General features: G+C 48.2%; 35 protein-coding genes and 1 pseudogene (2 of these 36 cut by a window edge). 11 read left to right on the top strand and 25 right to left on the bottom strand.

Going from position 1 to position 57,671, the window contains the following annotated elements:
- The 3 genes and pseudogenes from DW947_RS15435 to DW947_RS21860 form a co-directional block, all read left to right on the top strand.
- Window positions 1-1,708: the 3' portion of a TonB-dependent receptor gene (locus tag DW947_RS15435; protein ID WP_005829787.1), read on the top strand. The gene continues 1,532 nt to the left of window position 1, outside the view; the window shows 1,708 of its 3,240 coding nt (coding positions 1,533-3,240); the start codon falls outside the window, past its left edge; its stop codon occupies window positions 1,706-1,708.
- A 21-nt stretch (window positions 1,709-1,729) separates the two neighbouring features.
- Window positions 1,730-3,346: a RagB/SusD family nutrient uptake outer membrane protein gene (locus tag DW947_RS15430; RefSeq protein ID WP_005829785.1), complete on the top strand. Its 1,617-nt coding sequence runs from the start codon at window positions 1,730-1,732 to the stop codon at window positions 3,344-3,346.
- A gap of 124 nt (window positions 3,347-3,470) precedes the next feature.
- A pseudogene (locus tag DW947_RS21860) lies at window positions 3,471-4,580 on the top strand (glycoside hydrolase family 105 protein); the annotation flags it as partial.
- 1,524 nt (window positions 4,581-6,104) lie between these two features.
- Here the strand turns inward: DW947_RS21860 and DW947_RS15420 are convergent.
- Window positions 6,105-9,362 (bottom strand): S41 family peptidase, encoded by a 3,258-nt coding sequence (locus tag DW947_RS15420; RefSeq protein ID WP_119958551.1) that lies wholly within the window; start codon window positions 9,360-9,362, stop codon window positions 6,105-6,107.
- Between the two features lie 95 nt (window positions 9,363-9,457).
- Window positions 9,458-10,399: a malate dehydrogenase gene (mdh, locus tag DW947_RS15415; RefSeq protein WP_005829779.1), complete on the bottom strand. Its 942-nt coding sequence runs from the start codon at window positions 10,397-10,399 to the stop codon at window positions 9,458-9,460.
- Between the two features lie 230 nt (window positions 10,400-10,629).
- Between mdh and DW947_RS15410 the strand changes: the two genes are divergently transcribed.
- The 5 genes from DW947_RS15410 (at window position 10,630) to DW947_RS15390 (ending at window position 16,575) form a co-directional block, all read left to right on the top strand.
- On the top strand, window positions 10,630-11,508 hold the full coding sequence (locus tag DW947_RS15410) for a hypothetical protein (protein ID WP_057281569.1): 879 nt from the start codon (window positions 10,630-10,632) through the stop codon (window positions 11,506-11,508).
- A gap of 121 nt (window positions 11,509-11,629) precedes the next feature.
- Window positions 11,630-13,096 (top strand): TolC family protein, encoded by a 1,467-nt coding sequence (locus DW947_RS15405; protein ID WP_008664221.1) that lies wholly within the window; start codon window positions 11,630-11,632, stop codon window positions 13,094-13,096.
- A gap of 45 nt (window positions 13,097-13,141) precedes the next feature.
- On the top strand, window positions 13,142-14,131 hold the full coding sequence (locus DW947_RS15400) for an HlyD family secretion protein (protein ID WP_035450104.1): 990 nt from the start codon (window positions 13,142-13,144) through the stop codon (window positions 14,129-14,131).
- A 27-nt stretch (window positions 14,132-14,158) separates the two neighbouring features.
- Window positions 14,159-15,337: an ABC transporter permease gene (locus tag DW947_RS15395; protein WP_057281719.1), complete on the top strand. Its 1,179-nt coding sequence runs from the start codon at window positions 14,159-14,161 to the stop codon at window positions 15,335-15,337.
- Window positions 15,337-16,575 carry an ABC transporter permease gene (locus tag DW947_RS15390; RefSeq protein ID WP_005829766.1) on the top strand — a complete coding sequence of 413 codons (1,239 nt, stop codon included), beginning with the start codon at window positions 15,337-15,339 and terminating at the stop codon, window positions 16,573-16,575. Before DW947_RS15395 ends, DW947_RS15390 begins: the two co-directional genes overlap by 1 nt.
- Before the next feature lie 218 nt (window positions 16,576-16,793).
- On the opposite strand, the gene DW947_RS15385 is transcribed toward DW947_RS15390, so the two are convergent.
- Window positions 16,794-17,861: an SGNH/GDSL hydrolase family protein gene (locus DW947_RS15385; RefSeq protein ID WP_057087131.1), complete on the bottom strand. Its 1,068-nt coding sequence runs from the start codon at window positions 17,859-17,861 to the stop codon at window positions 16,794-16,796.
- Window positions 17,862-18,006: 145 nt separating this feature from the next.
- Here DW947_RS15385 and DW947_RS15380 point away from each other — a divergent pair, with 145 nt between their 5' ends.
- Window positions 18,007-19,908, top strand: coding sequence for a TlpA family protein disulfide reductase (locus DW947_RS15380; protein ID WP_057281567.1), 1,902 nt, complete (start codon window positions 18,007-18,009; stop codon window positions 19,906-19,908).
- Window positions 19,909-19,973: 65 nt separating this feature from the next.
- On the opposite strand, the gene DW947_RS15375 is transcribed toward DW947_RS15380, so the two are convergent.
- Complete coding sequence (locus DW947_RS15375) at window positions 19,974-21,512, bottom strand: Gfo/Idh/MocA family protein (protein WP_005829763.1); 1,539 nt, start codon at window positions 21,510-21,512, stop codon at window positions 19,974-19,976.
- 206 nt (window positions 21,513-21,718) lie between these two features.
- Here DW947_RS15375 and DW947_RS15365 point away from each other — a divergent pair, with 206 nt between their 5' ends.
- Window positions 21,719-22,081 (top strand): BlaI/MecI/CopY family transcriptional regulator, encoded by a 363-nt coding sequence (locus DW947_RS15365; protein WP_005829755.1) that lies wholly within the window; start codon window positions 21,719-21,721, stop codon window positions 22,079-22,081.
- Between the two features lie 2 nt (window positions 22,082-22,083).
- Window positions 22,084-24,102 carry a M56 family metallopeptidase gene (locus DW947_RS15360; RefSeq protein ID WP_044468566.1) on the top strand — a complete coding sequence of 673 codons (2,019 nt, stop codon included), beginning with the start codon at window positions 22,084-22,086 and terminating at the stop codon, window positions 24,100-24,102.
- A gap of 92 nt (window positions 24,103-24,194) precedes the next feature.
- Here DW947_RS15360 and DW947_RS15355 read toward each other — a convergent pair whose 3' ends face one another.
- The 21 genes from DW947_RS15355 to DW947_RS15255 form a co-directional block, all read right to left on the bottom strand.
- Window positions 24,195-25,295: an Mrp/NBP35 family ATP-binding protein gene (locus DW947_RS15355; RefSeq protein WP_016273135.1), complete on the bottom strand. Its 1,101-nt coding sequence runs from the start codon at window positions 25,293-25,295 to the stop codon at window positions 24,195-24,197.
- A gap of 74 nt (window positions 25,296-25,369) precedes the next feature.
- Complete coding sequence (gene trmB, locus DW947_RS15350) at window positions 25,370-26,128, bottom strand: tRNA (guanosine(46)-N7)-methyltransferase TrmB (RefSeq protein WP_016273136.1); 759 nt, start codon at window positions 26,126-26,128, stop codon at window positions 25,370-25,372.
- A gap of 184 nt (window positions 26,129-26,312) precedes the next feature.
- Window positions 26,313-27,332 carry a branched-chain amino acid aminotransferase gene (locus DW947_RS15345; RefSeq protein WP_016273137.1) on the bottom strand — a complete coding sequence of 340 codons (1,020 nt, stop codon included), beginning with the start codon at window positions 27,330-27,332 and terminating at the stop codon, window positions 26,313-26,315.
- A 52-nt stretch (window positions 27,333-27,384) separates the two neighbouring features.
- Window positions 27,385-27,600, bottom strand: a complete 216-nt coding sequence (gene xseB, locus DW947_RS15340; protein WP_044468264.1) for an exodeoxyribonuclease VII small subunit — start codon at window positions 27,598-27,600, stop codon at window positions 27,385-27,387.
- Window positions 27,601-27,613: 13 nt separating this feature from the next.
- Window positions 27,614-28,012, bottom strand: coding sequence for a lipocalin family protein (locus DW947_RS15335; RefSeq protein ID WP_044468265.1), 399 nt, complete (start codon window positions 28,010-28,012; stop codon window positions 27,614-27,616).
- A gap of 73 nt (window positions 28,013-28,085) precedes the next feature.
- Window positions 28,086-29,318 (bottom strand): exodeoxyribonuclease VII large subunit, encoded by a 1,233-nt coding sequence (gene xseA, locus DW947_RS15330; RefSeq protein ID WP_057281565.1) that lies wholly within the window; start codon window positions 29,316-29,318, stop codon window positions 28,086-28,088.
- A 155-nt stretch (window positions 29,319-29,473) separates the two neighbouring features.
- Window positions 29,474-30,847 (bottom strand): S8 family peptidase, encoded by a 1,374-nt coding sequence (locus DW947_RS15325; RefSeq protein WP_117963354.1) that lies wholly within the window; start codon window positions 30,845-30,847, stop codon window positions 29,474-29,476.
- Window positions 30,844-31,938: a tRNA 2-thiouridine(34) synthase MnmA gene (gene mnmA / locus DW947_RS15320; protein ID WP_044468269.1), complete on the bottom strand. Its 1,095-nt coding sequence runs from the start codon at window positions 31,936-31,938 to the stop codon at window positions 30,844-30,846. The genes DW947_RS15325 and mnmA overlap by 4 nt, the downstream gene beginning before the upstream one ends.
- A gap of 380 nt (window positions 31,939-32,318) precedes the next feature.
- Complete coding sequence (locus DW947_RS15315) at window positions 32,319-33,407, bottom strand: acyltransferase (RefSeq protein WP_057281563.1); 1,089 nt, start codon at window positions 33,405-33,407, stop codon at window positions 32,319-32,321.
- A 79-nt stretch (window positions 33,408-33,486) separates the two neighbouring features.
- Window positions 33,487-35,544, bottom strand: coding sequence for a beta-L-arabinofuranosidase domain-containing protein (locus DW947_RS15310; RefSeq protein WP_057281562.1), 2,058 nt, complete (start codon window positions 35,542-35,544; stop codon window positions 33,487-33,489).
- A gap of 8 nt (window positions 35,545-35,552) precedes the next feature.
- On the bottom strand, window positions 35,553-37,037 hold the full coding sequence (locus DW947_RS15305) for a glycoside hydrolase family 125 protein (RefSeq protein ID WP_057281561.1): 1,485 nt from the start codon (window positions 37,035-37,037) through the stop codon (window positions 35,553-35,555).
- Window positions 37,038-37,072: 35 nt separating this feature from the next.
- Window positions 37,073-38,077 (bottom strand): glycoside hydrolase family 43 protein, encoded by a 1,005-nt coding sequence (locus tag DW947_RS15300; protein ID WP_057281718.1) that lies wholly within the window; start codon window positions 38,075-38,077, stop codon window positions 37,073-37,075.
- A gap of 129 nt (window positions 38,078-38,206) precedes the next feature.
- The gene (locus DW947_RS15295) at window positions 38,207-40,513 is read right to left on the bottom strand and encodes a GH92 family glycosyl hydrolase (protein WP_057281717.1); all 2,307 of its coding nucleotides are present in this window, start codon (window positions 40,511-40,513) and stop codon (window positions 38,207-38,209) included.
- A gap of 17 nt (window positions 40,514-40,530) precedes the next feature.
- Window positions 40,531-43,026, bottom strand: coding sequence for a glutaminase domain-containing protein (locus DW947_RS15290; RefSeq protein ID WP_057281560.1), 2,496 nt, complete (start codon window positions 43,024-43,026; stop codon window positions 40,531-40,533).
- 59 nt (window positions 43,027-43,085) lie between these two features.
- Complete coding sequence (locus DW947_RS15285) at window positions 43,086-45,266, bottom strand: hypothetical protein (RefSeq protein WP_057281559.1); 2,181 nt, start codon at window positions 45,264-45,266, stop codon at window positions 43,086-43,088.
- A gap of 121 nt (window positions 45,267-45,387) precedes the next feature.
- A complete protein-coding gene (locus DW947_RS15280; protein WP_057281558.1) occupies window positions 45,388-46,203 on the bottom strand; it encodes a DUF3823 domain-containing protein in 816 nt (271 codons plus the stop codon).
- A gap of 28 nt (window positions 46,204-46,231) precedes the next feature.
- The gene (locus tag DW947_RS15275; protein ID WP_117963352.1) at window positions 46,232-48,298 is read right to left on the bottom strand and encodes a RagB/SusD family nutrient uptake outer membrane protein; all 2,067 of its coding nucleotides are present in this window, start codon (window positions 48,296-48,298) and stop codon (window positions 46,232-46,234) included.
- Between the two features lie 34 nt (window positions 48,299-48,332).
- A complete protein-coding gene (locus tag DW947_RS15270; protein WP_057281556.1) occupies window positions 48,333-51,503 on the bottom strand; it encodes a SusC/RagA family TonB-linked outer membrane protein in 3,171 nt (1,056 codons plus the stop codon).
- A gap of 18 nt (window positions 51,504-51,521) precedes the next feature.
- Window positions 51,522-52,979: a glycoside hydrolase family 76 protein gene (locus DW947_RS15265; RefSeq protein ID WP_044467248.1), complete on the bottom strand. Its 1,458-nt coding sequence runs from the start codon at window positions 52,977-52,979 to the stop codon at window positions 51,522-51,524.
- Window positions 52,980-53,080: 101 nt separating this feature from the next.
- A complete protein-coding gene (locus DW947_RS15260) occupies window positions 53,081-54,922 on the bottom strand; it encodes a collagen binding domain-containing protein (protein WP_117963350.1) in 1,842 nt (613 codons plus the stop codon).
- 566 nt (window positions 54,923-55,488) lie between these two features.
- A protein-coding gene (locus tag DW947_RS15255; protein ID WP_057281554.1) for a hypothetical protein crosses the window boundary here: on the bottom strand, window positions 55,489-57,671 show its 3' portion. 355 nt of this gene lie beyond the right edge of the window; the window shows 2,183 of its 2,538 coding nt (coding positions 356-2,538); its start codon lies beyond the right edge, outside the window — the gene reads right to left on this strand; its stop codon occupies window positions 55,489-55,491.

Below are 57,671 nucleotides of genomic sequence, written 5' to 3'. Positions count from 1 at the left end.
ACGTAACTTCTTCATCAACACCTATGCTGACATTCTGTTGCCGGTAAAAGGTCTTTCAGCCCGTACAACCTTTGGTTACAACTATCGTAGCGACTTTACCGGCACATACTATGGCCGTGACACCAAAGACGGTAGAACAGCCAGCGGAAAAGCCAGCATCAACAATGAACACTACTGGGATTACACTTGGGAAAATCTGCTCAAATATAATCGTGAATTTGGCAAGCACCGTTTCGACGCTACAGGTTTGTTCAGTGTACAACAAACTCAGAAAAAGACTTCCAAGTCAAGTGCCGAAAGTTTTGTAAACGATGATTCCAGTTATCATAACATCAATGCAGGTGAGAAAAATAAGACTGTAGGATCCGGTTTATCAGAAACCTCGATGTTGTCTTATATGCTTCGCTTGAACTATTCATATGCAGGGAAATACATGCTGACTTTGACCGGACGTTCCGACGGTTATTCTGCCTTCGGTGCAAACAACAAGTATGCATTCTTCCCGTCAGTGGCTGCTGCATGGAACATTGCTTCCGAAAGTTTTATGGAAAATGCACAAAACTGGCTGGACCAATTGAAGCTCCGCGTATCTTATGGTTCTAACGGTAACCAAGCCATCAACCCCTATCAGACATTGGACCGTCTGCACCTCACAAACTATATCTGGGGTGACGGTGGAGCAGGTGTCAACGGTGCTTATCTGGCCAACGACGGTGTCGGAAATCCGAATCTAAAGTGGGAAACAACCCAAACATTCAACGTCGGTATCGACTATTCATTCTTCAACGGCCGTATCAACGGTAACATTGAAATGTATGTCGCCAACACAAAAGACTTGCTGATGAAACGTACTGTTCCTATCATGAACGGCTATAAAACCATTTGGGATAATGTGGGTAAAACACGCAATAAAGGTGTTGAATTTACCTTGAACACCGTCAACATACGTAATAAGGACTTCGAATGGAGCACCGGAATCATCTTTTCACTGAACCGTGACAAGATTGTAGACCTACGTGGTGACAAAAAAGATGATATCACCAATAAATGGTTCATCGGCAAACCCTTGCGAGTTTACTACGACTATGACGTCGACGGCATCTGGCAGGAAGGTGACAAATTCACCTATACCGCAGCAGACGGTACAGAAAAAGAGATCCAAAAAGGTGCCAAACCAGGTTCTGCCAAAGTGAAAGATGCAGACGGAAACGGTTATATTGACTCCAATGACAAAGTTATCATCGGTTCAAAGAATCCAAGCTTCCTCATGTCTATGAGCAATACATTGACTTACAAGAACTTTTACTTGTCATTCCTACTGAATGGAACCTTCAAAGTTACACGTGAGTTGAACGAAGCCAATATCGGAAGTTGGAGTTACAACTTATACAACTATCTGCATAATGCCGATTACTGGACACCGGAACACACCAATTCCAAATATGCTTCTCCAGCATATAACAACTTCGACGGACACAGCTATTACAAAGACTTTACATACATCCAAATAAAGAATATCACTTTAGGATACAATTTTGAAAAGAATTTTGTAAAGAAATTGGGACTGAGCGGTTTGGGAGTCAATATCAGTGTGGAGAATCCTTATACATTCTGTGATATACGCAGCGTATTGAACTATGACAACAGTTGGTTTGCCTCTTACCCGACTGCACGTTCCTACGTACTTGGACTGAACTTATCATTCTAAACTTACTTAAATATATATACAATGAAAAATTATATATCAAAAGCAACTCTAGCTCTGTTAGTAGCTCTGTCTGCTACCGGTTGCTCTGACTTTCTGGATGAGAAACTGAAAAGTGAACTGGCTCCGGACAACACATATACAAGTTCCTATGGTTTCGAAGTAGGTTCTACCGGACTTTATGCCGAAGCACGCTCTGAATACAACACTTGGGGTGAAAACGGTGCCTTCATGCACAATGCCGCTTGCCCTTACGAAGCATTGCAGATTGCCACTGACCTTGCTACCATGGGCACTAAAGACGGTTCTATCCAACCGTTCGGTTTTTTGACATTAACTCCAAATACCGGTATTGTGGGTTCCTACTGGAACTGGGCTTATAGCCTGATTGCAGGAGCCAATGAGATGTTGAAATACTCGGAAATAAACACGAACTGGGATAATAGCACAGACAAGGCGCTCTATCAGGCAGAATCACGTTTTTTCCGCGCCTATGCATACCGTACATTGGTTTATCTGTATGGAGACGTTCCTTATGTAGACAAGATTCAAGATCAGTTCAGAATCGATTTTACCCGTACACCGAAGGAAGAGGTTATTGCCCACATGGTAGAAGACCTTCAGTTTGCTGTCGAGAACCTGCCTACTGACCCTGATGCCGTAAAAGTCGGCAAGCTGACCAAATGGGCGGCAGAACACTTACTAAGTGAGGTTTACTTGATGCAGGGTGATTATGCAAAGGCTGAAACTGCCGCAGAGAATGTCATCAACAGCGGATATTTCCACTTGATGGAAGACCGCTTCGGTGAAAAGGTAAAAGCAAACGGCGATGTGTTCTCCGACCTATTCGTTGAAAACAATCAAAATCGCACATCCGGCAATATGGAAAGCATTTGGGTCATGCAGTTTGAATATAACACTACTGGTGGCGGTACAAATTCCGATGACTGGACACGCCGTGCCTGGGAACCCAAATACTTCGAAATTACCGGTTTTGTTTTGGCAGACTCACTGGGTGGCCGCGGCTTGTCGCAATTGGTACCAATGAAATGGTGGATTGGAGAAGATACCGGTTTCTTTGATGAAGAAGACATTCGTAATTCCGAATACAACATCAAACGTAACTGGTATTACAACAACGAGAACATGCCCGACCTTTATGGTAAAAAAGCCACGATTACAGACGAAACATGGTTTACCACCTTCCGTCTTTATCCGGCTCTGACAAAATTCTTCTATGGCCGTTCCGAAAACCTTTCTTTGACCGGTTCCTACCGTGACCGCATGAAGTTCCGTTTGTCCGAGACTTATCTCTTACTCTGCGAAGCAAGGTTGGGGTTGAACGATATTTCAGGTGCCCGCGAAGCAATCAATGTTGTACGCCGTCGCGCACATGCTCCTGAAATTACGGACAGTGAAATGACCATGGACTTCTTGCTGGACGAACGTATCCGCGAGTTGGTAGGTGAAGAATCACGCCGCTTTACCTTATGCCGTACCGGCAAATTATTGGAGCGTACCCGCAAATACAATACAGAATCGGGGCCCGTTATGCGTGATTACCACACATTATGGCCGATTCCTCAGAGCATAATCGATTCAAATACGGGTGCAGAATTCCCGCAAAACGAAGGATATTAACAGCACAAAGACAAAATAAAACACGAATAAAGGTAAAAAGATAGTTTTCAAGATTCTCATAAAGGGAATTGTCCGCGTCCATTGAGAACAAAGGCAATTCCCTTAATTTTATCAATAAACAATCATGAAGATACACAGACAATTAACAGCAGCAGCCTTTCTGTTTATCAGTATGGCAATCATGGCACAAGTGCCATTCAGCAAAAAGGAAGTAAAAGAGAAAATGAAGCAAGTGGCAGACTGGCAAATTTCCAATCCTAACACTGCCCACGAACACCACGACCTGGATTGGACCAATGGAGCACTTTATGTAGGTATGGTAGATTGGGCTAAACTGGCAGAAGAGGAGTACAATGACAGCACCTACTATCAATGGCTCTATAAAATAGGAAGACGAAACTGCTGGCAACCCCATCAGCGGTTGTACCATGCAGACGATATAACCGTTTCCCAATCATTCATTGACTTATACCGTAAATATAAAAAAGAGGAAATACTGGCTCCTACCCTGGCACGTACGGAATGGATTGTCAACCATCCATCCAACGGTACATTCAAACTGGAGTATGGTGACAACAAAACCCTAGAACGCTGGACCTGGTGTGATGCCTTGTTTATGGCCCCCCCGGTTTATGCCAAGCTATACCGTGAAACCAACAACCGGAAATACCTCCAATTCATGGACAATGAATACCGGGCTACCTACGAATACCTATTCGATAAGGAAGAGAACCTTTTCTACCGCGATTGGCATTATTTCGGTAAAAAAGAAGCCAATGGCAAAAAGGTGTTCTGGGGACGTGGAAATGCCTGGGTACTGGCCGGTCTGGCAGAAGTATTGCAGGAGTTGCCCAAAGGCTTGATGGAACGCGCTTATTACGAAGAACTGTTTATCCGGTTATGCACACGTATCGCCGGATTGCAGAACGAAGACGGTTATTGGCATGCCAGCCTTCTGGATCCGGCTTCTTATCCTTCTCCCGAAACCAGTTCCACCGGTTTCTTTGTATATGCGTTGGCATATGGCGTAAATGCGGGACTCTTGAATGAAGACGATTTCATGCCAGTCATTATAAAAGGCTGGAAGGCACTGACCGATGCTGTAGATGCAAGCGGTAAACTTGGCTGGGTACAGCCTATCGGTGCCGACCCCCGTAAAGTGACGCGTGACATGACAGAAGTTTACGGTGTCGGTGCGTTTCTTGCAGCAGGATGCCAGATATACAAGATGGCTGTAGATACGGAAGCTGATTATATAAAAATCTGGCCAGACAGAAAAACCATGCAGGGAAACCCTTTAAGTGGTTGGGTTGTTTATGCAAATGAGAATGTCAGCGATGACTTCTGGAAGAAATACGACCATATCTATGTACCGGAAAAAGGAACAACCGTGAAAATCTCCGATTATGCACGCACACTCTATATCCGTACGCATTGGAGTACCTTCAATCCCGCCGAAGGAGTCTACGGCTGGGATACCAACGAAAAGTTGAAAAAAGTAATTCAAGGGGCACTCGACAGAGGTATGCGTCTCTCTTTCCGTGTAGTTGTCGACAGCCGCGACCGAAAAAATGAAGCCACTCCGGCCTATGTATTCGATGCAGGAGCCAAATACTATACAGACAATGGAAAACGCTCTCCCTATCCTGATGACCCTATCTTCCAGGAGAAATATGCAAAGTTCATAGAAGCATTTGCCCAAAAATACAATGACCCTGACCTGGTGGAATTTATAGACGGCTACGGTCTTGGCAAATGGGGTGAGGCACACACTATGAAGTACATTGACCCCAAGAACCGGGAAGCTGTGTTCAATTGGATTACAGACCTCTACGTCAAACACTTCACCAAAGTACCTTTAGTTATCAACTACCATCGTTGGATGGGTGCAGGCAAAGACTGGGCAGGTGAGGAGAATTTTGATCCCGATAGTAAACGCTTGTTGGACAGCGCTTGCGAGAAAGGCTTTTCCTTACGTCATGATGCTTTCGGAATGAGAGAGTATTACGGCCAGTGGGAGCGAAACTATGTGAAACCTTGGATTATGAAACGCCCGGTTCTACTGGAAGGTGGATGGATTGTGAGCAAGCACCCTTATCACAATGACCCGAGCGGTTACAAAACAGCCAAAGATGTGCGTATCGGAGAATTTGAAGACGGTCAGGAAGCTCATGTCAACATGATGGATTTCCGTGTAGGAGACGAAACCATGAGTTGGTTCCGTGATGCCTATCCTTTGGTTGAGCGTTTCATCTCCGAAGGAGGTTATCGTTTATATCCCGATTCCATTGTAGTTCCCAAAGAAATGAAGAGTGGTTCAAGAATAAAGATAGTACATCGCTGGAACAACTTAGGCTGGGGATATTGCCCAACCAATATACCACAATGGAACCAAAAGTATAAAGTAGCTTTCGCATTATTGAACCAAGACAATCAAGTAGTCTACTCTTATCTGGACAACAATACTGATTTATCCGTCTGGATAAAAGGCTATCCCACTTCCTATGAGTTCACTCCCAAACTTCACGGGGTAAAAAAAGGAACCTATACCTGGGCAGTAGCTTTAGTCGATACAACCAAAGGCAATGGAAGCAATGTTAAGGGGCTGGATATCTCTGCCAAGGGAACCTTCACTAATTCTGGTTGGTTAAAACTGTCAGAAGTAACTGTAAAATAAATAAGACACCCCATCGACTTTATAAACAAGAGGCTGAATTCAATCTTGAATTCAGCCTCTTGTTTATAAAGTCCAATCCATCTATTTCTTTTGCGGCAACCTCTTCAGCAAGTGGTCCACCGCCGCTTTCAGCTGTGCATCTTCTCCCTTCAAAACAGCTTCCGGTTCATTATAGACCAGGATATCAGGCTGCAACGTGCGGTTCTCCAGATAGTTGCCCTGCATATCCATGCAACCTACCTGCGGAATACCGAATACAATACTTGGATCGATCTGGCTTTCCCACCAGACAGCAGTCATGGTTCCTGCCACGGGAGCACCTATCAGCTTACCGATACCCAACGTCTTGTACACAAAAGGAGTACCGTGGGCATTGCTGTAATTATCCTCGCAAACCAGCATACACGAAGGTTTCAGCCATCTGTCAAAAGGATCGCTGCCGATGTACTGGCCACGCGGCACAAAGCGTTCATACTCCTTGCCGCTAAGTAACGTCGCTACTTGTTCGTGCAGCCACCCGCCTCCGTTATGGCGGGTATCCACCACAACAGCCTCTTTCTTACGACTGCTTTCGCTCAACAAATCGGAGTAAATCTTACGGAAGCTCGGACTATCCATACCTTTGATGTGAATATAAGCAATGCGTCCGCCGGAATATTCATCCACCTTTTTGCGGCAGTTTTCCACCCAGCGCTTATACAACAGCTCATTCTGGGCACCGTAAGATATGGGCTTCAAGGTTTCTTCAAACCGCTTTCCGGTAACAGGATCATAGACCGAGAGAATCACCTTGCGGCCTGCCTTACCTTCGAGTAACGGGAAATAATCAGCGCCAGCCTTAATGGCAACACCATCCACTTTCTCGATAATACAGCCCGGCTTGACATCCGTCTTTTTCTTCGTCAATGGACTCTGAGCTATAATTTCTTTAATCTTCAATCCATCGCCCGCATAAGCTTCATCATAGAACACTCCCAAAGCAGCCGTAGGAAGTGCTGCGCCCGAAGCATAATAACGCGCTCCCGTATGAGAACCGTTCAATTCACCCAGCATCTCACTCAGCATTTCCGCAAAATCGTAGTTATTGTTGATATACGGCAAGAAGCGCTTATAAGTTTCTTTGTATCCATTCCAGTCCGTACCTTGCAAGTCTGCCACATAGAACTTATCATTTACCTGCTGCCAGATGTGGTCGAAGATATATTCACGCTCACCATAAGGGCGGTAATCGAAGAAAGCCTCAAATTCAATTGGAGAAATCTTGCTGCCTTCAATCTCTATCTTCTTCATTCCGTCGCGGGCACAAAGGAAGATATTCTTCCCTTCCTTGTCAGGCTGCAAAGCGCCTGCACCTACTTTCTTCAAAAGAACTTTTGTAACATTCTCTTTCAGATTGTGTTCCCAAAGATCGTACCCATCCTCGAAAACAGAAAGATAATAGAGTTTATCCCCTTTAGCAGAAAGCATGGCATCTGCCATATGCGAGGAGTTGACGGTCAGGCGTACAATACGGTCAAAGCGGTTTGCGAGGTCGAACTTTAACGGCTCTACCTTTTTCTCCTTATCTTTGTCGGCATCCTCTTTTTTCTTCTTAGCATCCTTTTCGTCTTTCTTCCCGGCTTTTTCCTTCTCTGCCTTCTCCGCTTCCTCGAGTAAAGCGGTTTCTTCCTTGTTCATCAAAAAACGGTCGTATGCTTCAGCATCAAAGAACATGATATAAGTATCGTCTTCGGCTCCCCAACTGCCGTGGCTGCGATACCCCGCACGGTCACTGGTCCAAATCATGGCTTTTCCACCCAATACCCATTTGGCATTGCCATCGTTGTATCCGCTCTCGGTCAGGTTCACCATTTCACCCTTGCCATCGGCATTCAGCAGCACAACATCTTTGTTGTTCCATCCACCTACACCGATATAGTCCGAAAGAATCCATTTGCTGTCCGGACTCCACTGAAACCACTGGTCACCGTCCGAATAAGAGTATTGATACTTGCCATCCATAACGGTACGCACATCCTTTGTCTTCAAATTGATGACACGGATGGTGCTGCGGTTTTCGAGAAAGGCAATCTCTTTACCGTCAGGGCTGTATTGGGGTTGGAAAGAAGCGGCATCCGAGTTTGTCAAGCGTTCTTCCTTCAGCTCTGTGGCATAGGTAAACAGCTTTTCATCCTTACGCACAATCGTCGAAGTGTAAAGTTGCCAAAGCCCGCCACGTTCGGAAGCATAAACCAGTGTCCGCCCATCGGGGGCAAAGTCTACGGTACGTTCCTGACAAGGAGTATTCGTTATCTGCTTCGTAGTCTTATATTCCACTGAAGTGACGTAGACATCGCCGCGCAAAACGAAAGCCACTTCCTTACCATCCGGAGACACTGCCATTTCCGTGGCACCGCTACTCTTAATCTGGCGGATAATGTCCTTGTCGTTTCTGTCGGAAACAATGCTGATGTTCACCTTTTGCGCTTCTCCACCGGGAAGCAGGGTGTAAATCTCACCATCAAATCCATAGCACAACCTTCCGTCCGTAGCGGCACTGAGATAGCGTACCGGATTTTTGGTATAGTGCGTCAACTGCACGGCCTTCGCATCTCCGGGAGTACGTCGGTAGATATTGAAAGAGCCGTTTTCCTCACTCAGATAGTAGAATGTTTTTCCATCAGGAGCCCAAACCGGTTCACGGTCTTCTCCTCCGAAAGTGGTCAGCTGGCGGTACTGCGGTTCTTTTCCCGGAGTATACATCCAGATGTCACGGGCAATGGGCGATACGTGATGTTTACGCCAGTAGTCCTCGTAACCTTTCTTATCTTGATACAACATCGCTCCCTCCTTATTGATGGAGATGCACTCCATAGGCATGGACGAAATCATCGTCGGGCGCCCTCCCTCCACTGATACTCGATAGACCTGATTGAACTGCCCGTTAGAGGGAAAGACAACAGCCTCGGCAGACGGCATGATGCCCGCAGAGAACAAGACATGTCCGGCATCTGTAAAAGCAAGCGGCGTTTCGCTTCCCGAGTGGGTAGTCAGCCGTCGTGGTTCGCCTCCGTCTTTGGCCACAATGTAGACGTCCAGGCTTCCCATACGGTCCGAAGCAAAAGCAATCCGCTTACTGTCCGGACTCCATACCGGAGCCGTATCATATGCGGGATTGGTAGTTATCTGCATGGCACGTCCACCGGCAACCGGCACCGTATAGATGTCTCCTTTATACGTAAAAGCAATGGTGGTCCCATCGGGAGAGATGACACTATGACGCATCCACAGCGGAGCATCCTGCGCAAAAGTAAAACCAGCCAGGCAAACGGCAGCAATACCTAATAGTAGTTTTTTCATAATGATTCTTGTTTTTGGAGAATAAAAAAAACCTCACGACTTTTCCTTTCGGAAAAAGACCGTGAGGTTTGCTTATCATTTTAAGTTACCCTCAATTAGAGAGCACCTACTTCCTTCAAAGCGGCATTTGTCTTGTGAACGGCAGCAGCGCTGGCAGCAAATTTAGCTTTTTCGTCAGCAGTCAGTTCCAGTTCAACGATTTTCTCGATACCGTTCTTGCCAAGGATTACGGGAACACCGATACAGATGTCTGATTCACCGTATTCTCCTTCCAGATATACTGAACAAGGAATCATCTTCTTCTGGTTGTGGATGATAGACTCAACGACATAAGCGCCTGCCGCACCCGGAGCATACCATGCAGAAGTACCCAGCAACTTAGTCAGTGTAGCACCACCTACCATAGTAGAAGCTACCACTTCGTTCAGTTTTTCTTCGCTCAGCAGTGTGCTTACCGGCTGTCCTTTGTAAGTAGCCAGACGAGCCAACGGAATCATGGTAGTATCACCGTGACCACCGATAACCATGCCTTCCACTTCGTTGGCGTTGCAGCCCAAAGCCTGAGACAAGAAATATTTGAAACGAGAGCTGTCCAAAGCACCACCCATACCGATGATACGGTTCTTCGGCAAGCCCAGAGACTTCAATGACAGATAAGTCATGGTATCCATCGGGTTGGAGATAACCACAAGGATAGCATTCGGAGAATATTTCAAGATGTTCTGTGCAACCGACTTAACGATACCTGCATTAACACCGATCAATTCTTCACGAGTCATACCCGGCTTACGGGGAATACCGGAAGTAATCACTACAACGTCGGAGTTGGCAGTCTTCTCATAATCGTTGGTACAACCTACAACAGTGGTGTCGAAGCCCAGCAGTTGAGCAGTCTGCATCATATCCATTGCCTTACCTTCTGAAACGCCTTCTTTCACGTCCAGCATTACCACTTCGTCAGCCACTTCATTAAAGGCTAACACATTAGCGCATGTAGCACCTACGTTACCTGCACCTACTACGGTTACTTTTGACATAATTTCTAAAGTTTTTTGTTTATAAGTGTTCTTTAAAGATGACGCAAAAGTACAGCGAACTTCGTAATTAGAGAAATATTTCCGTAATAATTTTAGTTAAATACACATTTAGCCAATGATTAGTGGACGATGATTAATGATTAATGATTAATTTTGCGGACGATTAATGAATGTAGGACGAATAATCAGCCACCAACCATTAATCACTTAACCATTAATCATTATCAAAAATGGCAGTTAAGAAGAATACACTTCTCATCGTGGCAGGCAGCCTCCTTATCTTATTATTAATAGGAGTTACCATTCTGCTGATTTCCGAAAAGCAAACCAACAAGGAACTGGTGATGGAATTCAATCTGGATAAAGAAGACCTTGAAAATCAATACACAGACTTCGCCAGACAATATGACGAACTGAAGTTGACAGTCTCCAACGACTCCCTCTCCGTACTCTTAGAGCAGGAACAATTGAAGACCCAACGTTTATTGGAAGAACTCCGCACCGTGAAGAGCAGCAATGCCACCGAGATACGCCGTCTGAAGAAGGAACTGGCCTCTCTCCGCAAAGTCATGATAGGCTATATCAACCAGATTGACTCGCTGAACCGCCTGACTGCTCAACAGAAGGAAATCATAGCCGATGTCACCAAGAAGTACAACGCCGCTTCCCGGCAAATCAGCAACTTGTCCGAAGAGAAGAAGAACCTTACCAAGACCGTGACACTTGCCGCCCAACTGGACGCCACCAACATCTCTGTGCAGCCCACAAACAAACGCGGCAAGACTGCCAAGAAGGTGAAAGACATCGTGAAGTTCAAAATAAACTTCTCCATCGTGAAAAACATCACTGCAGAGACCGGCGAACGTACCCTCTACATCCGCATCACCAAACCGGACAATAACGTGCTGACCAAAAGTTCCTCGAACACCTTCCCATACGAGAACCGGGAACTGGTATATTCCATCAAGAAGTATATAGAATACAACGGAGAAGAGCAAGCCGTCACCGTATATTGGGATGTAGAAGAATACCTCTATGCAGGCACCTACCGCGTAGACATTTTTGCTGACGGTACCCTTATCGGTTCGCAATCATTCAGCTTGAATTAATACAAAAAAATCTAAATTATTTTGCAATATCATTGAAAGCCTATACATTTGCATCGTTGTTTATGCAATTATTGTTGCTGTATAAACAACAGATTCATCACCTTAATTAATGTATAGCCCAATGAAAAAGTTCTTCTGTTTCATCTGTTTGGCATACCTATCCTTCCCCATGAAGGCCCAGGAAGCATTAAGCTTGGATAGTTGCCGTGCATTGGCAATCTCCAACAACAAAGAACTGCTGATAAGCCAGGAAAAAATCAACGCTGCCCACTATCAAAGGAAAGCGGCATTTACTAATTACCTTCCCAACATTTCGGCCAGCGGCGGATATATGCGCAGTCAAAAAGAGTTGTCCATCCTCAGCGACGCTCAGAAAGGAGCCTTGTCCGGATTGGGTACAAGTCTCAGCGGACCGTTACAGCAGGCTGCCCAAGTCATCGCACAGCTTCATCCAGAACTGGCAGGCCAATTGCCGGCTTTAGGACAAAGCCTGGTAGGTGCCCTCGACGGTGCAGGCCAATCCTTGGTTGACGCCTTTCGTACAGACACCCGCAATATGTATGCGGGCGCACTGACCTTGACCCAACCCCTATATATGGGCGGCAAGATACGTGCCTACAACAAAATTACCAAATACGCCGAAGAGCTGGCCCGCCAGCAGCACAACACCGGTATGCAGGAAGTAATCCTGAGTACAGACCAGGCATATTGGCAGGTAGTGTCCCTTGCCCATAAAAAGAAGCTGGCAGAAGGTTATCTGAAACTACTGCAGAAGCTCGACAGCGACGTTGACAAAATGATTGCCGAAGGCGTTGCCACCAAAGCAGACGGACTCTCCATCAAAGTAAAAGTGAATGAGGCCGAAATGACCCTGACCAAAGTAACCGATGGCCTGAGCCTTGCCCGGATGCTGCTGTGCCAATTGTGTGGTCTCGACCTTTCCACTCCCGTCATGCTCACAGACGAACAGAAGGAAGACCTGGCTCCCACTACTCCGGAAAACGGTGCCATCGACATCAACAATGTTTATGCTACCCGTCCCGAAGTGCGTAGCCTGGAACTTGCCACGCAGATTTATAAGCAGAAAGTAAATGTCACCCGTTCGGAATATCTTCCTTCCATAGCACTAATGGGCAGCTATATGGCAACCAACCCTTCCGTCTTCAACAGTTTCGAGAAAAAGTTCAAGGGGATGTGGAATGTGGGTGTCATGGTGTCGGTACCCATCTGGCACTGGGGCGAAGGCATCTATAAAGTAAAAGCAGCCAAATCGGAAGCACGCATCGCCCAATACCAGTTGGATGACGCCAAAGAAAAGATAGAGCTGCAGGTCAACCAGTCGGCTTTCCAAGTGAACGAAGCTGCCAAGAAACTGACCATGGCCGAAAAGAACCTGGAAAAAGCCAACGAGAACCTGAGATACGCCACACTTGGCTTTGAGGAAGGCGTTATACCTGCCAGCAATGTGCTCGAAGCGCACACCGCATGGCTTTCTGCCCAATCGGAAAAGATAGACGCACAGATTGACGTAAAACTGACGGAAATCTATCTGAGAAAGGCAACGGGGGAATTGACAATTGATAATTGATAGTTTCTTCAATCGTAAATAGTAAACAGTCAAATAGTAAATAATATGTTGGATACAAAATCACAAAACAGTAACATGTTGTTGGCATTCCTCACGCTGACGGGAGTGATTGCCATCGTTGCCCTTGTAGGTTTCTTCATGTTGCGTAAAGGGCCGGAAATTGTGCAAGGACAAGCAGAAGTAACGGAGTATCGAGTATCGAGCAAAGTGCCGGGACGTATTCTGGAATTTCGTGTAAAAGAGGGACAAAGCGTACAAGCCGGAGACACCCTTGCCATTTTGGAGGCTCCGGACGTGCAGGCCAAACTGGAACAAGCACGCGCCGCCGAATCGGCAGCCCAAGCCCAGAACGAAAAAGCTCTGAAAGGCGCCCGTCGGGAACAGATACAAGCTGCCTATGAAATGTGGCAAAAGGCACTGGCCGGACTGGAGATTGCCGAAAAATCCTACACGCGTGTGAAGAACCTGCACGACCAAGGCGTGATGTCTACACAAAAGCTTGACGAAGTTACCGCCCAACGCAATGCAGCCCGGGCTACAGAGAAAGCCGCCAAAGCCCAGTATGATATGGCCAAGAACGGTGCGGAACGCGAAGACAAAGCCGCTGCCGCTGCCTTGGTGGAACGTGCCAAAGGAGCTGTGGCCGAAGTTGAATCGTACATCAAGGAAACTTACCTGATTGCACAGACTGCCGGTGAGGTATCCGAGATATTCCCAAAAGTAGGCGAGCTCGTGGGCACGGGTGCTCCCATTATGAACATCGCCATTCTGGACGATATGTGGGTAACCTTCAATGTACGCGAGGACTTGCTGCAAGGGTTGGGTATGAATACCGAATTCGAGGCGTTCATCCCTGCACTCGATAAGAATATCCGCCTGAAAGTGTACTATATGAAAGACCTCGGCACATATGCCGCCTGGAAAGCGACCAAGACTACCGGCCAGTTCGACCTGAAAACATTCGAAGTAAAAGCCGCTCCGCAAGAGAAGGTGGAAGGACTGCGTCCGGGAATGAGTGTTGTATTGAAGAAGTAAAGGAGTTATGAGTTATTGGAGAGGATGATGGAAAGAAATAAGAAACATACGGCTTTGTGGAATGTAGCAAGACGCGAATGCCGCCGTCTTGTTTCCCGCCCGCTCTATCTGTTCTGTATGGTGATAGCACCGTTGTTCTGCTACATATTCTTCACCACGCTGATGGACTCCGGGCTTCCTACGGACATGCCCGTAGGTGTGGTAGACCAGGACATGAGTGCCACTTCACGCCAGCTGATACGTAACTTGGACGCTTTTGAGCAGACAGCCGTCGTGGCTCGCTATCCCAATATCAACGAAGCCCGCACCGCCATGCAGCGCGGAGAGATTTACGGCTTCTTCTATATACCCGAAGGCACCTCCGCCAAGGCGCAGGCGCAACGGCAGCCCAAACTCTCGTTCTACACCAACAACACACTACTCATTGCCGGCTCACTGCTCTTCAAAGATATGAAGATGATGAGCGAACTGGCATCGGGAGCCGCCGCCCGCACCGCCCTCTATGCCAAAGGCGCTACCGAGGAGCAAGCGATGGCCTTCCTCCAGCCCATCGTCATAGATACGCATCCACTCAATAACCCGTGGCTGAACTACTCCGTATATCTGTGCAACACCTTTGCACCGGGTGTATTGATGCTGCTTATCTTCATGGTGACCGTCTATTCCATCGGAGTTGAGATAAAAGACCGCACGGCCCGCGAATGGCTGCGCATGGGCAACAACTCCATCTGGATTTCCCTTGCCGGCAAACTGCTGCCGCATACCGCCATCTTCTTCCTGATGGGAATATTATATAATGTATACCTCTACGGTTTCCTCCATTTTCCCTGCAACAGCGGCATCCTGCCGATGCTGCTTGCCACCCTTTGCCTGGTGCTGGCATCGCAAGGCATGGGAATATTGATGATAGGAACCCTGCCTACCCTGCGTCTGGGACTCAGTTTCGCTTCCCTATGGGGCGTACTCTCTTTCTCCATGTGCGGATTGTCATTCCCTGCCATGGGCATGCACCCCGTATTGCAGGCATTGGCAAATCTGTTCCCCCTGCGCCACTATTTCCTGATTTATGTGGACCAGGCACTGAATGGATACCCCATGATTTACTCGTGGGTCAACTACGTAGCGCTGCTTATTTTCATGATGCTCCCGTTCCTTATAGCCCATAGGCTGAAAGGAGCGTTGGTTTACTATAAATACATGCCCTAATGAAAGACCTGACGTTCAGACAGAAAGTGATACAAGGCATTCATGACTTGTTCTATATATGGAAACGGGAATTCGGCACCACCTTCCGCGACCAGGGCGTGCTCATCTTCTTCGTGCTCGTTCCGTTGGTCTATCCGTTGATATACGCTTTCATCTATACCAACGAAACTATCCACGAAGTGCCCACTGTCGTGGTGGATGACTCACGCTCCTCGTTGAGCCGCGAATACCTGCGGAAAGTGGACTCCAGTCCCGAAGTGAGCCTCGTGAGCTACTGCGCTGATATGGAAGAAGCCAAACTGATGTTGAAGGACCGCAGGGCATACGGTATTATCTACATCCCCTCCACCTTCAGCGACGACATTGTACGCGGTAAGCAGACGCAGGTCAGCATCTTCTGCGACATGAGCGGACTGCTGTATTACAAAGCCTTGCTGACTGCCAACACCAACGTGTCGCTCGCCATGAACGCAGACATCAAAGTGGAGCGAAGCGCCAATACCACCGACCGCCAGGACGAAATTACCGCCTACCCGATAGAGTATGAGGATGTCGCCCTCTATAATCCGACCAACGGATTTGCCGCTTTCCTGATTCCGGCAGTATTGGTATTGATTATCCAGCAAACGCTGCTACTCGGCATCGGCTTGTCTGCCGGGACGGCACGCGAGCAGAACCGCTTCCGCGACCTGGTGCCTATCAACCGCCACTACAACGGCACACTACGCATTGTGATGGGAAAAGGGCTGAGCTACTTCATGGTATATTCACTGGTATCGGTATATATACTGTGTGTGGTTCCATGGCTTTTCAGCCTCAACCAAATAGCGATACCCGGTGTCCTGACTCTGTTCACCCTGCCCTACCTGGCCGCTTGTATTTTCTTTGCCATGACAGCATCCATTGCCATCCGCAACCGCGAAACGTGCATGCTGCTGTTCGTGTTCACCTCCGTGCCGCTGCTGTTCCTCTCCGGCATTTCATGGCCGGGAGCTGCTATGCCCGCTTTCTGGAAGTACTTCTCGTACATCTTCCCTTCTACCTTCGGCATCAACGGCTACGTACGCATCAACAGCATGGGAGCCACACTCAATGAAGTCTCTTTCGAGTACCAAGCACTATGGATACAAACGGGCTTCTACTTCATCACCACGTGCCTGGTATATCGCTGGCAGATATTGCAGAGCAGGAAACATGTGATTGAAGAGTATAAGAAGCATAAGAGTATAGAAGCGTAACACATTGTTCCAAGCCTACGAAACAAAGTGTTCACATGCGTTTGAACACTTTGTTTCAGCGTATCAGAACAATTTGTTCCAATATATAAAAACAGTTTGTTCGCCATATTGAAACAGTCTGTTCCCTTATAGGAAACAGACTGTTTTGTTAAAGGAAACAAATAGTTGCCCTACAGCATCGGCAAGGCAGCAAACAGACAAACGGTTGTAATACCTAATTACGGTCGCATGTGTTTCTCCAATATCGGGTAAAGTATCTCAGCATACCTCATAAAGCCCAAATCGGTAAAATGAATGCCGTCTACTGTAGCCTCCCCGTCGTGGCCGATGATGTCACGGGAAGCAAGGAAATAGATGTTTTTCTCTCCACGTTGCTTCAAAGAACGGAAAAAGGCATTCAATGTCTCATTCTTGTCCTTTACCTCCTTGGCAATCCTGGTGTCAAAAGGAGAGTGGGTAAAGAGAGGGTCTTCCACGAAAAGGACAGGCGTATCGGGATGCTTGCTGCGGATAGTGGTATAGAATTTATCGGCACGCTCTCTCATTTGCTCCACGGTAGCATTGGGCACAAAGTCGAGGACAAACATAGAAGCGTCCACACCGGCTATGACATCGGCAATCTCCAGGTCGAGCAAGGCATTGCCGCTAAATCCCAGATTGATGCACTCACGATTGAGCCAACGTTCCAGAATATTGGTATGCGCCATGCCGGGACGGGAAGCGCAGCCTCCCTGCAAGATGCTGGTACCATAGAATACCACCGGCTTCTCACGTTTCGGCAAGTCTACTGCCGGCAGGGTAATGGCGGATAAAGAATCCACGCCGATGGAAAGCGAGGTAACCCCGTCATATAAAGAAAGGTACAAAAGGTATTCGCGCTCCTCGGGCAACATATTGCTTACGATAGTCGCCTTATTGATTTTGCCCTGCGGACGTCCGCTACCGGCAAATATCCACTTGCCGTCTTGCAAGCAGTAGAGGTCGAGGCCTTTAATGCCGGTCGGTGTCATGTGGTTCATACTCATATTGTTCCTTACTTCCCATTTGGCGGAAATGCTTGTAGAGTTGGAACGGAAGCGCACGGCGAGTCCGGCACTGTTGCGGCCTAAGTCCCACAACGGCTTGCGGGAGATGTTCTGCAGAGAGTCCGGCAGACGCTCATAGCGGGTAAGGGTAGATTCTGTTGCTTTGCCCAGAAGGGGGAAGGCGGAAGCATCATGATAGATAGTCTGGGCATTGGCAACAGCGGCCAACAACAAGCCCATCAAAAGAATTCTGGTTCTCATATGACAAGATATTAAGTGTTAAGTATTACCGGCAAAGATACAAGGTTTCTTTGAAAAACGAAGAAATGGAAGTATTTTACATCAATTAACTCCCACATGCTTGTTTCTTTACGAAACATTCGTATTTTCGCAGAAAACAATTCATATGAGACACATCCATTTCCTCTTAGCAGGCTTCCTACTGTGCATCTGCTGTACCCTGCAAGCCAAAAACCGTGTGATTGACCAACCACCGTTTATCGTAAGAAACACGACTTCCATCGAAGTGAGTAAAGTAGTCATCAGTGACACGGCAACCGTGCTCCACATCTATGCCAAGTATCGTCCCAAGTACTGGATACAGATTGCACCCGACAGCTACCTGACAGACAATAACGGAGAAACCTACCAACTGCGTTCCGGTATAGGCATCATACCAGGTAAAGAATTTTGGATGCCCGAATCGGGCGAAGCGGAATTCCAGTTGGTCTTTCCTCCCCTATCCGACAATGCTACCTCCTTCGACTTCACCGAAGGCGAAAAGGTGGAAAACGGATTCAGCATCTGGGGAATACAACTGAAAAGCAAGAAACTGCCGGAACTGGCACTTCCCCAGAACGCCGTAGTACACAAAGCCGACCCTAATGCCGAACTTCCCGAACCGGTCATCCAATACGGAAAAGCCATGCTGAAAGGAAAACTCCTGGATTCACGCCCCAATATGGGAATGCCAATCAGTATTGCCGTGTGGGAGAATATCAAAGGAGACATCACGGACATACCACTCGACATCCAGCCTGACGGCAGTTTCACCAAAGAAGTAACATTGCCCGGCACTACCCCATGTACCATATATTTGGGTAGAGAGCATATGCTCCAGTTCTTCATGGAACCCGGCAAGACAACAGAAATATACGTCAATCTACGCGAAGCTTCCCGGCGCAAGTCTAAATTCCACAGCGAAGGGAAACCCTATGGAGAAATGGTATATATCAACGGACCGCTGGAAACCGTGGCACAAGAGTTGAACGGAAACCACCTCAGCATCGACATGCAAGACAAGCTCTATCAAAACATAGCTGCACTGGCTGGCAAGGATATTGATGCAGCCAAAGCATACGTACTTCAAATATCCGACGAAACACAAGAAGCAATAGACAAGTTGCCTTATAGTGCTTCTACCCGACAACTTTTGACTATCAATAACAAACTGATTACAAATGCCATGCTGTCTTCCGTTGCCAGCATCTTGACATCGGCTGCCCTACACGCCAATCTCATCAAACGGGAGGAAGCAAACAACTACTATCAGGAACTTGCCCGGAAAGTACCCGCCAACTACGTGTCCGACGAAGATATGAGTATATTGAATGTGCCGCAGGCAGTCTTGTCCAACCAGTATGTACAAATGGCTTCAAGGAATGTCGAACGGAGTGGAGAATTGGGCAAAGCCTGGGGAACCGACAAAGGTATCTTCTTCGATATAGCCCGTAATGTCACCCTCTACCGGGGTATCAAGAACTTCACCCCGCTCACCGACGAGCAAAAGGCCACCGTTGCCGCCATGCCCGCCGCATACCGTGAAATGCTGACTGCCGCCAATGACGAACTGCTGGCACAACTCGAAGCCAACAAGAAAAAGACGGGCTACACCATCAACCAAGTGGACGCCAACGTCAGCAACGAAGATTTGTTCACTTCTATCATCAGCAAATTCAAAGGAAAAGTATTGTTAGTAGATTTCTGGGCCACTTGGTGCGGTCCATGCCGTATGGCAAACAAGACGATGGCCCCCATGAAGGAGGAACTGAAAGACAAGGATATCCTATATCTGTACATCACCGGCGAAACCTCCCCCTTGAAGACCTGGGAGAATATGATTCCCGACATCCACGGCGAACATTTCCGTCTGACAGATGCCCAATGGAAATACCTATCGGATGCATTCAAGATAGAAGGGGTACCGACTTATCTGATTGTAGACCGCGAAGGAAACACCACGTTCAGACAAACCGGCTTTCCGGGAGTGGAGAAGATGAAGGAAGAGTTGCTGAAAGTGACTAAATGACAAACTGATAAAAAAAAACAGCAGGCTTATCACCTGCTGTTTTTTGTTTTATCAGTATACCGCTATTACTTTTCAGCCCATTCCTTGGCTCCCTGCTCTTTCAGTTTAGCAGTAAATGCCTTTGCCTTCTCCATAGCAGCCGCTTCCTCTTCCGGAGTTGCATATGCATGCTTGTAGCCCTTCACCACATTCCATTCACCACGGGTGAAATCGGGGAATGCCACAGCCGCACAACCGTTGTCCATAGAAAGTTCTCCCAATTCTGCAAGGCAGCACCACTCAGCAAGGTCGTATACATCCATATCCAAAGGAAGACCGTTTTGCAGGCAATATACCAGACGGCTGTCCATCACGAAGTCCATGCCACCATGACCTCCTACTTCCTTCGCCATCTCACCGTACTTCTTTAAAATGGGATGCTGGTATTTCTCCACGAGTGCCTCCATCTCCGTCTCCGGCAGGAAACCGTGTGAATTCAAATCATCCACTTTGGGCTGAACGCCCGATGCACTCAGCTGGTCAGCGTCAAGCGCATACCCTTCTACCGGATATTTGTTGGCGAATCCCTTGGTGCCCGTAAGCTGATACAGACGGTTATAGGGTTGTGGCGTCATCACATTGTGCTGAATCTCAATCACCTTTCCATTGGCTGTACGAATCATGGTCGTGGTATGGTCACCGTTACGGAACTCCTTGCACTCCTCACCGGTTCTTTTCTCTACCAGCTCCTTGCCTACCACAGACTTGGTATCCATGGCTACCAGCGTTTCCATACGGTCACCACGGTGAATATCCAGTGCTTGCGCCACCGGACCAAGGCCGTGGGTGGCATACACGTCACCGCGATGCTTCATGTTGTAGTCCAAACGCCAGCCCAACTTGTCATTTTCTCCATTCTTCCAGTAATGGTCCCAAAACGGGCTCAAATTATGTATATAAGCACCTTGTGCACGGATAACCTCACCGAATACGCCATGCTGCGCCATGTTCAGCGTATTCATCTCGAACCAGTCATAACAGCAGTTCTCCAAAATGAAGCAATGCTTGCGGGTAGACTCACTCAGGTTAATCAAATCCCAGCATTCCTGCAGGTTCATGGCCGAAGGTACTTCTATCGCTACATTCTTTCCGTTCTCCAGCGCACACTTGGCAACGGGGAAGTGATGCAGCCAGTCCGCAGCAATATAAACCAAGTCTATGTCATCACGTTTGCAGAGTTCCTCGTATCCCTTATCACCGGAATAGACGGCGGCTTTGGGCATGGATGCCTTCTTCAAGAGCTCCTGACATTTATCTGCACGGGCCTCTTCATAATCACAAAGAGCCACTACCTGCGTACCCGGAATATAAGTGAAACGTTCCACTGCTCCGGGACCACGCATACCCAAACCAACAAAACCCACACGGACTGCCTCCAGCTTCGGAGTAGTCAGTCCCAATACACTCTTTTGTCCTGCCGGACGCTCGGGAGTCTTGACAACAATGGTACCATTCTGCCATTCCCATTGAGTTCCCTTCTCTGTGGTTTGCACAGTAGAAGTCTGGCTTGTGCATGCACCCAATACGAAGCACATTCCCAGCAACAACGATTTAACTGTTCCCATATTTCTACTTTATTTGAGGTAAAAGAATTAATTGCAACAAAGATAGATAATCTTAACCAAAAGAAGATTATCAACAGCCATGTTCTTTTCAATCAGACAAAAGAATATACATACAGTAAACGCATTTAGATTAATTAACTCACTGTTTGATGCCACTTTACGAAATATTCGTAGATTTGCATTGAATTCATTTAAATACTTTATCCATGGAAAAGTTAACGATACAAGAAGAAGAAGCAATGTTGTACATTTGGGAACTGGGCAGTTGCTTCGTAAAAGACATTGTTGCCAAATACCCCAAACCGGCGCCTCCCTACACAACAGTAGCATCTATTGTGAAAAACCTGGAGCGCAAGCAGTATATCCGTGCCGCACGTGTAGGCAACACCTACCAGTATACTCCGCTTATACGCGAAAGCGAATACAAACGTACCTTTATGAGCGGTTTTGTGCGCAACTACTTTGAAAATTCTTATAAGGAAATGGTTTCGTTCTTCGCCAAAGACCAAAAGATTTCGGCCAATGACCTGAAAGACATTATAGATATGATAGAGAAAGGAAAGGAGTAAACATGTTAGCCTATTTTCTGAAAGTGAATGTAGCGATAGTACTGTTTTATGCATTCTATCGGCTGTTCTTCTACAAAGACACGTTTTTCGGCTGGCGCAGAACCGCACTGCTCTGTTTCTTTGCCGTTTCCGCCGCCGTACCTTTGCTGAACATACAAACATGGATTACGGAGCAGGAACCGATGGTAGCCATGGCAGACCTCTATGCCAGCGTTGTACTGCCGGAACTCACAGTAGGCACCGAAGCGGCTCCGACCGACTGGAAAAGCATCCTTTCAGAATATGCCAATATCGCCTATTGGGGAATAGCGGCATTGCTGATGATACGCCTCGTCGTGCAACTGGCAGGCATCATCCGCCTGGCATGCCGATGCCGCAAGATACAAATAGGCAACACAAGTATACATCTGCTTCCCAAGGCAGACGGGCCTTTCTCTTTTTTCCACTGGATTTTTATCCATCCGTCCTCGCATACGGAAGAGGAGTTCAACGAAATATTGACCCATGAGCAGACACACGCCCGGCAATGGCACTCCATTGATGTCATCATCAGTGAACTGGTGTGCATTTTCTGCTGGTGCAATCCCTTTGCCTGGCTCATGAAACGGGAAATCCGTACCAATCTGGAATATATGGCCGACGCCCGAGTATTGGAAAACGGCTATGACTCCAAAACCTATCAGTACCATTTGTTAGGATTGTCACATCAAAAGGCTGCAGCAACTATCTATAACAGTTTCAATGTTTTACCTCTAAAAAAACGCATCAAGATGATGAACAAAAAGAGAACAAAAGAAATAGGAAGAACCAAATATTTGATGTTCCTTCCTTTAGCGGCCTTACTTATGATTGTCAGCAATATCGAAACCGTGGCACGGACTTCCGAGATATGGATGCCCACCCTAACGGCAATAGAAGAGCTGCCCCTCAGTATTATAAATCCTGAACAGAAAGGCGAAACGACCTTCCACGTCACTATAGTAGACAAGCAAGGGAAAGTTGTGCCGAACGTAAAAATCCAAACCACGCTGGCGGGAAAACAACTGAACTTCAAGACCGGAGGAGATGGAAAGACCGACATCACCTTAGACATGAACGGACTGAAACATGCCACGATGTATGCCACCTCCCAAACCGGGAACAACTTCATTTTTGTTCTCTCTCAAGGAGAAACCACACGCACCATCAACATGGATGAGCATCAGTACACCCCACCTACACTCGCCCCCGATGCGAATGGTATTTTCGAGGTAGTAGAACACATGCCCGAATTCCCCGACGGAGGAATGTCAGCACTGATGGAATATTTGAAAAAGAACATCAAGTATCCGGAAGCAGCCATGAAGAAAGGTACACAAGGGCGGGTAACCGTACAATTCGTGGTGGAAAAAGACGGTAGCATCGCCAATGCGAAAGTGCTTCGTGGTGTTGACCCTGAGTTGGACAAAGAAGCCGTGCGCGTAGTCAGTGTCATGCCCAAATGGAAACCCGGTACACAAAAAGGAGAAGCCGTACGAGTAAAATATACAGTTCCCGTGATGTTCCGTCTGACAGAAGACAATACACAAGTTAAGTATGCTCCCATTGAAAACAAGATAGATGAAATGGTAGTAGTGGGTTACGCTCCCGAAGAGACAACCTACCCGGAGGAAGTAACCGTTTTCGAAGTCGTAGAAAAAATGCCGGAATATCCCGGCGGTATGTCTGCAATGATGGCATTCATCAGTAAAAACATCAAATATCCGGTAGCTGCACAAAAAGCTAAGATTCAGGGAAGAGTGGTCATACAGTTTATAGTGGATAAAGAAGGGAACATCATATGCCCCAGAGTAATCCGTGGTGCCGACCCACTGCTGGACGCTGAAGCAATCCGTCTGACTACCATCATGCCCAAGTGGAAGCCCGGCATGCAAAGAGGACAAGCTGTAAACGTAAAATATACAGTCCCCATCATGTTCCGTCTGCAAGAACCGGAGAAAAACCCTGCTGTCCAGAATGCCACTGTTACTCCAACTAAATAAACTAATTTTCTCTCTAAACAAGTTTAAATGAAAAAGGAGCAGTTACCCGGCGACGGGCAATTGCTCCTTTTTCATAAGGAAAATATCCATGTTTATTTATGCACTTCCACAATCCGTGTCGGCGCCATTTCCATATTTCTGCGGTCTACCTGACGGACTACGGCAGCAGCCAGTTGCAGGAACGCACGCCCGGTCACTGTATTCTCATCCAAAGCAACCGGAGTGCCCTTATCACCACTCTCACAGATGCTCTGTACAATAGGTATCTGCCCCAGCAACGGTACATTCATCTCTTCCGCCAACCTCTTGGCTCCTTCTTTACCGAAAATATAGTATTTATTCTCCGGCAGTTCGGCAGGTGTAAACCAAGCCATATTCTCTACCAAACCGAGGATAGGCACATTCACTTTGTCATTGGTGAACATATTGATGCCTTTGCGTGCATCTGCCAGTGCCACAGCCTGCGGTGTGCTGACAACGATAGCCCCCGTCAGCGCCAAGGTCTGCACCACGGTCAAGTGAATGTCACTCGTTCCGGGAGGAAGGTCAATAAGGAAATAATCCAGTTCTCCCCAGTCGGCATCACCAATCAGTTGCTTTAAAGCATTGCTTGCCATGCCTCCGCGCCACAAGGTGGCCTGATCGGGGTCGACAAAGAAACCGATGGAAAGCAGCTTGATGCCATACTTCTCTATCGGAACAATTAAATCACGTCCACCAATGTTCTCCGCCACAGGACGGGCATCTTCCACTTGGAACATCTTAGGAACAGAAGGCCCGAAAATATCTGCATCCAGCAACCCTACCTTGTAACCCAACTTTGCCAAAGATACAGCAAGGTTGGCAGCAACCGTAGACTTGCCCACACCACCTTTTCCGGAAGACACTCCGATAACATTCTTCACTTGAGGCAAAAGTTTGCCTACTTCCGGTCGCGCCGCCTGGCGGCTCTCTGTGGTAATCACAACCTCCACTTCGGGAGAGACATATGTGTGTATAGCTGTCTCGGCAGCTTTCACCATCGACTTCATGAAAGGATCGGTCGGTTTCTCAAACGTCAGCGAGAAGCTGACCTTCATCCCGTCAATTCGCATATTATCGGCTACCATCTCTGCCTCGACAAGGTTCTTTCCGGTGCCGGGATAACGCACTGTTGCCAATGCATCAAGGATTAATTTTGGATATAATGCCATTGCATTTACTATTTGACAATTTACTATTTACTATTTTTATGCGAATCAGTGGCTTAAACTACTACTGATTCGCATCACTTGCTGGTTTGCAGTCCGCTACGCTTGCTACGGTTATAACTGCGGTACTCATCCAGTTCTATCTCCACATCCGGCTCCTGCAACTCGCCTGCTTGCGGAAGATGGAACTTGATGTACTTGATATTCAAACCACGATCCAGCCATTGTTGTTCATAATAGGTCTTGATGCTGAGTATTTCATCAGCCATGCCGGAATGGTATAAGTCTTCCGTCATCACATCCACCGGCAACCGGTTTCTTTCAATCATGTACCGGGTATAGGTAAACATGAAGTTGCTGTCCGTCTTCAGATGGACTATGCCGTCATTCTTCAGAAACTTGCGGTAGCGCTCCATGAAATAAGTGGAAGTAAGCCTTTTGGTAGCCTTCTTCATCTGCGGATCCGAGAAAGTAAGCCAGATTTCACTCACTTCATCCGAAGCAAAAAAACGGTCGATGATTTCGATATTCGTACGCAGAAAGGCCACATTCTTCATTTCCGATTGCAGCGACTCGGTAGCTCCCGTCCACATACGGGCTCCCTTTATATCCACTCCGATGAAGTTCTTGTCGGGAAACATGCGTCCCAATCCGACAGTATATTCTCCCCTACCACAGCCCAGTTCCAGGACAATAGGATGGTCGTTCTTGAAAAATTGCCCGTGCCAGTTCCCTTTCATGTCAAACGGTACATCATCTACCGCAGAATACGGATATTCGAAAACATGCGGATAACTCGCCATATCAGCAAACTTCTCTAACTTGTTTTTTCCCATAATTACTTGGTCCTATATATATATATGCTATGCCCCGAAAACAGAAGTGCACACAGATGACACAGATTAGACAGATTTTCACAGATTATTTTTTTTCTCTTTATCTGTGGTCATCCGTTTAATCTGTGTCATCTGTGTGCCATCTTGGTTTCGGGAAACTTTCACGACACAAGAGAATCTCTAATTATTCAACGATAGTCACCCAGCCATGAGTATCCGGCTCATCGCCATACTGGATAGCACGCAGCTTGTTGTAGAGCTTCGTACATACCGGTCCTGGTTTTCCATCTTTGGAAATAACGTATGACTTACCGTTCTCTACGTCGTCAATACGTTCGATGGGGCTGATAACGGCAGCCGTACCGCAGGCACCCGCTTCCTCGAAAGTCAGCAACTCTTCTTCAGGAACCGGACGACGCTCTACCTTCATACCCATGTCCTCTGCCAACTGCATCAGGCTCTTGTTGGTGATGGAGGGCAGGATGGAAGTGGATTTCGGAGTGATATACGTATTGTCCTTGATACCGAAGAAGTTGGCAGCACCACACTCGTCCATGTATTTCTTTTCTTTGGCATCCAGATAGAACTCGCAGGCATAACCCAAATCGTGCGCTTTCTTATTGGCACGCAAGCTGGCTGCATAGTTACCACCTACCTTATAAGTACCGGTACCCAACGGTGCAGCACGGTCGAATTCGCGGATAATGACATACGGATTGGTTGAGAATCCACCCTTAAAGTAAGGACCTACCGGGGTCACGAACACCACAAACAGATATTCGCTGGCAGGATGTACACCTACTTGTGCACCGGTACCCACCAGCAACGGACGAATATACAGAGAAGCACCCGATTCATAAGGCGGAATGAAACGCTCGTTCAGCTTCACCACCTTCAAAATGGCTTCCTTGAAACGCTCCGTAGAAAGCTCCGGCATCAAGATACCCCGGCAGGTGGACTGCAGACGCGCCGCATTCTCTTCCAAACGGAAGATGCGCACCTTACCGTCTTTACCACGAAAAGCTTTCAAACCTTCAAATGCTTCCTGACCGTAGTGCAAACAAGTGGCAGCCATGTGCATAGGAATGGTTTCCTCACTGCAAACTTCCAGTTCACCCCATTGTTCGTTACGATAATAAATTCTCACATTGTAATCTGTCTTCATATATCCGAACGGCAGATTAGCCCAATCAAGTTCTTTCATATCTCAAAGTATTAGTTACTGCATTACGTACAATTTGCAACAAAAATAGCTTTTATTCTTCAGATTCTCGCTTCTCCGACAGTAATTTTTCAATTTCCTTGTCGGCTTTGGTCAATTTATCGCTGCAAAATGCTATAATTCCGTTTGCCTCCTTTATCTTTTCGGCAAGTACATCTATCTCCAGTTCGTTGTTGTCTATCTGGCTGACAATTTTCTCCAAACGCGCCATGGCTTCGGAGTAGGTTTCTTTTTTCTTTGTTGCTGGCATAATTGAAATTTAATTAATCTTTGTACTTCTCAAGCCGTTTGTCAGAATTCCCGTCTTTGGGCGATGCATTCTCCCACTTCATTTCCTTGGACGTCAGTTTCAGAATATGATATTGTTCGGTATAATGTTCCTCTTTATCATACAACATAATCAATTTTTTATCAAGACTTATGATATAAGTACCACGAAGAGGAACTCCGTTAGATGACGGGCTTCCGGTATAAACTTCATAGGTCTTGTCTGCATTAAACGTGTAGCTGGTCACAAAATCGTCCGGCAGGACTGGTTCTTTCACAATCCACTTACCTACCAGTTGAGAAACTTCGACCTTATCATCCTCATCCGTACATGAAATAAAACTAAATGCCATGACCATCAGCATCAGCATACGAAACAAATTTTGTGCTTTCATATTAATTCATTTTAAATGATTTAAGTAATATTGATAAAATGCAAAATACAGCAAAACACTGCATGAATGCGACTTAAATATGTACAGTTGAGATCACCTTACCATTTTGCAGGCAAGTCATTATCTCGTCATTCGCTTGCAGCTCATCTGCATTTTTCACAACTTTCCCATCTTTCAACGTAATGCTGTAACCACGGGCAAGCAGCTTTTCTGGTGAAGCATCTGCCAAGCGCTGCTGCAACAATTCCAGACGGTGGCGATAGCGGGACAAATAGGAAGTGACAGCTTGCACTACATCTTTCCGCGCAGTCAGTAAAGCTATTTTTGCATCGGATATGCAACGGTATGAAGCAGAAGGAATCCAGTTCTTGCAGACAGACAACTTGCGCTGTTCCTGCTGCAACAGATTCTTGACCCCCTCATGCAAGCGGGAAACAAGCATTTCCAGTTCATCGGCGGCATTGTTCATGAGGTCTATCAAGAACTCGGCGGCGGCCGTAGGGGTCTTTACACGGGTATGTACCACAGAATCCAGCACCGTGTCGTCCCGCTCGTGACCGATACCCGTTATGATAGGTAACGGAAACTGTGCACAAGCAGCAGCAAGCAGATAGGTATCGAAACCGGACAAGTCGGACGTGGCGCCTCCACCGCGAATAATGACAACCACATCAAACTCGGACAAGCGTGCATTCACCCGGTCGAGAGCAGAAAGGACAGACTCCTCCACACGGTCACCCTGCATCAAGGCAGGAAACAGCTCCGTATAAAAGTAGAACCCCCGGGAATTGTTTCCCAGCTGATGACAGAAGTCACCATAGCCCGCCGCCGTCGGTGAGGATATGACGGCAATACGTTGCGGCAGGCGAGGCATCTCGAGTTCCTTATTGAGGGTGAGCACCCCCTCTTCCTCGAGCTGTTTCAGTATCTCCCTGCGGCGGCGTGCCATATCGCCTAAGGTATAGGTAGGGTCTATGTCCTGCACTGTAAGGCTGTAGCCATAAAGCTCATGGAAGTTGACAGTGACCTGCACCAGCACTTTGATGCCCGAAACAAACGCCTGCCCCGTGGCTTCCTCAAAATAGGGCTTCAGCAGGCGGAACACATTTGCCCAGATTGTTCCTCTCGCCTTAGCTATCAAGCTGTTGCTGCGAGGGTCTTTCTGCACAAATTCCAGATAGCAATGCCCCGTACTGTTGGTACGCACATCGCTCAACTCCGCCTGCACCCAAAACTCATCGGGGAGACACTGCTCCAGACTGCGACGCACAAGGGCATTCAACTCATGTAAAGACAAGGCTTCCATATTGCTATCATTCAACCAGTTACAACTTTATAAGATTTTATCCGTAATAAAGTGGCACTTTATCCGCGATAAAGCAGTACTTTATCCGCAGTAAAGTAACACTTTATCCGTGATAAAGTGACAATACACTATTGGCAAACCAACAGAAGTTTCCGTTATTTGTTTCTTTCGGGCTGATAATCCTGATACGCCTTCCACATATCGGGCACGCCATAACCGTAGATGTTATCGGGAAAATCGGCACGGTCACCGGAACGGCGCACCAATTCTATCACTTCTTTTGCCGTAAGTTCGGGGCAAGCCTGCCACAAGCAGGCCACCATGCCGCACATAATGGGTGAGGCAAAAGAGGTACCGTTCGCCCTTCCCTGGTTGCCGTCCGTGCGTATCATGTCGGCACCCAGCCCGACAGCTACAATATCCGGCTTTATCCGATGGTCTGCCGTATTCCCTACAGACGAGAAAGGAGCCAGAACAGCCTCCTTGTCGACAGCGCCCACCGTCAACACATTCTCGGCATCGCCCGGAGGCGTAATCTTCTTCCAAGAACCGGCGCCCGAATTTCCGGCACTGCATACCAATACCATGCCCTTATCGGCTATGCGCGATGCCTGACGTGACATCAGCGCATGGTGCCCATCCAGATTGCGGAGCTTATAATTCTTGGATTTATCATCGAAAGCGTAATATCCCAATGAAGTATTGAGTACATCCACTCCCACGCTATCGGCATATTCCACAGCCGCAGCCCAGTAGTCCTGCTCTACCAGATGCTCGGAGTATTCGTCTTCGCTGCGCAGCAACCAGAAAGAAGCTTCGGGAGCCGTACCGGTCATGACACCGGGACGGTTCATGGCGATGCACGAGAGCACCGCCATGCCGTGGCTGCTTTCGGCAAATATATCCGATTGGGGGTTCACAAAATCCTTCGTACCCAGGATGCGGATATTCTGCATGGCGGTTATCTTGTCGGCATTGTGGAAACCCGCGTCGATAACGGCAATCGTCATTCCTTGTCCCTTGAAGCCTTCTTCGTGCAGCTTATCGCCATTGCTCAGCCGTATCTGGTCGACAGCCAGTCCATAAATGCTGTCGGGATGCACGCTCGGGCGGTTTATCAGAGAGTCGCGTCCTGTCGCCATGAACGGCCCGTCACCTCCGGGAGCTATCCATACCTTTTCCGTCTCCCGGACAAAAGGCAGGGCGGCAATGCGCTCCACCAATGCAGAGTCGTTGCAGGACACCGTAACAAAATTCTCCCACTTGCCGGTAACGACAATCTTCACGCCTTGCCTGCGAATCTCATCCACATACTTACGGCATACCGGAAGGTCTGTCGAGTCTATCGGAAGGTTCTGCTTCAGGCGACGCTCAATCGCCTTTTCAGAAAGAAACGCTTCCGGATGTTCCAGCGAATACGTGGTGGCAGCCTTGTCCTTCAGGCTGATGCGATACTTCAAAGTGTCTTGCCGGGCCGATGCGCCTACAGCAGCCAAGATGAAAAGTAGAAGGAAAAAGAGTTTTCTCATATATCTGTGTTTTTATTATTTTCTGCAATATACATCCCGATGCCCCGTTGGGAAGCGATGAATGAGCCGCCAACCACACGCCGGCCAACGTAGAACACGGCAGACTGTCCCGGAGCAATGGCAGAAGCCTCCGACAAGAAGCGCACCAGCAGACGCCCGTCCTCCAGGCGCTTCACGGTGCAAGGGATGGGTTTGCTGCGGTAGCGGATGCGCACGGTAAGCTCTTCACTGCCAAAGAATTCCGCCTCATCAATCAGTTTTTCCTCTTCGGCAAGCATGTATCCGGCTTTCAACTGCTCCGCATCGCCCAGCATCACGGTGTTCTTCTGCGGATTGATTTTCAGCACGTAGGCGGGTTTGCCCAAAGCAATCTCCAGCCCCTTCCTCTGCCCGATGGTGTAGTAAGGGAATCCTTTGTGCCCGCCCAGCTTGACGCCTTCCGAATTGACAAACCATCCCGGCCCCACCTCGCTGTCTATCTCCGGGGAGTGCTCGCGCAAGAAGTCGCGGTAGTCGCCCTTGATGAAGCAGACTTCCATGCTTTCCCCTTCTTCCGCCTTAAGCGTATATCCTTTATCACGAAGATACTCGCGAACCTGCATCTTGGTGAAGGCTCCCAACGGGAAGATACATCGCTTCAACACCTCCTGCCCCAGTCGCCAAAGGAAATAGGACTGGTCTTTCTTATCATCATCCCCGGCAACAATGTAAACCTTCCCGTTCCGTTCCTCCAGACGGGTGTAGTGTCCGGTAGCAATGAATGCACATCCCAGCCTGTCGGCCCACTCCGTCAGGATACGGAACTTGAATAACGGGTTGCACATCACACAAGGATTGGGAGTACGCCCCCGACGATATTCATCGATAAAGTTTTGAACGATAATCTGCCGGAAAGCCTCACGCTCATCTGCCACATGGTGCTCGATTCCCATACTGTCGGCAAGGTTGCGGGCTTCCACCGGTTCGTCTCCCCACACCCACATGGTGAGGCCGACTATCTCATAGCCCTGTTCCCTCAACATCAGGCAAGTGGCGGTACTGTCTATACCTCCGCTCATTCCCACTAATACTCGCTTTTCGGATTTGTTCATATTCTGCCATTCATTCATATAATCTGCAAAAGTACACGTTTTCAAGCAGAATACACAGCTTTTCAGCTAAAGAGAGAGTATTTTCATCCTCCACCGCCTTCACCTTCTTCCTCAATCTTTCTATTCATCGGCTTTTCCGGTAAGACCTCTTTCCTTCGCACTACCGCACCTCATAGGTGTTCCGGTATTTTCTTATCAATTACGCATCTGTCTTTGATTATACCTCCTTTCCTCTTAGCATAACCATTTATGAATCAACAGATAATCAGTGCAAAAAAATGTAGCCATTTTGCACTGATGTTACACCCCTACTACAGTGAGGTTAGTAGCAGGCAATTGACAGCTCCCGAGCCTTCAACGGGAAAGCGAACGCAAGGAGCTTACCCGATAATCCACTTACTGCCCGGTATCAACGAGATGAGTTTGGTTACCACGAAACAACTGATAAATGTACATACCGCTATTACCGGAATGGCAGCCACAGTGGGTAATCCCAATGTAGACTTAAACACCGATACCCACAAGCCAAGCCAGAAAATGTGCATAAGGAACATGCCGTAGCTGAGTTTAGACATTTCGGCAATGATGCGCGGAGGCTGCGGAATGCTGATACAGCCGAACAACAAAAATGTGCCTGCCGTCAACGCCACGCTATTAAGGGTGCAGAAAGCCCATCCCACCTCAATGACCGGCGTAGAATGAACCACTCCCGGAACAGCCTGGACATAGAACGACCACATGGTAGCCGCCGCGCCGACCAGCATAAGCAGGAAACCGACCCGCAGACGCAAGGAGCGCCCCCAAGTAAGATGCACGCGGATATAATGTGCCAGCACAAGGTAGCCCAAATAACCCGAAAAATACCATAACATGTGATATTCGTTCCAGAAACACTGTCCCCATACCTCACCAAACCAACGGTTGAGGAAAGGTATACAAGTAGAAATCAGAAACAGTCCGATGAAGAAACGTTCTTCTTTGGCCGAAACCTTCTCCAGCCACGGTGAGATGACCGGGATGAACAGATAAAGACCTATCAACGGATACATGAACCAGAAGTGCCCGGCAAGCGCAGGAAAGTTCAGCCAGATACGTGAAAGGTCGTTCAGAGATTGTTCGCCGTCCATCTGTCCCCACAACATGGGCAACGTGCTATACAACACCATGAAAAAGACGAACGGCGGCATGATGCGCAGGAAACGTTTGCGATAAAACTGCCAACAGCTCTGCCCTTTCTTCATCGGTGCAAGCAGGTAAGCCGAAACAATCATGAACAGAGGCACAGACATACGGGAGAAGCCATCGTAAACTGATACCCACAACCTATCGGCCTCATTCTGAAGGAAAGACTGCGGTCCTGCCATGTCCGTAGAGCCGGCGGCTCCATAAAAATTCTCGCTGGCATGGACCAACATGACCAAGAAGCACGCAAACACGCGCACATAATCCAAAAAAGCAATACGTTTCATTTTATTTTAAGTTTTCTATTTATGCAAATCAAGAGTTAAAAGTGTCAGTGCTTCACTCCTATTCGCATCATTCATCAATTTATTCTCTTGTATTCGGGAACGCAGATATCCTTAACCGCGCAGCTCCCATAGGGATGAGTGTGATTTCTTCTTTATCGCCTCTCGCTGCATCCTCTTCGGGCAACACGCCACACAACCCGGTTTCATCTATTTTCCATTCGGGAACCAACCGGCCGACAGCCTTCACCTCCAAAGGTACATTGGCCACTGTAAAAGGGTAGTCGTCGGCTGGCCATGATTTACGGATTACCTCGAAGTGCTTCAAAGGTTCTGTCTTGTCCAACACCAGCGAATAATTCCACGGGCTGCCGGGATATATCTCAGTAGTGGGCCATTTTTGAGGGTCAGCATCTTTCTGCCATTTAGAATCACCGATAGCCGTTTCGCGGCTGTCTTTCTCTACATATTTCTCTGCAATCTTAAGAGATAGGGTGAGAGGGCCGTAATCCACACTTACGCTATTCTTATTGACCTGCCAGGTGCGCATGGACAAAGACATCGGAAACGTCAATTCCACACAGTCCCCATCCGACCACTCGCGATGGATGCAGAGATACTTTCCTGCCACGGGAACCACATCCACTTCCTCACCATTCACGCGCACTTTCGCCTTTTGAGTCCACGAAGGAATCCGGAAATAGAACGGGAAGGTGACTTTTCCCTCGGTAGAGACAGAAAAACGGATGTCTTCCTCAAAAGGATAATTCGTCTCTTCGTACAAAGTGATTTCCTTTCCATCAGCTACTTTCACCACAGCCTTGCAAGCTGCATAAAGAGCCGTTGCCACTCCATTGTCGGGAGTTGCCAAAACCAGATGTTCGGCAAAGTAGGGCCAGCCTTGTGCATGATTGTGCTGGCAGCAACGACTGCTGAAAGGATTCATCGAAAGAAACGGTCCGCGGTTGTCGATACCCGGATGATGATTCTTGGAATCACTGACGACATGGTTCGGGCAAGTGATATAACGCAGCGCTTTAAAGTCCGGCATCACGGCAACCGGATAAGAGTTAAATGCCACTTCTTCGCAATGCTCAGCCCACAAGGGGTCGCCCGTCATGCGAAGCATAATTTCATCGGAAGCCATCTGTTCAACCAGCCCACAAGTTTCCACCCCCTGGCGGGGGTCGATATATCCCAAACGGGCATTCTCATCTGCCCCGAACATGCCGCCGGGCACCTGCCCGAAAGTACGACGAATCAGCCTATGGACATTATAAGAGGCGTTCAGCATAGCAGAATCACCGGTCTGCATATAATAAGTGGCAGGCTCACGGAAACATTGGGCAATGTTTACGTTGTGCCAGTTGGGCAAAGAGGTCGACTGAGTCCAGTCGGCAGTGTTGCGATGAATCTTTTCGGCCAATTCGAGCAAAAAAGCATCTCCCGTATGACTGTAAAGCCAGTAGATGCTGATGATGTTATCACCTCCACGACTGTTCTCCCAATAGTCTTCCAGAAGTCGGTCGTCGGGAACCGTCATCTGCCATTTAAAGTAGTTTGTCATCAGGTCTATGACACGCTGGTCTTGAGAATACTCGTAATAAGATTGCAGGCACCAAAGCATAATCATCTGTGCCCAAAGTTCGCGTTTCCCATTGCGTTCGTTGACCGGGCCGAAATAACCGTCCGGCTGGCGACTGGCAAATACGCCTTCAATCCAGTATTTGGTTTCTTCTATCATCTTCGGATCATTCAGAATATATGCCAAACTGCTATACCCTTTGAGCCAATAGGGAACTTCCTCCCAACCATGATCCCCACCGGTCGTAAGCCAGGCATTGTTATCCTTTTCCAACCAAGCGCTGATTTCCCCTAAATGTCCGGTTAGGCCATCGCGCTGCAACTCCAAAAATTTCCTTACCCAACCCTCGGGGCGGATGCTGCCTACCGGCAATTTTATAAAGTTCAACGGACGAAGCGGGGCACGGTAACCCATATAATTGACATTGACAGCATGTGTATCCGGCCGGTCCACCACCGTCACCGTACCGGCAGAAGAGGCAGAAGTACAAGCCGTAACCGAAACTGTCAATGCCACGAAAAGGAGGGCAGCCACCCATGTATATAAGTTCTTCATATTATATCTTAATCAATGTTATTCAATAAATCCACCTTCCCCTCATTAACCAACTTCAATATCAACTCACCGAAAAGGGTGTTCTGCCAGGCAAACCAAGGGCGGGTGAAGTTGGCTGCATCATCCTTATGGAACGATTCGTGCATAAAGCCAGTACCGGCATCCGTATCCATCAGCATCTTGATGCAAGTTTTGATTTCGGCATCATCCCGGCTTGTGAAGGCTTTCATCATAATGCTCATGGGCCACACCATGTCATAGCCGATATGCGGTCCGCCGATACCCTCGCCGGCTTTGCCGCTGAAGAAATAGGGATTGCTGTCGCTCCACACAAAACGGCGGGTATTCTGATAAATGGGGTCATTGACATCTACATCTCCCAAATAGGGCATGGCAAGCAAGCTGGGCACATTGGCATCGTCCATCAGCAGATGATTGCCGAAACCATCAACCTCGAAAGCATAAATGGTACCGAATTCAGGATGGTTGTAGGTTGCATAGCGTTTCAAAGCCATCTCCACCTCATCGGCCAAGGCACGGCAGTCGGCAGCCAGGGCAGTCTCCTTGTTCACTGTTTCCAGAATCTCGGCAGCCTTGCGCAAGGAAGTGACGGCAAAGAAGTTGGAAGGCACAAGGAACTGAAGCGTTGTGGCATCGTCCGACGGGCGGAAGCAGGACACGATGAGTCCCACCGGACGGACAGGAGCACCCAGACCGTCATTGTTCAGCGTATCGAGCGCACGCTCCGTCTTGCGTTGAAATTTGTAGGGACCGACACCCTCTTTGCGCTGCTGTTGACAAAAAGTAGTATAAATATTGCGGATAGCTTCCAGCCATTCAGCACCGAAAACCGAAGTGTCACCCGTCACCTGCCAATAGTGATAAGCCAACCGCAAGGGATAACAAAGCGAGTCGATTTCCCATTTGCGTTCATGCAGTTCGGGCTTCATGTCAGTAAGGTCACTCATCCAATGTCCATCGGGCAGTGCACCATCGTTGTAAGCATTCGCATATGGGTCGATATTGATACACTTGAACTGGCGTAGAATAACACCGGCCAGCATCTCTTTCAGTTTCGGGTCGTTGTTGGCAAGCTGCACATATGGCCATACTTGCGCCCCTGAGTCACGCAACCACATAGCATGGATGTCACCCGTATATACAAAAGTATCAGGCTTTCCATCGCTACCTTTGCGGAAGTGCACAGTAGTATCCAGCGTATTGGGAAAACAGTTGGCAAACATCCAGGAAAGCTTGCGGTTCTTCAAAAGTTTCTGTACACGGGCAATCTCTTTCTCCACGGCAGTGGAACGGAAAAGTCGTTGTTTCTCTTTAGGACGATTAGAGGAATAGTTTCCGGCAGATGCCGTATTATCCTGCACGGCCACAAAACCCGCATCGGCAAGAAGGCAGCTACCATTGGCAGCCTGAACCATCCCGGCAGCCGCAGCCAGAACAAGACTGAAACAAATCTTTTTGGTATTAAGACTCATATTTCTTCTATATAAATTTGAATTGAAAATTGCTATTAGTCAAGTGGGGTTTGGGTAGCTTTCACTCCCTCGAAAGTCATGCGCACCGGCTTTATCTTTCCTTTTTTGTCAAAGTACATCCGGTCAATGCAGGTGGCACGACTGTTTGCAGCCGTTTCTCCCAACGGACGACGGTGGTAAATGATGTACCATTCGTCCTTACCTTTCCCACGCACCACCGAATGATGTCCGGCACCGGTAGCTACATCGGCATCCTGCTGAAGAATGATTCCCTCGCGACGGAACGGTCCGAAGGGAGAGTCGGCAATGGCATAGGCCACACGGTAGTCGGGGCTTCCCCAACCGCCTTCCGACCACATGAAGTAATACTTTCCGTTACGTTTCAACATGAAAGGGCCTTCTACATAGTCCTGAGGGGTCACTTCTTTATAGACTGTGCCATCATCAAAAGGAACGACACCAAGTAAATCGGGAGACAGTTTCACGATGTTGCAATGCCCCCATCCGCCATAGTACATATAGTAAGTGCCATCGTCATCACGGAACACAAACTGGTCAATGGGCTGTGCACCATTCACAATTTTATCAATCAGGGGCTTGCCCAGCACATCTTTGAAAGGACCTGCCGGATTGTCTGCCACAGCCACACCGATACCGCCAATCTCAGAGTTGTTCTGTATATCGTTCCCTCCGAAGAAAAGATAATAGCGGTCATTGGCCTCGATAACAGCCGGCGCCCACAAAGCACGGCGCAACCATGGGATATTTTCCTTTGAAAGCACGCGTGGATGTTTGGTCCAATGCACCAAGTCGGGCGAAGAATAGGCATCCATAAAAGTCTGTTCACCATAAGGAGCGGAATATGTAGGATAAATCCAGAACTTCCCGTCCAGCACTACTCCCTCAGGGTCGGCATACCAACCGGGAAAAATCGGATTGCCGCTACGTTTCTTTTGAACTTCTTCACCAGATTGCGCATAAAGAGATGAAGAGGCACAAAACAATGCCAAGCAGTAAACAGTAAGTTTCTTAAGTTTCATGGTAAATAGGGTTTTCAAACAGTGATTCATCGTAAAAGAGAGAGGGTGTGTCAAAACGTTTTTCAGCGATTACTCCGTCAGACATCCGGCACACCCTCATCATTGATTGCTATGGTTTTGGCTTTGAGGTCACTTCTTCTTTTTAAGCGTTTTCGAGAAGGAGTAAGGAGCATCCTCCTCTCCTGCCCCACGCTGTTTGTTGGGCACATTGTCCATAGTGAAGCGCAGTGAGGAGCCGTTCATCAGTTGCTCGTGTGTCAGATAGTTGCGTGTATAGTCAACGCCATCCACTGTGAGTTTCTGCACGTAGCGGTTGGCACGGCTATTCTCAGGAGCTTCAATCGCCACAGTCTTACCATTTTCCAAGTGCAGACGCACAGAACGGAAGAGAGGAGCACCCAGCACATACTGGTCTGTACCCGGACAGACAGGATAGAATCCCAAAGCAGAAAACACGTACCAAGCAGATGTCTGGCCGTTGTCCTCATCACCGCAATAGCCGTCGGGATTGGCATTGTACATGCGCTCCATAACCTCACGCAGCCAGTACTGCGCCTTCCACGGCTGAGAGGAATAGTTATAGAGGTAAATCATGTGCTGTATGGGCTGGTTACCGTGAGCGTAGTTGCCCATATTCATGATTTGCATCTCCCGGATTTCGTGGATGACACTGCCATAATAGCTTTCGTCGAACACAGGCGGCAACACAAACACGGAATCCATCATTTGGTTGAAGGAATCCTTGCCTCCCATCAGGTCAATGAGTCCTTGCGGATCATGGAAAACCGACCACGAATAGTGCCAGCTGTTTCCTTCCGTAAAGGCATCACCCCACTTCAAGGGATTGAACGGCGATTGGAATGTGCCGTCCTCATTCTTGCCGCGCATCAGCTTGTAGTCAGAATCGAAAAGATTCCGGTAGTTCAGCGCACGTTTGGCAAAAGGAGCCAGTTCTTTCTTCGACTTGCCCAGCGAAAGTCCCAGCTGGTAGATGCACCAATCGTCATAGGCATACTCCAGCGTACGGGCTGCATTCTCGTTGATACCCACATTATAGGGCACATAACCCAGCTTGTTGTAATACTCATGCCCCAAGCGTCCGGTAGAGGGAACATTGGGATGCACATTCTCCGTACCGCTCTTCACGGCTTCCCACAATGTCTCGATGTCGTAGCCACGCAGCCCCTTCAGCCAGGCATCCGCCACCACAGAAGCGGAATTGTTCCCCACCATGCAACCACGGTGTCCCGGACTGGCCCATTCGGGCAGGAAACCGCTCTCCTTGTAAGTGTTGGCCAATCCTTCCTGCATCTTGGCATTCATGGACGGATACATCAGGTTGAGGAAGGGGAAGAGACAACGGAAAGTGTCCCAGAAACCGGTGTCGGTAAACATATAGCCGGGCAGCACCTCACCATTATAGGGGCTGTAGTGCATTACCTGACCTTGCGCATCTATCTCGTAGAAACTGCGCGGGAAAAGCACCGAACGGTAGAAACAAGAGTAGAAAGTACGCAGACGGTCGAGGTCGGTATCCTGCACTTCAATGCGGCCCAGCACCCGGTTCCATTCGTCACGCCCGGCTTTCGCCACCTCTTCAAGCGTCCGGCCACCCAGTTCCTTCAAGTTCAACTCGGCCTGCTCGTGACTGATGAATGAGGAAGCCACACGTACATTCACCTGCTCGCCACGGAGGGTATGAAAACCGATGATGCCACCGGCATGATTGGCACCTGCCTCGGTGGTACGGGGGTCAATCTTTCCGTCCTTCACGGCAGCAGTATAAGTAAAAGGCTTATCGAACTGCAATACAAAGTAGTTCTTGAAATTGCTTGACACACCACCACTGTTCTTGGTGGTGTAGCCTATGATTTTCTTTTCAGCCGGAATGATTTTCACAAAAGAGCCGTTGTCCATGGCATCTACCACCACATAGGCTTCCTCCGTTTCAGGGAAAGTGAAACGGAAAGCAGCGGCACGCTCGGTAGGAGCAAACTCCGCCGTCACATCATGGTCGGCAAGATAGACCTTATAATAATAAGGAGTGGCAGTCTCGGCTTTGTGAGAAAACCAACTGGCACGCCCGTCCTGGTCGAAAGCCACCTTTCCGGTAACGGGCATAATGGCAAACTGTCCGTAGTCGTTAATCCACGGGCTGGGCTGGTGTGTCTGCTTGAAGCCGCGAATCTTGTCGGCATCATAGGTGTATGCCCATCCGTTACCCATGGTTCCGGTCTGTGGAGTCCAGAAATTCATGCCCCAAGGCATAGCCACGGCAGGATAAGTATTACCCGTAGAAAGGGAATGCTTGGACTGCGTGCCAACCAAGGTGCTGACGTAATCCACAGGTGTAATCGGCTCATCAACCGGCAACGAGGCCGCCTGCATACCGCCTACAAGAAGGAGGGCGGTTCCCCATGCAAAGAGTCTTTTCATTCGTTTGGTAAATTTTGTCATTGTTTATTCTGTATCAACTTGCCTTCAAGCATCTTCATGTAATATCCGCCTACTACCGAGCGGGCCTTAAAGCCACGCCAGTTGGGCTTGTCGGTAAATACCCAGTCGGACATCGGCACGCGGTCTATCGTTTCGTTCATGAACTTATGCACCGGGACGATGAATTCACGGAAAGTAGCCCGGTCGGAAGCCATTGTGGCAGTCCACATAATCCAGTCGGTCTTGGTGTAAGTCTCACGATTGTCGAGGGGCAAACCATAGATATTCTGTTTGGTCAGGTAATAAGGTATCTCCATTTCTGCAATTTTGCTGTCGAAGATGTTCAGTCCGAGCAGTTTGTCCCAAACCAGGTTGTACTTCTGGCTCCATGTACCCGGCTTGTCGAATGTCAGGCGATAATGGTCGCCGTCGTTGGCCATGCGCTCCCATTCGGTAGCCATCTGGCGTGCCTTCGTTGTATAGGCTTCGGCCACATCCTTCTTGCCGAGCATTTCAGCCAATCGGCCATAAGAGGCCACTCCTAAAATTGCCTTGATGGAAAGATTGGTGTTATGGGCAAAGTGTCCGGCGAAGTCATCGGTACAGAGTTGGTTTTCAGGGTCAAGTCCCTTTTCCACCAGATAGTCGGTCCAGGTGGTGAGCACTTCCCAATGTTTGGCAGCATAGTCGGCATTGCCTTCTACTGCAGCAATGGCAGCTGTAAGAATCAGCATGTTTCCACTCTCTTCCACCGGCATATCGCCTCCGTATACCTGGCCGTTGGCAAGAGGATAAGTACCCAAATCATGGGCGGCGAAGGGCTTGGTCCATTTACCGCTTTCACTATAATGGAAGATACCGTTCATCATGCCCTTCTCCAGTTCCGGATTATAAATCAGATAGAGGGGAGCTGAGGGATAAGTCAGGTCTACGGTGTTGATACAGCCGTTACTGTTGTTTTCCTTCGACAGCCACAACAAGTCACCGTTGGGGGCTTCCACCAGTTTGTGGGCGGCAATGGACTGACGGTAGGCCAACGCGCAGAGTTCGGCATATTCCTTGCCGCCTGCTGCTGAAGCGTCTTCCATCAACTTTTTATCGAAAGCATAGCAACGTACCAGCAATTTGTCATACTCATTGTAGGCAGCCAGCATTTCAGCCTCGATGGTGCGGTCGCCTTTTGAGTTCCAGTAAGGACGCAAGTTTGTACCGAAGTACTGGATGGAATAGATGTCGTCATATCCCAGTATAATCTTGTCGGTAACATTCTTCACTTTACCATAGCTACGCACCAAAGCCATGTTTCCATTGCTGTCCTCTCTCTCGAGCGAAGCAGAGTTCAAAGTTCCGTTCACGAAGTTCTTGCGCAGTTCGGTACTGTTGCCAACACTGTATGCAGTGTTTTCCTTGCCAGCAACCATGTAGAAATATCCCCAGTCAATGCGGAGGTCATCGCCCTGCTTTGCCAGGATGTTCTGTTCCTTGCTTCCACTCTTCAGGTAGAGCAGTCCGTCAGCTTCATATCCCTTGCTTGCAGATTGCTGGTAAGGCTGGTCGAGCGCCCAGCGCGGAGAAGCCTCAAAATACACCTCCACTTCGTGTTCCTTGCCGTCACGGGCAGCAACACTATAAGTAAGGTAATTCACGGGACGGCTCAGCAGCTTCAGGTCTTCCATAAAGAGAGGTGCCGTGAAGGTGACTTTCAGGTCGACATCACCACAGGTAAAAGCGTAGTGTGTCTGCATGGGCTGCACGTCGGCAGAGGTCTGCACAGCTGTATTGCCAAACACGGTTTCCAGATGTTTCGGAATCTGCAGGCCGAAGTCGAGCAAGCCGTTACCAACCGGATTGATACATTCGGCGGCAATGATGTTGTCGCCCTGCTTCAAAACCGCCAAAGCCTCATCGGGAAGTTTCACGACTTTGTTCTTGTTGCACGTGGTTCCTGTGCCGTGTATTTTCACTCCGTTGATGTAGAATACGGCATCGTCATCGTTGGAGAATTCCAGATAGACAGGTATACCGGTCAAATCACGGTCAATATTTACCGTACGGCGCACCCAGATATTGCGGGTTCCCCACTGGGTTTTTGCCGTAGGCTCATTTTCTTTAGTACCAAAGGCACCACGGTCTGACTTCCATTTGGAATCGTCGTAACCGGCAGAGGTCCAATCGCCCGCAGGCTTCTCTGTGGTATACTGCCCCGTCCAATCGCCTTGCTGCGAGGTGGGCACGATGGCATTCATCTCCAATTCCTCGGTTCCCATAAAACGGTAGGAAACACCGTCCACCTTCACCACGCCAATCAGCGGGAAATCCTTACCCGTCCAATGGCGCACGGGGCTGTCGTAAAGGTTATCACTCATGGACCATGCACTGGCATAAGGGTCGATGGTTACAAGCGGATAGGCAGGTGCTCTCAAGTCGTTCTTTATGACTTCGTAAGACGTATCCTTGTCACTGCATGCAAAAAGGCATGAAGCCAACAAGGTGTATAAAAGCTTTTTTCTCATATTGTTTATATAAAATAATTGTTTATGTTGTTACACTTTAAAAAATAAAAGGCCTGAGATTACCAGCAAAACTTCACCGACACTCCGTCAGGATTATTCTCAAACTCTATCAAATATGTATGGCTTGCTACATGCCAACGCTTGGCATCGAATACCTCTCTGCCGTCGACTGTCACACTCTTAGGACAACGGGGCAGCAGCACACGCGATACGTTTGAAGTCTCGGCAGGACTTTTCGCCACATAGGAGTACCGGCCTTTTCCGCGTTCTTCCTGTTCTTCGCGACTTGCCGAAGCCAGAACCTGCGGCTTCTTCTTACCGGCTACACGTTCTACATTCAGCAACAAGGCTTGCTCACCCGGATTTATCCGCTTGGAAGTGTATATCGGTAACTTGGGGTCGAAAAGGTCAATCAAACATCCTTCCACAGTAAACGGCTCGTCGCTCACGCTTTCTTCAAGCACAGCAGCCAAGTCGTAATCTCCCCTTTGCAGATAGAAGTTATTTTTGAACTCCAGCTTCCCCGCTTTCGCATTCTGCTCGTACATTCGGGCTGCAAGATACAAAAAATCTTTGTCACCGCCTTCATGCAGGACATAATCTTTAGGGGCGGTACGGACAATACATACGGTTCCCTTACCGTAACTGTATTCTCCCTGTTCCGGTCTGGCAGGAAGTCCCATCTGCTCAAAAAGATGTGCGGAAGGAGTAGCATAGTTATGCCCGTTGGTATTCCACCATTCTCTTACATTCTGAAAAGGGTCGTTGTCCGTCCCACTGTAAATCAGCACTCCGCCCTTCTTCACCCAATCGGCTATGTGGCTGTGCGCTTCGGATTCAAGCGGTTTCATGTTTGCATAAGTCATCAGCAACACTTTTGTGTCAGCCAGCGCTTCTTTATAGCCGAGGTTCTCAATGTGGACGGTCTTGACGGGTACGCCTCGTTTGAGCAGAGGCAATGCCTGACCGTAAAAGTTAGCCAGTTGCGGGTCTTCATATCCATTATGCGTAGGAAAACGCTGGAACATCAAGGAATTTGCCATCAGTACGCTGAATCCTTCGCTTCCGGTCAGTTTATTATCAGTCAGAGGCATACGGTTCAGGGCGTTAATCATCACTTGCATCTGTGTGGAATAGAAACGGGGAATACGTTCCTTCTTGTCGCTATTCGCACTTGTACGGTATAGTCCTTCGTAGATACGTTCCGGCCAAGGCATCACTTCGTAATCGGCTATATTCGGATAGAGTAGCTGTGCAGTGAAAGTGGCCTGATAGTTTTTCTTATAATCCGCCCAGTCACGCGGCCAGTCTTCAATAGGGTCGGTCAGGAAGAACATCTTACGACCGGTGGGAGCAGTCATCGACTCCATGGAACCATACTCCAGATAGGCAGTCTCGAACACACGCTCACGTTTGCGACCGTCAAAGAAATTCGGCTCGCGCGAAGTTCCGGTCCATACCTGAGCGATGTAACCGTCTACACAAGGAAGTGAAGCAAGACTTGCTTCCGGACTGACAATCTGCCATTGCGAATAGTTCACCAACGAGTGGGTGGGAACGTAGCACTTCACGTCCATCCCTTTGCTTTTACCATATTCCTTGGCAAAGGTGAAGACTTCATTCAGTGCACGATAGTACAAGTAATACTTGAGTTTGCTCGACAAATAAGTATTTTCCGGTGACTCATGTTGCGGTCTCCAGTCGAAGCCATAGTATTTTTTCCATTCTTTCTTAAAGGACTCACTGTAACCGGCTCTTGCCCAGAATTCCGGTTCCTCCATGAAGATGGCATCCACACCGGCGTCGATTACTCTCTTCACATGTCTCTCTTTCAGATAACTTAAAAAATTCTCCGACGGTACGATATAGGGCACCATGTGACCGTGCCATATCGTGTCTCCGGCCTGCGTGACCTGCCCCTCGTCCAAATGCCATTTCCCGTCCCATTGTCCGGTGAAATAGTCCTGATATTCACCCCAAGCAATACCGGTCATAAAGTGTATGATATATCCGCGCTCCTTCCAAGACTTTACCCGTTCTTCGAAAGATAGTTTGCGTGACTTGTCCGAGGGATTTCCTCCTACTCCATACACCATCACCGCATCAGCCCTATTGTCAATGGAAGGCTTCCACTCGCGTGAGGTTTGAAAAGTGGTCTTGACATTGTCTTTGGTTTGGGCACCTACGGAGATGCCTGTTGCCAGGACAGCCAAACTTATCAAAAAATGTTTTTGCTTCATATTGGTTTCTTGTTTTTATGGTATTAATCGTTACTCTTGCCATTATAGTGACAAAAGATTGCCCACATACAAGCAAGGCTTTGCCACTATAGTGGCAAAGCCCCGGCTGTATACCATCAGGCTACGGAATAAGCACTTCCATCGGCTCGCTGTAGTTCCAACGGCGTGTACCGCTACCTACGGGTGTGTCGTAGTTAATACGTGCGGCAGCGCGTACAAACACTTTGCGGCCCGAAGGTACGTTGCCATTCGACTGAATGGTAACTTCCTTCCCCAGTAAGCCCTCGAAACTCTTGCCCTCATAGTTGATGCTGCTCGACCAACGCTCGTCGCGTGCCCGGTAGCCTACTGTGTTTGAGTAGCTGACGAAGAATTGGATGTCGGTTACGTTCAAGTATTCGTCCTTCCAATTGCCCATCGGCTGGATTTTCTCACGGAAGACTTCATCCGATACGCCGCGTGTTACGCGTACTTGCGCCTTGATGACACCGTTGCTCACCTGCGGATTGCCCACAAACTCGACGTTCAGGAAGGGCTGCACCTCAAACTTCACTTTCGTCGTGCCACTGATTTCAGTATTGACAGAGCCGTCGTGAAGCAAGGTACCGTCTGTATTCTCACGTACTAACGGAATGAACGGACCGTCGATGCGGACATTATACTCACCCTTGAAGATTTTCGTGTTCTGGAATGTACCGTCCATCATGCAGTAAAAATCCGGGTTGTGTTGCACATTGTCACCCCAACTCAATTCGGTCAGGCGGACACGGATGCCCTCACTGCCCTGGTCGGTCAATACACGCTTACCGGTTGCTTCATCTACCACCTCGCCCCAGATAGTCTCGGCAGGTTCCTCATAGTTGTCTATTTCGAACATACTACACGAGGTTAACATGAACAGGGCGCTGAATAAGCTATAGAATATTGTCTTTTTCATACGTTTTAAGTTTTTAAATTATTGAGTTTTATCGATTAGGCTGCTGGTCAATCACAGGACTCTTAGAAACCTCACCACCCGGAATCGAGAAGTAATAGTCCAAAGGAGTGTAGCCAAAGTCCTTGTCACCGGCAGTCGTATAGTTGAAACAAACGTCGAAGAACCACTTGCCTGTCTCCGTCGAATAGAACGGATAGATACCACGGAAACGATAACGAGTCGTGTTGCTGAAACGGTCCTTGTCACGTTGCTCACCCCAGAATCCGTCGCGACCTTCATAGTGGTTCACACGCCAGCGACGCAAATCCCACTTGGTCTTATGCTCGAAGGCCAACTCTTTGCGGCGCTCCTTGCGGACGATGTCGCGGCTGTCGATTGTGCCAGCCAGTGAGGAAGTCAGTAACCGGGCACCGGCACGTTCACGAATGTCATTGATAGCTTTCGTGGCTACGCTCAACATATCCGTACCATCCGGTGAAGAGGCACCAGCCAACGAAAGTTCCACAGCGGCCTCGGCTGCATTCAGCAGCACCTCGGCATAACGCATCAGGATAAAGGGTTGCGCACTGTTTCCTTCTCGGGGAACAAATGCAGGGTCAGGATTCAACCATTTGCGTGCCAACAGACCGGTCATGGCGCTTCCACCATCTTCATAGAAAGGGCCGTTCTCGCCGGCAGCCGTCATCGTAGAACCATCAGGCAAGGTCACAATTTCCTGCTGGTCTTCCGATTTCGGACTGAGATAAAGCGTTTTGGGCTTCTCTTTATAAGCATTCAGATGATTATACTTAGTAGTGGCCGAACCATATGAATAGTCGCTAAAAAGTGGCTTGATAGGCGTGGAACCCGTATAAACACCGGCATAAATCTCAATCTCCTTGCCTTTGAACATATCACCGGGGAAGATGACATAAGCACGCAGACGAGGCTCAGCATTTTTGTAGTAATCCATCGGACTATCATACATAACGTAGTTACCTTCGGTAGAAGAATTGCCCGTCGTCACCTTCAGGGTACCATCGGGATAACGGTCGAAACCGTCGAACAGCTCTACAAAGTCGGCTGTCGGGCAAACGCCACAATTCAACGGAGCCTTGAAGGTAAGCGGCAGGTTGTAAGAATCGTAAGCGTGAGTGCTCGTGGGATAAGCGTACTCCTTCACATAGATGTTCTCAGGATTATTACTGAGATCGGAGAACATATCTACCATATTCTGATATTGCGCTTCCGGATCGTTAGCAGCCCATTTCTTCTTGTAAAGTGAATACACACCGCTTTTAATCACCTCTGAAGCAGCTTTGTAGGCTTCGGTGAAATACTTCTTGGAAGCCTCTTGCCAGCGGTTTTCATCGAATCCAATCACACGTACACCCGTTTTGGCACCCAAGCCGGTCAGACGGCCGGTTACCGTTTCATTGTATTTAGCTACACTACCTGCATAGAGCATCGCTTCCGACTTGAAAGCCAGAGCCACGTACTTGTTGCTATAGCCGCTCTTGGGACTGCCGGGCATCATCAGTTCGATGGCCTTGTCATAGTCAGCCACAACCTGATTCCAAGTTTCTTCCTCACTGGCACGGGGCACTTCCAAGTTGCCGTCTCCGGGATACTGGATGACCTTTGTTACCAAAGGGATACCACCGAAACGACGGGCCATGGCGTAGAAGACCGTGGCACGCACGTAATAAGCTTCGCCCAAATAGTGATTGTAGGTAATCTCGGCGTAAGAGCCTTGGTATTTCGGCAGGTTCTCAATCAGATAGTTGGCATCGCGCACCAATTCAAAAGCTTTACCCCAGTAAGCATTGTCTTCACCGGTAAACGCACGGCAAATACCATCGCGGTTCATTGCTTCGCCGGTACCGTCGATACCGATGGAATTCAACCATCCGTTAAAATTCAAACCCCATTGAGACAGATATTTGAAATCTTCCCACGGCATATTGCTATATAGACGCGCCATGTAGATGTCCATACCCGATTCGTTGGAAAGCAACGACTCGGAAGTCACGATATTTTTGGGAGCAATATCCATATCGACACATGAAGTGGCGAGAGTCATGCACAACATCGCGGATATCAGTTTATGTTTCATATTTACTATTTTTTAGGTTTATATCATTGATTACTTAGAAAGAGAGGGAAACTCCCAGTGTATAGGTCTTGTTCAACGGATACATACGGCCCAGATCGTCATCGGGATGCTCAGGGTCAACGAACTTCACGCCAGTGAAAGTCAACAGGTTGTAAGCATTGGCATAAACACGCAGGCTGGCATTGGGAATCTGCTTCAGTTTTGGGAAGGTATAGCCCAACTCGATGCTCTTCAGACGGAGGTAAGCAGTGCTTACGCGGTTGAAAGCAGAATTATTTTTTGCCCAACGGCCTGTGTAAGCATAGTGACCGGAAGTCCAGACTGTAGAAGGATCATAGGGATCGGCTTTCGGGTCTACAGGATGCCAGCGGTCGAGGAACTGTGTCAATGCACCACCACCATTCTTACCCCAAATTTCGTGCAGAGGCTCTTTGTATTCCATAGAACCCAGTGCAGAACCTTGCAACAGCATATTGAAGTCGAAGTTCTTCCATTGCAGGCCGGCATTCAAGCTGAATTGCAACCACGGAGTCTGGTCAAAGGCAAACGGATGTTCGTCCTGACCGTTAATCTCGCCGTCACCATTCCAGTCTTCATACTTATAATCACCCGGCAGGACGTCGCGTTCCTTGAAGCCGTAGTAATTCCAAATATCGTTCCAACTGGTGTAACGACCGGCGGAAGTATAACCAAACTGTACCCCTTGATAACGGTTCGTCAGGTTGTCGTTGCGCCAGCGATCATACGAGTTGGCCCAAGGTCCTTTTTCCGAAGCAGTCAGGTATTTCTGACGGGTAACGGTAGCAATACCCTTCAGGTTATAGCCTACTTCACCAATCTTATTACGGTGGGTCAGCTCCAATTCCATACCGAATTGGCGGTCGCTGTCCAGGTTTTCACGCGGAGCAGTGGCACCTACCACGGTAGGCAGGGCACCGGTACGGCGAGCGAAACGGCCGGTACGCAAACGGTTGAAGTAGTCGAACGAAACACCCAGCAGGCCGTCCCATCCTTCAAAGTCGAAACCGATGTCGAATGTCTTCGATTTGAACCAAGTGATGTTCTCGTTAGGCAATGCCATAGGACTGGCTGCACTGATAAACTTGCCGCCGAAAATGTAGCCCGGCGAATAACCGTTGTAGTCGCCGTTGGCCATGTTGCCGCTGGTCGAAGGGTAGGTGTACCCCATAGCCCAGTCATAATTCAGGTCGCCATCGTCACCTAGTATACCATAGCTGGCACGCAGCTTCAACTGATTGACGAACTTCAGAGCATCGATACTCTTGAAGAAAGGCTCTTCGGAAATTCTCCATCCAGCCGATACGGAGGGGAAGAAGCCCCACTGGTGTCCCTTGGCAAACTTGCTGGAACCGTCGTAACGGAACTGTGCTTCCAGCAGGTAGCGGTCGGCAAACGAGTAGTTGATACGACCTATCAAGGCTTCGTTGGCCTGCTCATAGAGGTCGTTATTACCTGTCTGCATGGCACCAATCTGGCCTTCGGTCACACCTGCCAGCAGGTAAGGCATGGAGAATGCCAGGTCGCGGACAGCGTAGAAGTTGTCACCGTTGCGCTTTTGCACTTCCCAACCGATAACACCGCCCACGTGGTGAACATCGTTAAAGGTTCGGTCGTAGTTTACCGTGAATTGTCCCAGCATCTGCGACTTGTCATAGAATTCGCGGCGCATGTTGCTGGGTGAACTTTCATTATAGACCTTTTGATTGTAGGTGCCGGTCTGCTCGTCATAAGCATATTGGTAGTACTCTTTACGGAAAGCTTCGTTGTTGTCGGCACGGTAGTCGTAACTGAACATAGCTTTGGCAGTCAACCCCTTCAACACCGGAGTGTATTCGCCGAAGTCTGCCGTCAGAGTAGCCGAGGACTGGAAATATTTCTGTTTGTACTTCTTGTAACCGGAAACGTCAGCCGTCATCATAGCCACAGTGTTCTGTTCCATATCCAAACCGTTGTAGTTCAACATCGTCCCCTCGGGATCGGCGTATGCAGGATAGAGAACACCTTGACGCCAATAGTTACGGATGATGTCTTGTGAGCTGGTGTAAGGCGTGTTGCGTTCGTCAGAGATACCGCTCACACCGAGTTCGAATTTTATACCTTTAGCAATTTCAGTCGAAATGTTAGAGCGCAGGTTGAACTTGTTGTAGTTCAAATCTCCTGAACGGAATATACCTTCCTGATAGAAGTAACCCATGCTGATGTAAAACTTCGTCTTCTCAGTTCCACCGGAAATACTGATGTCATGTTGCGTTTGCGGAGCCACGTTAGAGATAATCAGGTCGTTCCAGTCCGTTGTACGGCGCGTGCCGTTGCGGAATGCTTCGAAACTCTCTTCGCTGAAAATCCATGAACCGCCGTTGATGTTGTTCATCGACATTTCGTTGAACAGTGTCATTGATTCATAGGGGTCACACAGTTCAGGCATACGTGAAGGTTGCTGGAAAGTGTAGGAACCGTTGTAAGAGAATTCCGTTTTTCCTGCTCCTCCTTTTTTAGTAGTCACCAACACTACACCATTGGCGGCACGTACACCATAAATAGCGGCTGAAGCGTCTTTCAGTACGGAAATGTCATCAATATCCATTGCATTCAAACGCTGGAACTCTTCCGTACTCCGGGGAATTCCATCAATGATAATCAATGGAGCCCCCATACCGCGAACATCGAAGCTGTTGTTGAAAGTTCCGGGTTCAGAGCTCTTCTGCCATACACGCAAGCCGGGAATACGTCCCGTCAGCATGTTCTGTGGGTTTTCGTTCTTGGTCTTTATCATATCCTGACCTTTTACGGCAGAAACGGCACCCGTCACCGAACCGCGACGCTGTGTTCCGTAACCTATCACCACCACTTCGTCTATCATCTTGGAATCGGTTTCCATGATGATGTTGATAGTGGTACGTCCGTTCACTTTCTCTTCCTTGTCTTTCAATCCCACATAAGAGAAGCTGAGGATACCGTTTGCGGGGACACTGATGGTGTAGTGTCCGTCAATGTCGGTAATGACACCGGTGGTAGTACCTTTCACCATGACGGCAGCACCAATGACAGGCTCGTTGGTATCGTCCATGACTATTCCCGAAACGGAAATAGAGTTTTGTGCGAATATATCTGCCGGAACCAGCATCAGAAGTAGTGCCATAACCATGCAGGATAATCCTTGTCGCATCTTGCTAAAATTCTTCATAGTCCATTATTTTTTAAATTAATTTTTGCTCCATTCATAATTCGCCAACACTGCATACTCGGCTGCAAAAGCAAAAGTGAACATGCCTTCCACATTGTTCTTGGTCCTTTCGGCTTTATTCCAGCCCACCAGCAGGTTAGTGGGAAGCATATGCTTGTATTGATAATTTTCGTAGGCATAATCCAGATTGTTCTGGAAAGCCTCGATACAGCTTGCAGCAACAGTGTGGGCTGAATAAGCATCCACATATCCGCGCATCAGCACACCGTTGAACCAATTGCAAAATCCACTGATGTCAAATGTATAGCAACCTGGTTTTGTGGCATCAGGTTTGGCAAAGTAAGCAAAGCTATTATCAGTCAATTCAGCCAAGTCCGTCCGATAGACAGCATCGCCCGTAGCTCTGAGAAGGTCGGCAGCACCGGAAAGCATCGTACCGCTGTTGTAAGTGATGGCCGGACCTACGCGATCGCGCAATTTGGAACCCGTCCGATAGCGTTCGCCATCAATGGTGACATATTTTATGTCCGGCGAATCATAACCGCCCATCATGTCGTCGTACACTCCGTCGGGTCTCAGCAAATACTTCTTTTGCCAATCATAAACGGCTTTGGCAAAACCCAGATAATAGTCGGACTTTTTCTCCGTGCGCAGCTTGCGGCTGTTATCGGCAGCCACATAACCGTAGGTCACTTCGTCTGACTTGCCTTTGTAAATTTCATGAAGCCACACCAACGGGCTGACAATGGGACCGTTGCTACAAGAGTGCTTGGTGAGATACCCGGGGCCCCATGTGATGCCTCCCAACGGATTGCCTTGTTCATCAAGAGTGCAATCCCAACCGTCGAGCACGTATTCCATCAGGTATTCCGCCTTTTCCAGATAACGTTGCTCACCAGTGATATGATAGGATTCCAATAATTCACGTACCAGCCACATCTGGTCATCGTAAACATTGAGGATGCCTTCTACCTGGGCAGCTCCTTTGTCGTTTCCACGGTTTACGCCGTATACCGTCCACTGCTTGGTCTGCGTATAAGAGGTCAGCGTAAAAGTACCTGCATAATACTCCAAATTATCATAAAGTTGGGTCAAGAGTTCCTTGTAACGGTTAAAGTGAGAATCATAAAGAGCCGTTTCACCCTTTGCCTGCCCGGTCTTCATGGCTTTCATCGCAGCGTTTACAGCCTCAATGGAACTGGTGTACATCCACACACTGCCCAACTCGCTGGAACGATTGCCGGTATAAGGATTGTAATAACGTGACATAGCCATGCCCGTACCCGTGAAATAGCACTCCACGGCATTGTCAATCAGTTCTATGGCACGCGCCACGTTCTGCATCGGCAGATTACCCACAGGAATATCCGTCCCCCCGCTGCCCGGCTTTTCATCAGCAGCAGAGTCGTTGCTGCAAGCCACTAACGTCCATAAAAGCAAAGTCAGTAAAGTAAATAAATTTTTCATTCTGTTCATATCATACTATTAGTTTCTTCAGCCTTCCCTCCTCCTTCTTCCATAAGATGCAGAAAGAAGTAAGGGGAAAGCTTCAAGAATAATTAAATATCAGTAGTTTGTCATTCCATTGTTATGCTACGCAGCACCAGCTTGTTCTCGTCGCCGTTCTCTTCTCCTTTGAAGATACCGATAGTCAACATCACGTCTTCTCCGTTGAACTGAGACAAATCGTAAACAAAATCGGCATATCCTTCCGGATCGCCCTTTCCTCCTGCCTCATGGATAAACTTCCAGCAACCGTCGGCGGCAGCCTCGGCAAACTGAGCCGTATTGGAGGCAGGTGCCAAGTGCATAAGAGTTCCATCCATGCGGATGGCTGTCACCTTGAAGAAGGTGGCATTCGTTCCGCTGAAATTGCGGGTCTTCAATGTCATCTTGTTACGTCCGGATGCAATGGAGAACTTGGCATAGAAATAGGATTCGGGCACGGTTGTGCTCACATTGTTCCCACCACGTGTCTTTATCAGATAACCTTCGGAAGGGAATACCTCAGGGTCTTTGCTGAGCGGCATATACGACCACTCGGCACAAACGTGGTCTACCTCGCGCCATGCACGATAAGCGTCCACATAGTTATCGCGGCCTCCTCCGATGGGGCTCATACCCGTGAACTGCGACTTCACTTGCGGCATGGTAGAACGTACCATTTCCTGAGTCATCTTCCAGCCGTCCAGTTCTTCGACTGCTGTTCCCGGCAACCATCCCCATCCTTCAACAACTTCCTTGGCAAAAGCGATGCGACGCAATACCAATTGCTTCCAGTAGTCGCCTGTCTGGGCGCGGAATGTACCGATGGCAATGATTACTTCCTTACCGATGTATTTGCTCAAGTCTACCGGAACAGAAGTGTAATTTTCCGAGGCATAGGTTCTGACGTCGCCCACCATCTCAGCTTTCGGATCGGCAGCAGCCAGGTCTACCACCTGCACGCCATAGTATGCCGGAGCAGCTTCGTCGGCACTGTGCGTACGAATCTGGAGGGTCATCATGTAGTTGTCTTCTGTAATCAGCTTGCTTCCGAATACAAAGGAATCGAACATCTCCAAGTCGGCGGGATTCTTGCGGTCGTCTTCATTGTTGCGAATGCGGAGAGTGGTACCTTCGTTCTGCTCTTCCCAGTCGCCACGGAAGTCCATCGTACACATGTAGTTGCAAGCCCAGTCCCAGTGGGGATAGCTTTCGGCGTTTCGTCCACCGCGGTATTCGTTATAATACCATTTTTCGGCAGCTTTCAAGTCGTCGATGGTCAGTCCGCGCAGGATTTCCGTTCCCCCCATGCGCACGTCTGTAGTAGCAATGCCATCCACAAAGTCGGCCATAACCACTTTCTTCACGATAGAAGCATAACCATCTTTCGTAAATGTAACGGTATAGTCCGCCAGCGGCAAATTGCCAATTTCAAACGTACCGTCGCTTCCGGTGGTGGTAGTCTGCGTAGAGCTGATGCTGACTGTCACCCCTTCCAACGGAGCACTTCCCTTTCCTGCATCGGTCACTTTTCCTTTGATTTTTGCAGCTGCATACTCCATCTTAGGGCTGACTTCGGCTACTTGTTCTTCGTTGAATTTTCCTGCCACAACGGTAACGCTTACCGTCTGGTAATCGGCTTTCGTAAATGTAATTATATGTGTACCTATTGAAATGTTTTCGAGTGTATATACACCCTGTGAATTTGTCGTGGCCCGAGGGCCGTCCGGTGTAGCCGTTATACCGGAACCATCGACTTGAACCGTTACCCCTTCGAGGGGAGAAGATAAATCGTCCGTGACGACACCCGTCACCTTTCCATAAGATAAAGCCCCTCCGCCCGTGTCATCATCCGAGCAGGAGCTTACCATGAACACCATACTTATAAGCATGGTCATCAGTCCGAAGACTTTTAGCTTTTTTGCCTGTTTCATAGTTTAATTATTATTAGAAGTTAATATAACAAAGGAGCCGATGCCAATCGCCCACATCAGCCTCAGGGCATTGTAAACCGCCCCCTCGACCACAAATTTGATTTTGCATGGGTTAATTTTAGGGTTAATTTGCGTATAATGGGACAAAAAAAACATTAATCCGAACTATTTTAACCCATAAAAGAAAGGACAGACTGCACTTGACTCTTCAAGTATCGAAAGGGGAAACGTGAATCAAACAATTATCGCACGGTTCTACTAACCCCCCATTTCCAACAGTCCATTTGTCCTCTTTTATCAACGCCGGAACCTTAATTCTTAAAACGCTAATTATCAGAGGCTTTATAATAGTGTTATCTCAGTATACGACTAAGATACCCTAAGTATACGACTGAGGGTACCTAAGTATAAGACTGAGGTATCCTGAATATGCGACTGAAGTCAAAAGCTTTTCGCTTTGTAAACATTTATCAGACACAACAAGAGCCATCGGACAAGCTGAAAGAGGCAGACCGAAGAATAAAAAGAGAGAAGACTGAAAGCACCGGATGCAACGTGCCGGGGAACTAACTCCAGTAAAGACTGAAAGGATGAGGATAATCTTCCCCCGTATATTTTTTGTATTCTGCCACAAATTTCTGGTAAGTGCCAATAGCGGCATTCTCATGCTTGAGTATGAAAAGCGACTTGAGGCAACAAGACAAGGCTGTCTCGTTCACCGGGTCGATATTGAATTCCGCTTCGGCCAAACTCACAGTTTCCGCATAATCCTGCGCCTCGAAAGCCTCCTTCATCAACTGCAAGACAAGCACTTCCAAGCGGCACTCCACATCTTGCTTAAAACCGTCGAACAACGGACCGTCCATAAAGCCGACAAACTTGCCACGCCCTACGATATACAAGAACTCTTGTCGGCACTCCTCTATCCGGTTTTCGGCAACTATCGCCATAAAACGCAAATAGTCGCAATAAAAATCGGAGGACAGCGTGAAACGGAAACATCCTTTTTCGTAAACCAGTTCTATGCCATCCAATTCTTTTAGAATTTTGCGCAGGTGATTGATGGCTACTCCACGCGAGTTTTTCACTTTGTCCTTTGGCTTGTCGGGCCATATCAAATCGCTCAGTTGCTTGGAAGAAATTCCGTCGGCATCGCTATAACGCAAAATGAGACAGAATATCTGCTTGATACGCAAGGAAAACATATAGGAGATATTGCGTCCGTTCCGGTCGAAAACGGAGAAATCACCGAATAAATACATCGAATTGACAGTTCCCGTATCCACTGCCATCTTCTCCACCTTTACATCAGAGGCTTCAGGAAGTTGTTCCTTGTCCTGTCGCACAGCTTTGCCATCCTCGCCCTTGCCGGAGTTTCGATGCCGCTTGTACACTATCCACACGCTTCCGCCAGCTACAGCCACAACCGCGGCTACCAGTACCAGCCACACATGTAAAGCATTTCCTCCACCGTTATTTGCAGTATATTTTTCAAGAGAAACCGGTGGAAACAACAGTGAGTAGACAGAAAATTTGGAAGACACGTCGTCGCTTGTTTCCTGCACGGTCACAAAAAGCCTGCTTTGACGCTCGTTGTAATAAAGACGAGCGTTCGTCGTGATTTTGTCGGAGTAAATGGGAATGGAATCACCCAATATATGACAACTGCCATCTTCTACAGAAAAACGGTAAAGATGCAAAAACGAGTTGGAGACACTCTCGGGATAACGCAAGACATAGAAACAAGAGTCATTCAGTATAACCATATCCTGCGCCGGAACCATATTAGGCTGTCCTTCTGAAATGTCCCAAAGCTTCTGCACACGCATTTCTTGCAAATCCACCTTATAAAAATCGTGAAAATAACAACGACCTATCACCTGGTCGCCCGACTCATTGCCCATGCCCCCGAAAATGTAGACAGAATGATTACTGTCCAGATAACCGGCCGAAGAGAAATAGCGCGGACAAAGAAAATCGCCGGACAGAGAACCCAGCGTATTCCAACGTCCCTCCTCTGCATTGAACATATAGAATTTATTGCTGTAGTACATATTGCCGAAACCGCCGAAGATGGTGTAACGTTTGCGAACTGCATCATAATAGGAACAGTGATGATGCAATTGCATACTCAGCCGACTGTAACTCTCCACCCTCCAGCCCAACGTATGCAAGTCCAAACTCGCTATCATAGGCTCTGAATCTCCATTCTCGGTATACACCTCGTAGGCATAGAGCCTTTCACTACCACTATCGAAGAAACTGCCGGCAAGAAACAGCTTCACAGGACACCGTTCGGCAAAAGCCTTGGCAGAAGTGCTTCCCGTCTCCATATTGTAGACGAACAACGAATCACGGTTGAAATAATAAATCTCGTTTCTGTCGGCATTGTAGCAAGAACCAGCTTCCGAAGCCGACGCAAAGCCACCCTCTTTCCTCCAGTGATAGGCCTCGTTAATCAACCATATCGGGTTCTCCACTTTTCCATAAAGAGTACCCTCTTGGTTACAGACAGATTCTCCGTCCGCCTCATCCAAGGGAAATGTGTAAGTATGCTCGGCATTCACAACCAGCTTGTCAACAGCTATCTCCGGAACGTCAATGATGTGGTCGCTCTTACCGAACACGATTTTCGGACTGAACTCATCAGAGAGCAACACCCCCTTACATACCTTTTCTTGATCGTGAATTTTGAGAGTAATCTCATCCTGCTTCAGGTTGAAAGCTATCTTCACCTTGAACCAATGGG

This window comes from Bacteroides sp. AM44-19 (assembly GCF_003603395.1).
Lineage (GTDB): Bacteria > Bacteroidota > Bacteroidia > Bacteroidales > Bacteroidaceae > Bacteroides > Bacteroides uniformis.
This window is presented reverse-complemented; position numbering and strand designations above follow the sequence as displayed.

What these genes read in the sequence shown, in the direction of transcription:
- DW947_RS15430 (WP_005829785.1), top strand. Translation starts at nt 1,730, where the DNA reads ATGAAAAATTATATATCAAAAGCAACTCTAGCTCTGTTAGTAGCTCTG.
- DW947_RS15420 (WP_119958551.1), bottom strand. Translation starts at nt 9,362, where the DNA reads ATGAAAAAACTACTATTAGGTATTGCTGCCGTTTGCCTGGCTGGTTTT.
- mdh (WP_005829779.1), bottom strand. Translation starts at nt 10,399, where the DNA reads ATGTCAAAAGTAACCGTAGTAGGTGCAGGTAACGTAGGTGCTACATGC.
- DW947_RS15410 (WP_057281569.1), top strand. Translation starts at nt 10,630, where the DNA reads ATGGCAGTTAAGAAGAATACACTTCTCATCGTGGCAGGCAGCCTCCTT.
- DW947_RS15405 (WP_008664221.1), top strand. Translation starts at nt 11,630, where the DNA reads ATGAAAAAGTTCTTCTGTTTCATCTGTTTGGCATACCTATCCTTCCCC.
- DW947_RS15400 (WP_035450104.1), top strand. Translation starts at nt 13,142, where the DNA reads ATGTTGGATACAAAATCACAAAACAGTAACATGTTGTTGGCATTCCTC.
- DW947_RS15395 (WP_057281719.1), top strand. Translation starts at nt 14,159, where the DNA reads ATGGAAAGAAATAAGAAACATACGGCTTTGTGGAATGTAGCAAGACGC.
- DW947_RS15390 (WP_005829766.1), top strand. Translation starts at nt 15,337, where the DNA reads ATGAAAGACCTGACGTTCAGACAGAAAGTGATACAAGGCATTCATGAC.
- DW947_RS15385 (WP_057087131.1), bottom strand. Translation starts at nt 17,861, where the DNA reads ATGAGAACCAGAATTCTTTTGATGGGCTTGTTGTTGGCCGCTGTTGCC.
- DW947_RS15380 (WP_057281567.1), top strand. Translation starts at nt 18,007, where the DNA reads ATGAGACACATCCATTTCCTCTTAGCAGGCTTCCTACTGTGCATCTGC.
- DW947_RS15375 (WP_005829763.1), bottom strand. Translation starts at nt 21,512, where the DNA reads ATGGGAACAGTTAAATCGTTGTTGCTGGGAATGTGCTTCGTATTGGGT.
- DW947_RS15365 (WP_005829755.1), top strand. Translation starts at nt 21,719, where the DNA reads ATGGAAAAGTTAACGATACAAGAAGAAGAAGCAATGTTGTACATTTGG.
- DW947_RS15360 (WP_044468566.1), top strand. Translation starts at nt 22,084, where the DNA reads ATGTTAGCCTATTTTCTGAAAGTGAATGTAGCGATAGTACTGTTTTAT.
- DW947_RS15355 (WP_016273135.1), bottom strand. Translation starts at nt 25,295, where the DNA reads ATGGCATTATATCCAAAATTAATCCTTGATGCATTGGCAACAGTGCGT.
- trmB (WP_016273136.1), bottom strand. Translation starts at nt 26,128, where the DNA reads ATGGGAAAAAACAAGTTAGAGAAGTTTGCTGATATGGCGAGTTATCCG.
- DW947_RS15345 (WP_016273137.1), bottom strand. Translation starts at nt 27,332, where the DNA reads ATGAAAGAACTTGATTGGGCTAATCTGCCGTTCGGATATATGAAGACA.
- xseB (WP_044468264.1), bottom strand. Translation starts at nt 27,600, where the DNA reads ATGCCAGCAACAAAGAAAAAAGAAACCTACTCCGAAGCCATGGCGCGT.
- DW947_RS15335 (WP_044468265.1), bottom strand. Translation starts at nt 28,012, where the DNA reads ATGAAAGCACAAAATTTGTTTCGTATGCTGATGCTGATGGTCATGGCA.
- xseA (WP_057281565.1), bottom strand. Translation starts at nt 29,318, where the DNA reads ATGGAAGCCTTGTCTTTACATGAGTTGAATGCCCTTGTGCGTCGCAGT.
- DW947_RS15325 (WP_117963354.1), bottom strand. Translation starts at nt 30,847, where the DNA reads ATGAGAAAACTCTTTTTCCTTCTACTTTTCATCTTGGCTGCTGTAGGC.
- mnmA (WP_044468269.1), bottom strand. Translation starts at nt 31,938, where the DNA reads ATGAACAAATCCGAAAAGCGAGTATTAGTGGGAATGAGCGGAGGTATA.
- DW947_RS15315 (WP_057281563.1), bottom strand. Translation starts at nt 33,407, where the DNA reads ATGAAACGTATTGCTTTTTTGGATTATGTGCGCGTGTTTGCGTGCTTC.
- DW947_RS15310 (WP_057281562.1), bottom strand. Translation starts at nt 35,544, where the DNA reads ATGAAGAACTTATATACATGGGTGGCTGCCCTCCTTTTCGTGGCATTG.
- DW947_RS15305 (WP_057281561.1), bottom strand. Translation starts at nt 37,037, where the DNA reads ATGAGTCTTAATACCAAAAAGATTTGTTTCAGTCTTGTTCTGGCTGCG.
- DW947_RS15300 (WP_057281718.1), bottom strand. Translation starts at nt 38,077, where the DNA reads ATGAAACTTAAGAAACTTACTGTTTACTGCTTGGCATTGTTTTGTGCC.
- DW947_RS15295 (WP_057281717.1), bottom strand. Translation starts at nt 40,513, where the DNA reads ATGAAAAGACTCTTTGCATGGGGAACCGCCCTCCTTCTTGTAGGCGGT.
- DW947_RS15290 (WP_057281560.1), bottom strand. Translation starts at nt 43,026, where the DNA reads ATGAGAAAAAAGCTTTTATACACCTTGTTGGCTTCATGCCTTTTTGCA.
- DW947_RS15285 (WP_057281559.1), bottom strand. Translation starts at nt 45,266, where the DNA reads ATGAAGCAAAAACATTTTTTGATAAGTTTGGCTGTCCTGGCAACAGGC.
- DW947_RS15280 (WP_057281558.1), bottom strand. Translation starts at nt 46,203, where the DNA reads ATGAAAAAGACAATATTCTATAGCTTATTCAGCGCCCTGTTCATGTTA.
- DW947_RS15275 (WP_117963352.1), bottom strand. Translation starts at nt 48,298, where the DNA reads ATGAAACATAAACTGATATCCGCGATGTTGTGCATGACTCTCGCCACT.
- DW947_RS15270 (WP_057281556.1), bottom strand. Translation starts at nt 51,503, where the DNA reads ATGAAGAATTTTAGCAAGATGCGACAAGGATTATCCTGCATGGTTATG.
- DW947_RS15265 (WP_044467248.1), bottom strand. Translation starts at nt 52,979, where the DNA reads ATGAACAGAATGAAAAATTTATTTACTTTACTGACTTTGCTTTTATGG.
- DW947_RS15260 (WP_117963350.1), bottom strand. Translation starts at nt 54,922, where the DNA reads ATGAAACAGGCAAAAAAGCTAAAAGTCTTCGGACTGATGACCATGCTT.